The following is a 55,113-nucleotide window of genomic DNA, read 5'->3' on the forward strand; positions in this document are numbered from 1 at the left end:
TGAGAAAGCCTCTAGCACTCATTTTCGAGGACGAGCCGATGATCGTCGTTGACATCGAGGCGTCACTTAAACAGGCTACCGTCCGGACCTGCCGATAGTCGCAGGAAATCCTTGGGAGCGCGAGCCCAGAACAGCCGGTGAACGAGTTGCTACGCTTTTTGCAACGCAACGCTACGGTACCGGACAGGACGACGCGGCACGAACGGCGCTGCTGGGTCTTTAAATGCTTGATAGACAAGGCTTTGCGGGTACGCGGCGGGATGGGCAGGGATGGGTGGTAGCGAATTTCAAGACCGGTGCCTTAAACCGCTCGGCCATCCCTCCATCGTGATTTTTCAACCACCTGGATGCTCGTCCTGATCGCAACGCGTACGCTGTGGGCACGCCTCGGAGATCGTTCGCGCTTCATTGCTCTAGTGCGCCCTATGAAGTCCTGTCAACCGGCTGTTGCCGGTTCCTGCCAGGGGCAGGGCACGGGTGCTTGACGGCGGGGCTTGAGCCGGACGAGCAGCGCTGCGCCGAAGCTCGAAACGCCGTGATTTTTCACTAGCATCGCCGGGGCGGCTTGCGCCACAATCTCGCCCGGTTCCGACCATAATCGGTTAATACGGTGATAAACAATTCCTGTGCACAAGGGATTGCGAATCAAGGTGGCGCTGGAATTGTCGGGTAGGTTCTTGGCCCTGCCGACGTTCAAGTGGCGACGCCTTTGTTGAGAGGGGACAATCGAAAAATGCCAAGCACGACGCGCCCGCGTCTTCGTCGCGCTTCCGCTTTCGCGTTGTGTGCCCTGTCGGCTGCCTTGCTGGCGGCTTGCGCGGCACCGCCACAGCCGAAGGCAATGGTCAACAAGAAGCCTCGCTCCAAGGAATATTTTGCCGAATCCGAATATGGCGTAAAAGCCAGCCCGCGCGTTACCTTCAAGATGTCGGGCCTGCAGCGTGGCGGCGGACGCGATCAGCTCGGCAAGCCCTATCAAGTGCGCGGCAAGTGGTATTATCCGAAGGAAGACAAGCGCTACGCCAAGAAGGGTCTCGCCTCCTGGTATGGCGAAGCCTTCCACGGCAGGCTGACGGCCAACGGCGAAGTCTACGACATGACACATCTGACCGGCGCGCATCCGACAATGCCGCTGCCGAGCTATGCGCGGGTCACCAATCTGAAGACCGGCAGCTCGGTCGTCGTGCGCGTCAACGATCGCGGTCCTTACCATGACGGGCGCATCATCGATGTGTCGAAGCGCGCCGCCGAAATGCTCGACTATGCCAATATCGGCACGGCCAAGGTGAAGGTCGAATATGTCGGACGGGCGCCGCTTCATGGCAATGACGAACACTATCTGATGGCCTCTTACCATCCCGGCAACAGGGCGCCGGATCCGTCGGACGGCCTGCCCACCGGCGTCATGATCGCCATGAATGGACCATCGCCGAGCACGGCGTTGGCCGCAGCCGCTGCCTTTCCCGGTCAGTTGACGAATTCCGCATCGGCACAGCCTGTCGTGGCGGCGCAGACGCCGGCCGCTGGCAGCGTGACGCTGCCCGATTTCGGGCCGATCGTGCCGGAACGGCCGCAGATCAATCTGCCGCCGCAATCGCCGTTCAGGGTAGCGACGCTGTCTTACGCGAGCGAACGCGTGCAGCGCGCCTCCACTGTCTTTGCCGCGCTGGATGGCGCCGGTATGTCGCCTGCCGAAATCCTTCAATCGTGGAAGCGGCAAGTTCCTTCGGCCGCCTTGACCACGGCCTATATCGCGGCGGGCTCGTTCGAGGATGCCGCCGAGGCGCAGCAGGTGGCAACCCAGCTTTCCGGCTTCGGCAAGACCGAAATCCAGCGCTCCGAATTCGAGGGCAAGGACTGGTATTCGGTCAATCTCTATCCGGACGGCCATGGCAGCCTGGACGACATGCTGCAGGCGGCATGGTCGCATGGCGCGCCGGACGCGCTCGTGGTTCGGAATTGACCGGCAAAACCTGAAGTTTTGCCCAGTTGTCCGTTACTTGTCCGTTGCGCCGTTGATCGGCCGGGACAAAGCCTGATAGAGCTTGCGCAGAAATACCGGCTGACAGGTCGAACTTCTCATGAAATTTCGCTTCGCCGCGCCTCTCGCCGGGCTTCTGGGTTTTGGCCTCCTGCTGCTTTCGCTGGCTCCGGCCGCGGCGCAGCTTTTCGAAACCAAGGCCGCGCAGGCCTTCATGATCGATGCTGAAACCGGAACGGTGCTGTTTTCCAAGGATGCCGACAGGCCTATACAGCCGGCCTCGCTGGCCAAGCTGATGACGATGGAGGTGGTTTTCAACGCCATCAAATCGGGGCGCGTGACGCTCGACGATACGTACGTGGTGAGTGAGAACGCATGGCGCACCGGCGGCGCGCCATCCGGAACGTCGACGATGTTTGCCCAACTCAAGTCGACGATCCGGCTTCAAGACCTGATCCAAGGCGTGACGGTCCAGGCAGCCAATGACGGCTGCATCATCATCGCCGAAGGTTTTGCCGGATCGGAGGCGAATTTCGCGACTGGGATGACCGAGCGCGCAAGGCAGATTGGCCTCGAGAAATCGACATTCGTCAATGCAACCGGCCTGCCGGCCGATGGTCAGCAGACGACGGTTCGAGAGCTTGCGCTCCTTGCCCTGCATATCTGGCGCGAGTACCCGGACCTCTATCGCTACTACGGCCAGAAGGATTTCACCTGGAACAAAATCACCCAGAGGAACCGCAACCCGCTGCTGGCGATGGATATCGGCGCCGACGGCCTGGCGATGGGCAGGAGCGAGGCATCCGGCTTCGGCATCGTCGGCTCGGTCAGTCAAGGTGGCAGGCGGGTCATTGCGGCGATGAGCGGCCTGGCAAGCGACCGCGAGCGCGCCGAAGAAGCGCGAAAGCTGCTCGACTGGGGCCTTCGTTCCTTTGAGAAAACCGAGATTTTCGCCAAGGACGAGGTGGTCGGCGAGGCCCAGGTTTTCGGCGGCGCGAAATCCGGCGTGGCGCTGAAGGCAAAAGCGCCCGTGGTCATCTTCCTGCCGATCGCCAACCGCGACAAGCTGACCGCCAGGATCGTCTATGAGGGACCGGTTGCAGCCCCCGTGGAGGAGGGGCAACCGGTGGGTGCGCTGCGGGTCTGGATCGGTGACACGCTGAGCCAGGAGACGCCGCTGTTCGCCGCCGAGCCGGTTGGCGTCGGCTCGCTGCCGCAACGCGCGCTCGATGCCGCCAAGGAACTGGCGGTCGGCTGGCTGCGTTAGCAGCCGCGGCGTGGACCTTTTCTCAAGTCAGGACTATTACGGTCCCGCAGCATGGACAAAGGCTTTGGTGAGCGGATTCTTCATCACCTTCGAAGGCGGAGAAGGGGCAGGCAAGTCGACGCAGATCGAGCGCCTGGCCGGCAAGATGCGCGCCAAGCAATACGATGTCGTTGTCACGCGGGAGCCGGGCGGCTCGCCAGGCGCGGAGGCGGTCCGGCATGTGCTGCTTTCCGGCGCTGCCGAGCCATTCGGCCCCAGGATGGAGGCGCTGCTGTTCGCCGCCGCGCGTTCCGACCATGTCGAGCAGGTCATCCGGCCGGCGGTCGAGCGCGGCTCGATCGTGCTTTGTGATCGCTTCATGGACTCCTCGCGCGTCTACCAGGGCGTCACCGGCGGCCTCGATCCAGCCTTCATGGACGCGCTGGAAAAGGTCGCCATCAACGGCATGGTGCCCGACATGACGCTGATCTTTGATCTCGACCCGGCCGAAGGACTGCGGCGCGCCACGGTACGGCGGGGCACCGATGCCGGCGCCGACCGCTTCGAAAAGGAAACGCTTGATATCCATCAGCGCCGCCGCGAAGCGTTTCTGGCGATCGCCGCGGCAGAACCCGAGCGCTGCATCGTCGTCGACGCGTCCGCCGACCCCGACACGGTGGAGAATGTCGTCGCCGGCGCCGTGTTCGCGGCGCTGGAGACGATGACGCCGAGACACAGGAAGCAGGCGCCGGGATGATTTTCGAACGGATCGCACCAGAACAGCACGACACGCTTGACGGCGTACCGGAGCCATCCGAGACGCCGCGCCTGGTCGGACATGACCAGGCAGCGAACATGCTGGCATCAGCCTATCGCTCCGGGAAGCTGCCGCATGCGCTGATCTTTGTCGGGCCGGTCGGCATCGGCAAGGCGACGCTCGCCTTTCATCTGGCGCACCATCTGTTGAAGCATCCGGCGTTCGAACAGGCGCCGGAGGTCCTTGCCGTTCCCGATCCGGCGTCATCGCTGTTTCGCCAGATCGCCACCGGCGCGCATCCTTCGGTGCTGCATCTGACCCGCCCGCCGAACGACAAGACCAAGAGTTTCAAGACGGTCGTCACCGTCGACGAGATCCGCAAGGTCAGCCGTTTCCTGTCGCTGACCTCGCACGACGGCAGCTACCGGGTGGTGATCGTCGACCCGGCCGACGACATGAATACCAATGCGGCCAACGCCTTGCTGAAGAATCTTGAAGAACCACCTGCACGCACCTTGTTCATCCTCATCGTCCACGCGCCGGGCAGCCTGTTGCCGACGATCCGCTCACGCTGCCAGATGGTGCGGCTCACGCCGCTCGATGCCGAGAGCCTGATGACGGTTCTGGAGAGCGTCGAACCGCCGCCACCGGACGATCCCGCGGCGCGCGCGGCACTAGCCAAGCGGGCAGGGGGCAGCGCGCGCACCGCAATACTGTTGACGCAGTATGGCGGGCTGGAAATCGCCGAGACGCTCGACGCCCTGGCGACAGCGGCAAAGAGCGATGTTGCCGGCGCCTATCGCCTCGCGGAGGCGGTCGCCGGGCGCGACCGGGCGATCCAGTTCGAGATTTTCAATCGCCGGGCGCTCGACCTGCTCTCGACCGGCGCAAGCCAGGCCGCGCTGACGGGCGATCTGGCGCGGGCCAAAACGCTGTCCGATACTTGGCACGAGGCTTTGAACGCTATATCTGAGACCGACACCTACAATCTCGACAAGAAGCAGCATGCCTTGACCATGATCGACCGCCTGAATTCTGCAATGCGAATGTGACGGCCCATCGGGATGGCAATCGCCGTTTCGATGCGATATCCACCGCTACATCTTCATTCAGACATTCATGACGGCTCATCCATGGCACGCGACAAATACTACCTCACAACGCCGATTTTCTATCCGAACGGCAAGCCGCATATCGGTCATGCCTACACTGTCATCGCCAGCGACGCGCTGGCCCGCTTCCAGCGGCTCGACGGCAAGGACGTCTTCTTCGTCTCGGGAACCGACGAGCACGGTTTGAAGATGCAGCAGACGGCGGACGCCGAAGGCCTGACGCCGAAAGCGCTTGCCGATCGCAACTCGGCGATCTTCCGCTCGATGTATGAAGCGATCGGTTGTTCGAACGACGTTTTCATCCGCACCACCGAGGAGCGCCATTACAAGTCCTGCCAGGCGATCTGGACGCGCATGGCGGAGAATGGCGACATCTACCTCGACCGCTATAGCGGCTGGTATTCGGTGCGGCAGGAAGCCTATTTCGACGAGGCCGAAACCAAGGTCGGCGACGACGGCGTGCGCCGCGAGCCGCTCGGCTCGCCGGTCGAGTGGACCGAGGAAGAGAGCTATTTCTTCCGCCTTTCCGCCTATCAGGACAGGTTGCTCGCGCTCTATGAAAGCAACCCCGAATTCGTCGGTCCGGCCGAGCGGCGCAACGAAGTCGTCAGCTTCGTCAAATCCGGACTGAAGGATCTGTCGATCTCGCGCACCACGTTCAATTGGGGCGTGCCGGTGCCGGGCGACGACAAGCATGTGATGTATGTCTGGATCGATGCGCTGACCAACTACATCACCGCTGCCGGCTTCCCCGATGAAGACGCTGACAATTGGCGGTTCTGGCCGGCGGACGTCCACGTCATCGGCAAGGACATCGTCCGCTTCCACGCCGTTTACTGGCCGGCCTTCCTGCTGTCGGCGGGGATCGAGCTGCCGAAGCGCGTGTTCGCGCATGGCTTTCTGTTCAACCGCGGCGAGAAAATGTCGAAGTCGGTCGGCAATGTCGTCGATCCGTTCGCGATGATCGAGCATTACGGTCTCGACCAGGTGCGCTATTTCTTCATGCGCGAAGTGCCGTTCGGCCAGGACGGCAGCTACAGCCACGACGCCATCGTCAACCGCACCAATGCCGACCTCGCCAACGGCCTTGGCAATCTGGCGCAGCGCTCGCTGTCGATGATCGCCAAGAACTGCGGCGGCGTAGTGCCGAAACGCAGCGAGTTGGCGGAGGCCGACAGGGCGATCCTCGACCAGGCGGTGGAGGCGCTTGCTACTGCACGCAAGATGATGGCGGAGCAGGGCATCCATCTAGCGCTGGCGGCGATCTTCGGCGTCGTGGCGGAGGCCGATCGCTACTTCGCCTCGCAGGAACCGTGGGCGCTCAGAAAGACCGATCCGACGCGCATGGAAACGGTGCTGTGGACGACCGCGGAAGTCGTCCGACGCGTGGCGCTGCTGTGCCAACCCTTCATTCCGGGATCGGCCGCCAAGCTGCTCGACCTGCTGGCCGTACCGGCGGACAGCCGCGATTTCGTGCATGTCCACGCGGACCATGCGCTGGTATCGGGGGTTATTCTGCCCGCGCCGGAGGGCGTGTTTCCGCGTTACGTCGAGCAACCGGACGCGAACATCTGATGTTGGTCGACAGTCACTGCCATCTCGACTTTCCGGATTTCGCAGAGGAGCGGGCGGCCATCGTCGCCCGCGCCTTGGCCGCTGGAATCGGTCGCATGGTGACGATCTCGACGCGTATGAAGCGTTTCCAACAAGTGCTTGAGATCGCTGAATCTTTCGACGAAGTCTATTGCTCTGTCGGCACCCATCCTCACAACGCCGCCGAGGAGCTGGACGTGACTGTCGAGGCGCTTGTCCGGCTGTCCGCTCATCGCAAAGTGGTGGCGATCGGCGAGGCCGGGCTCGACTATTTCTACGATCATGCGCCGCGCGATGCGCAGGCGCAGGGCTTTCGCACGCACATCGCCGCAGCACGCGAGACGGGCCTGCCTCTGGTCATCCACGCGCGTGATGCCGACAGCGACATGGCTGATATCCTCAAGGAGGAAACAGGGAAGGGCGCCTTCCCGTTCATCCTGCACTGTTTTTCGTCAGGGCGCAGGCTGGCCGAAATCGGCGTGGCGCTCGGCGGCTATGTTTCCTTTTCCGGCATCGTGACTTTCAAGAATTCAGCCGAGCTGCGCGCCATCGCCGCCGATGTGCCACATGACCGCCTGCTGGTCGAAACCGACGCGCCGTACCTTGCGCCGGTACCGTTTCGCGGCAAGCGCAACGAGCCTGCCTATGTCGCGCATACGGCCAAGGTGCTGGCCGAAACGATCGGCGTCAGCGAGGCTGACATCGCCGCTGTCACCACGGACAATTTCTTCCGGCTGTTCAGCAAGATGCCGCGCCCGACCGCGCTGAGCGTTTGACGCATGAGCGACCGGCTGCGCCTCACCATTCTCGGCTGCGGCTCATCGCCGGGCACGCCGCGCATCACCGGCGACTGGGGCAATTGCGATCCGGCCAATCCGAGGAACCGGCGCATGCGCACCGCAGCGCTCATCGAGCGGATCGCGGCAAACGGCGACAGGACCACAGTCGTCATCGACACCGGGCCGGACTTTCGCGCGCAGATGCTGCTGGCAGCGGTCAAGCGCATCGATGCGGTCGTCTATACGCATCCGCATGCCGACCACATCCACGGCATCGACGATTTGCGCGGCTTCGTGCTCGAGCAGCGTCATCGGATCGATATCCACGCCGACCAGCCGACCATGCTGCGGTTACGGGAAGCATTCGGCTATTGTTTCGAAACACCGTTAGGCAGTACCTATCCGCCCATTGTCGAGCCCCATATCATCGACCATGCCAGGCCGGTGGTGATCGAAGGCGAGGGGGGTGCCCTGACTCTCGAGCCGCTGCCGCAGATCCATGGCGACATCATATCGCTTGGGTTTCGCATCGGCGGCCTCGCCTATTGCCCCGATGTCAGTGATTTCCCCGACGCCACCGCCGAACGGCTGCGCGATCTCGACGTGCTGGTCATCGATGCGCTGCAATACAGGCCGCATCCGAGCCATCTGTCGCTCGGCCAGGCACTCGGCTGGATCGAAAAACTGGCGCCGAAAAAGGCCGTACTGACGCATATGCATGTGCCGCTCGACTACGCTGCGGTGATGGCCGAGACGCCGGCCGACGTCGACCCGGCCTATGACGGCATGACGATCGAAATCCCTTATGAATCTGCATGATAGGTTCGGTTCTTCATGGCTGGAAGCATTGATCGTGTGACCAGGGCAGCGGCCGATGCCGGCCTCGACTTCGAAATCAGGCGCATGGGCGCCTCGACACGCACCGCCGAGGAAGCCGCAGCGCAATGCGGCTGCACAGTCGCTCAGATCGTCAAATCCCTGGTGTTCCAGGGAGAAACCAGCGGAAAGCTGTTTCTCTTCCTGGTTTCCGGCTCCAATCAGCTCGATCTGGCCAGGGCTGCCGCACTGGCCGGCGAGCCGCTGAAGCGCGCCGACCCGCGGCAGATCCGCGACGAGACCGGCTTTGCCATCGGCGGCGTGGCGCCGATCGGCCATCTGATTGCGATCTCGGCGTTCGCCGACGAAACGCTGCTCGGCTTCGATCGCGTTTGGGCTGCGGCCGGCGCCCACGACGCGGTGTTCGCCGCCGAACCACAGGCGATGGTCCAGGCAGCGCAAGCTGTCGTGGCGACACTGGCAGTCTGAATCGAACGCGCCTGATACGCAGTCTCGAGGCTGCAGCGAGCGCCGACTGGCGCACTCTATTCGGCGGCGACTGCGGTGGGCGGCTGCATGATTTCGGGCGCCGCCGGCGCGAACAACATCTTTACGACGTTGCGGAAGGCGAGGATCTGGCGTTCGAGGACACGCGGGTCGCCGAGCCCGCGCGACATGATGATGCCGCCATCGATCACACAGGAGAACATGATGGCGACGTCGTCGAGGTCCATGCCCTTGCGGGCAGGATAAACGGCCGCGATCTCGTTCAGCGCATCGCGAAACCGCCCGTTCCAGGAGCGGACGGCGGCGGCGGCGATGTCGCGAACGGTGCGGTCAAAGAGCCGCTCCTGATAGGTGAACGTCGCGATCAGGCAGCCGGGGTGGCCGTTCGGCAAGTCACCCATCAGCTCGGCAAGCAGCTTGAGTGTGATCAGGAACGACTGCAACGGATCATCGGACAATTGCCTGCCGCGGTGAAACACATCATCGAAGATGCGGTCGTTCTCCTCGACGTAGCGCAACATCAAGGCGCGGGCGAGTTCGTTCTTGTCCTTGAAATGATAGAAGAAGCCGCTCTTGGTGATGCCGGCTTCGGCGATCACCTCCTCGATGGACGTCGCGCCGAAGCCCTTGGCGAGCACCGAGGCCTCGGCGATCTCCAGAATGCGTTCGCGCGTTTCCGCACCTTTGCGCATGGCCGAATGCCCTCAAATCTACTGTACCGGCGGTATGGTTTTCACACCCGCCACCATCGGCACCGATAGCAATATGACCGGCCCAGCGCGGCTATCCGTCTGTAATTGCTGCGGTTTCCGCTTCGGTGGAGTACCGGACCACAAGCCTTCTACCGCACCGGCGGCACGTACTGCTAAAACGTGGCTATTGCGAACCGGCCGCCATCAGGTCGGCACGGTGTCATCTTACCACTGGAGACAAACATGGCCAAGTACCGCCAGAATCTGCCGCAACTTGCCAACAGAACATTCCTGAGCGATGGCGGCATGGAAACGACCCTCATCTTTCACGAAGGCCTCGACCTTCCGCACTTTGCTTCGTTCACGCTGATGGCAACGGCTGAAGGCCGGCAGAAGCTGAGGGAATATTTTGTCCGTTATCTGACCATTGCGCGCAGAAATGGGACCGGCTTCATCCTCGACACGCCGACGTGGCGAGCCAACGCCGATTGGGGAACCTTGCTCGGCTACGGGCCGGAAGCGTTGCGGGCCGTCAACGAGGCCTCGATCGAGCTTCTTCTCGACCTGCGCAATGAGTTCGAGACCGCCGAAACGCCGTGCGTCATCAGCGGTGCGATCGGGCCGCGCGGCGACGGCTACAAAGCCGGCAAGATGGACGCCAGCGAGGCGGAAGCCTATCACGCGGCGCAGATCGAGAGTTTCGCGCGGACCGAGGCCGACATGGTTGCGGCCTATACGCTCACCAATTTCCACGAGGCAATCGGCGTGGCGCGGGCTGCCAAGGCGCATGCCATGCCGTGCATGATCTCGTTCACGGTGGAGACGGACGGCAAGCTGGTGACCGGCACGACGCTCGGCGAGGCGATCGACAGGGTCGATGACGCGACAGACGGTGCGCCGGCCTACTATATGATCAACTGCGCCCATCCGACGCATTTCATGCAGGCGCTGAACAACGGCGAGCGCTGGCTCGATCGCGTCTATGGCGTGAAGGCGAACGCTTCAACCAAAAGCCATGCCGAACTGGACGAATCGGAAACGCTCGACGCGGGCGACCCGGACGATCTCGGGCGGCGCTACAGCAGGCTGACAGCTTCGTTTCCGACGATGCGCATCCTGGGCGGCTGCTGCGGCACCGACCACCGGCACGTCGCGGCGATCTGCGAGGCCTGCGTGCCGCAAGCGGCGTAGGAACCTGTCCCAGGAGACGCAACGCTTACCAACCGCAGTTCCGCTGGTTCCAAGGAAACAAGGAACTGCGGTTGGGCCGAAAAGCAACGCTATCAAAACGCACCTCAGTTCCATAACCTATCTTATGCGACTTTCGGATGGGTGGATCCCGGCATCATGCCGGCGTGGCGCCGGGCGGCCTCACCTTGCGCAGGTGATCGACCTGATCGCAGGCCTCGGCAAACGGTGTCGTGTCTCTAAATCGCTTTGACAACCGGCCAGAGATACGACGTCGTCACAAAGCTGCATTCGGCGCTTCATACAGCTCGACCATGCGCGACAAACGTATCGCCGTTACAATTCAGGGCACGAGAGGTGCCCAGCTTCACGCGGGGCTCGATTGGCAGCCAAGGGATGCGAGGATCATCAAGAAGCGTTACAGCGCGTTCTTCAAGACCGGGCTTGACGAGCTACTGGCGGAAATGGGCATCGATGACTGGTCTTATGCGGCGTGAATACGCACGCCTGCATCCGAATGGCTGCGGTAGACGCCTATCAACGAGATTTCCGGGTGGTCCTGGCCGAGGAATGCGTCGGCTCCTACGACGCAGAGCACGCGCGCGTCTCCCTGGATTACATGAACGGCAAGATAGCCAAAATAGTGACTGTTTCTGAGATCGTTAAAGCTCTCGGCGCAATCTAATGAACATCTGAAAGGCGCCGCAAACCTGCCGTCAGACGGTCGTGCCTCGAGTCACGGGACAGTCGCTTCCATGTTTCGGATGTAACCGAATTCCCCTTTTCGCGAAATTGTCCGGTAGTCCGCTGCTCTGATCATCGTGCTCCCGAAGTCAGGAGGATCGGATGGACAGTTACGACGTCGACAAATGTTTCGCTGCCGAGCGCCACAATCAGATTCGGGATCAGGCACGGGCCTTTGCGGAGGCCGAGATCCGGCCCCGTATATCTGCCATGGAAGCCTCGCGGTCTGTTGACAATGACCTATCTCGGCTGATCGCCCGCCATGGCTGGATCGGCATCACCATCGGCAAAGAATTTGGCGGCCTGGGTCTCGGGCATCTTGCCAAGACCATCGTCATCGAGGAAATCTCGCGCGTCAGCGGCGCCATGGGAGCGATGGTGCAGGCCTCACAGCTAGGCGTCGCGAAAATTCTCCATTTCGGCAACGAAAGCCAAAAGCGGAAATGGCTTCCGGCCATCGCCAAGGGGGAATGTCTGCCGACCATTGCCGTAACCGAACGCCAGTCCGGCAGTCACGTGCTCGGCATGGCGTCCAACGCAGAGCGCGACGGCGACGGCTATATCCTCAACGGCCACAAGACTTATGTCGGCAATAGCCATGTCGGCGATCTGCATGGGGTGATCGTCCGGACCGGAGGCGGCTCGAAGGGTCTGTCCGCGTTCCTCGTAGAGGCGGATCGCCCCGGCCTCTCACGCGCCGCACTGAAGCCGGCGATGGGCTTGCACGGCTTCGGTTTTGGGGAACTTGTCTTCGACAACTGCCGGGTCCCTGCTGAAAACCTGCTCGGCAAGGAGGGCGACGGCTTGGCTGTGGCCTATTCTTCCAGCATCCTCTACGGGAGGCCCAACCTGACCGCCGTCGCGCTCGGAATCCACCATGCGCTTGTCGACGAGACCGTGGCATTTGCCGCGCAGCAGCACCGTTACGGCAGCCCTCTTTGCGAACTTCCGACCATTAAACAGAAACTCGGCCAGATGCAGTCGCGGCTGATGACCGCCCGGCTCGCCGCCTATCACGCAGTGCATATGCTGGACCGCGCCGTGCCGTGTGACCCTGAACTGATAAATGCCAAGCTGATCAACGTCGAGTACGCCTAGGATTCGGCCCGCAATGCCATAGAGGTGCATGCCGCCTGTGGATTGTTCGCCGACCGGCCCATCGAAAGATTGCTGCGGGATGCGCACCATATCTTCGCGCCGGCGGGCACCTCTGACGTGCAGCTCCTCAGGTTGGCAGAGTTCGCCTTGGGCACCTCGAAGACCCAGTGGTCACAGCGGCTTGCTTCGTCGGCTGGATCGCAAGCGTATCGCCACCATGGATGCCCGGTCTCCTACCAGCCAGCTTCGCCCGATGCAGCCACCCAGCGACAGGCCCGTATCAGCCCGACCTTTTCCTCAGTTGCCGCGCCTCCTACCCTCCCCGGCGCCATGTAGTATGGGGCGCCGGGCTGCCGGGCAATCTGATCGGTGATGAAGCGTTCCGCTTCGGCGTCGCGCGGCGGCGCCTGCCGCTCGACATTCGCAAGTTTCTCGAAAAGAGTGCCGATCGCCTGCTGGTCGTTCCTGTCCATGGCAAGCAACTCCGATATCCAGGCGCGCCGCGTTCCGAAAGATTTTCGCGACGCGCTTCAAGTCTCTGTTCATGCATGTCGCTGCTCCAAAATTGCTGCCGCGACATGCATGGATTTGACGCGGCTATTCGCGCTCGCCGGTGAAGTTCAACAGCAGCTGGAAGATGTTGATAAAATTCAGATAGAGCGAGAATGCACCGAAGACGGCGAGCTTCTGCTGCGATTCCGCACCGAAGTTTTCAGCAAATTGCTCCTTGATCGTCTGGGTATCCCAGGCGGTGAGGCCGATGAACACGGCGATGCCGATCACCGAGATGGCGAACTGGAGCGCGGTCGAGCCGAGGAAGATGTTGACGATGCTGGCGATCACCACGCCGATCAGCCCCATGATCAGGAAGGACGAGAACTGGGTCAGGTCGCGTTTGGTCGTGTAGCCGTAAAGGCTGGTCGCGCCGAACATGGTGGCGGCGATGAAGAAGGTGCGCGCGATGCTGGTCCCGGTGAACACCAGGAACACGGATGCCAGCGACAGGCCCATGACCGCACAGAATGCCCAGAACATCGCCTGAGCGCCGGCCGCGGACATCGTCTGCATCCGGAACGAGAACAGCAGCACGAAGGCGAGCGGTGCCAGCATCACCACCCACTTCAACGGAGTGGAAAAGATCGGCACGTAGAGGGCTGGCGTGGAAGCCACGACGAAGGCGATCACGCCGGTAACGACGAGGCCAACGCCCATGTAGTTGTAGACGCGCAGCATGTGCTGGCGCAGGCCTTCGTCATAGACGGCGCCGGTTTGGGCTCCGACGCCGGTGCGGTATCCTAGATTGGGGGTATTCATGCGGGTTCTCCTTTGTGAAGGTCAGTAAAGCGTGTTGGCGAGCGTTTCTGCGGTGCGATCGAGATCGCGGACACCGCTTCGGGCGACGACTGCGTAAGCAACTTCGCCGATCTGGAAATAGGCCGAGGAAATTTCGCCCGACGGGGCGACGGTCGGCTGGACCACGTCGAACGTTCCGGGCCTGATCGCGAACAGCGACACCAGTCCCAGGTCTGTTGTTTCGACAGCCATCTCGACGCTCGGGCCGAACTGCGATGGATAGATCTGGACGTCACGGACTTTCCAGTCCTTCGGCAGCGACGGCATGACGATCGCCGTGGCGGCGCGGATTTCGTCCGCATCGTAATCCGGCGCTTCGGGCTGGGATGACATCGCCTCGCGCAGGATCGTCGTCCTGTGTGCCCGGATCGCCTCCTCCAGATAGACCGGCGGCTGGGTCGAGGCGACGACTTTCGTCACCGAAATCGGTCCGACGATCCCGTTCGCCAACCAGCCCGCAGCCAGCAGGACTGCGACCGCCGCAGCCCGCTGCAACGTGCGCAAGGCGCGCCCTCGAGCCAGTCCCCGTTCCAGCCGCCGTGCCGCATCAGCCGTCGCCGGCCGCGCCATGCCCTTGCATCCGGCAAGCGCCACGCGCAGTTCGTCGCGCGTCCTGAGGTCGGACATGACGCGGGCGGCAGCCTCCGGACGGGCGGAAAGGAACGCCTCGACCTCAATGCGGCGGGCAACGTCCAGCTGGTCGTCGACATAGGCGTCGAGGTCGGCATCCGTCACCGGATCGCGCAGTTCGCTCATCATGGACATCACGGGCCTCCCACGATCTTGAGGTGGCTTTTCGCATGTGCCGGCAATTTGTCCTCCATCTCGCGAAGCGCTGCGCGCGCCCTGCCAATGCGCGACATCAGCGTTCCCAGCGGCACGCCGCTCGCCTCGGCCGCCTGGCTGTAGGTAAGCCCCTCGATGGCGACGAGATGCAGCGCCGAACGCTGCTCATCCGGCAATTTGAAAAAAGCTTCACGTACCTGTGCCAGGCGGACGGAATGCTCCTGGGGTGCCTGCATGCTGGCGTCGGCAAGATATCCGGCCTGCTCGACGCGCACCGCTTCGGATTTGCGGGACCGCAGGCCGTCAATGAAAGCGTTGTGGACGATCGACAGCAGCCATGCGCGCAGGTTTCCGCCGGATCGAAAGGTGCCGCGACGCTCATAGGCACGCACCAGCGCGTCATGCACAAGATCCTCTGCTTCCGCGCTGTCGCGCGTCAGCGAACGCGCGTAGCGGCGCAAAGAACCAAGCTGTCCTACGATATCGAAGCGTGGCATCGACCCTCTCACGTCCTGTTTACGGAGCATGGCAGGCTTTTAATCCCGCTCTTTGAGTTTTTTGCGATCCGGGATGTCAGGCACAGCCGGCACAACGCCACCAGCGCGCGTACGATTCCTTGTCCGGGAACGAGCGGCCCTCCCCGCAGCCGCCTCAATTCGCCGCGCGGTTTAGCGCCGCCGGGGATTTCGATGTTTATCCCTGAATTAATTTGTGACGCGAAAAATCCCGAAAGTGTCATCTTTTTCGGGGCACTTGCGAGTTATAGGCAGGAAACTTCACCGTCGAATCTTCCCTTCGCAGACGGCCCTTTGGGCCCGCTTTTGTTCAACAAATTATCGACCCGACATGACAAGCCCCGACATGACAGGCAATGTGCCAGCCCAGCGGGATACCCGCATCGATGTCTTCCGCGCGCTAGCGCTGCTGACGATCTTCGTCAACCACGTGCCGGGGACGATCTTCGAGTATGTCACGCACAAGAATTTCGGCTTTTCCGATTCGGCCGAAGCATTCGTGCTGATTTCGGGAATTGCCGTTGGGCTCGCCTACGGACTGAAGTTCCAGCCGGGGAATCGGTTGCTCATCACCCTGAAGGCCTGGCGGCGTGCCGGTGTCCTCTATGTCACCCACGTCATGACCACTGTCGCGACGCTGGCGATCTTCTCGGCGGCTGCATTGCATTTCTCGCGGCCCGATCTTTTGAAGCTGATCAACATCCAGATGATCATCGAGGACACGCCGGAAGCGCTGCTCGGCATCGCGGCGCTCGGGCATCAGATCGGCTATAACAACATTCTTTCCATGTATGCCGTCGTACTTCTGATGATGCCGCTTTTCCTGTGGATCGGCACTTTCAGCCTGCGCCTGATGCTTGCTGCGTCCGCTCTCCTCTGGCTCATCGCCGGCATTTTCCAGATCGCGCCTTCGAATTTCCCCGGCGACGGCTTCTGGTTCCTGAACCCGCTCTCCTGGCAGTTTCTTTTCGTCATCGGCATCGCCGGCATGCTGCATATCAAGCGCGGCGGCGAAATCCGCTTCAACTGGATGATGGCGAGCGCGGCCGTCCTGTATCTGGTCGGCGCGCTGATCTGGGTGCGGCTGCCGCTTTGGGGCATCGAGACGGCCTCCGGCCTGCCTACCGTGCTGACTGGCTTCGACAAGACGTTCCTGTCGCTGTCGCGCCTCATGCACATTCTGGCGATCGCCTATCTGATCGTGGCAATCCCGGCGCTTTCCAACCTGGCGAAGACGAGGCCCGGACACCCGCTCGCGGTTCTCGGCAAGCATTCGCTGCCGGTCTTCATCGCCGGAACGATCCTCGCCATGATCGCGCAGGTCATGAAGGTCGTCAGCCCAGGCGGCCTCCTCTACGACGCAATCCTGATCTCGACAGGCATCGCGCTGCAGTTCGGCTTCGCCTACTACCTCGAATGGTTGCCGCGGATCGGTTGGGGCGGCAAGAAGCGGCAATCTGGAGCCGCCTTGCCGTCTGCTGCCCTCAAACCGGCATGATGGAACGGCGCGACGCGCCGTGCGATCAAGGCCTTTCCCCGGTGCGAGCCTCGCCTCCAGGCCACGCTTTGGATTGCTGTGTCCAGTCGCCCGGTTGGCGGTTTTCCGCCTGGCGCAACTGAAAACCGCTGGCGCAGCACAGCCGATTTGCGTATCACTCCGCCGCCAACGGAAACCGCGCCGATGTTCGAAGACCTCCAGCCTGCCCCAGCCGACAAGATCCTCGCCTTGATCGGCCTCTATCGTGCCGATCCCCGCCCCGGCAAGGTCGACCTCGGCGTTGGCGTCTACAAGGATCGCGATGGCAAGACGCCGGTGATGCGCGCATTGCGCGAAGCCGAAAAGCGATTGCTGCAGAGCCAGGACAGCAAGACCTATCTCGGCCTTGCCGGCGATACCGGCTTCAACACGGCGATGGCGAGGCTGGTCTTTGGCCCTGCGGCCGAGCTGACGCGCATCCGTGCGGCGCAGGCGCCCGGCGGCTCGGGCGCGCTGCGGCTGGTGGCCGAGCTGCTCAAGAGGACGCGATCCGACGCGACGATCTGGCTGTCGGACCCGACCTGGCCGAACCACATGCCGGTGATGCGCGCCGCCGGCCTGCAGATACGCGAATATCCCTATTTCGACGCAGCCTCAGGTGCTGTTCGCTTCGCCGACATGATGAGCGCGCTGGCGACCGCCAGGAACGGCGACGTGGTGCTGCTGCATGGTTGCTGCCACAATCCGACAGGCGCCAATCTGGACATCGCGCAGTGGGTTGAAATAGCAGACCTCGTCGTCGAGCGCGGCCTGCTGCCCTTTGTCGACATTGCCTATCAGGGGTTTGGCGAGGGCCTTGACGCTGACGCCGCCGGCTTGCGCCTGCTGGCAGCAAAAGTCCCGGAAATGGTCGTTGCCTCGAGCTGCTCGAAGAACTTTGCCGTGTATCGTGACCGCGTCGGCGCGGCGATGATCCTGGCAAAAGACAGCGCGCAGGCGGATGTCGCAATGAGCCAGATGCTGTCGGCGGCGCGCGCCATGTACTCGATGCCGCCGGACCACGGCGCGGCCGCGGTGCGCATCGTGCTTGAAGACGCCACGCTGCGCGCCGACTGGGAAGCGGAGCTCGAGGAGATGCGCCTGCGCATGCTGCGGCTTCGGGTGCAATTCGCCGAAGCGCTGCGGCGGCAGTCCAATTCCGATCGCTTCGATTTCGTCGCCAGCCATCGCGGCATGTTTTCCCGGCTTGGCCTGTCCGAAGCGCAGGTCGAGCGGCTGCGCGCCGAGCACGGCGTCTATACGGTCGGCGACAGCCGCATCAACGTCGCCGGCCTGCCGGAGGACGGCATGGACGCGCTCGCCAAGGCGATCGTCTCCGTGCTCGACTGAGACTTTGAGCGGCGCTGTGGACAATCGCCCCTCGCTTTGCGACGGCGTTGGCTGCACCGTCGGACGCAGGCTAGCATGCGACCGATGAAACCCTCGAAAGACATTTCCCGGCTGATCGAGATCATGGCGGCGCTGCGGGCGCCGGAAACCGGCTGCCCATGGGACGTCGAGCAGGATTTCTCGAGCATCGCGCCCTACACGATCGAGGAAGCCTACGAGGTGGCGGACGCCATCGCGCGTGGCGACCTGGACGATCTGCGCGACGAGCTCGGCGACCTGCTCCTGCAGGTCGTCTACCATGCGCAGATGGCCGAGGAGGTCGGTGAATTCGCCTTTGGCGACGTGGTCCAGGCCATCACCACAAAAATGATTCGCCGCCATCCGCATGTCTTCGGCGACGATGAGGCGCGCAGCGCCGGCATGGCCAAGGGCATGTGGGAGAAGATCAAGGCCGAGGAAAAAGCCGAAAAGCGAAATGCCCGCCTCGCCCGCGGGCACGATCCGGAGGATCATGGCAAGGGTTTTCTGGACAGCGTACCGGTCGCCCTGCCCGCTTTGACGCGGGCGCTCAAGCTGCAGGAAAAAGCGGCCCGCGTCGGCTTCGACTGGAGCGAGGCCACGCCGATCCTCGACAAGATCGAGGAAGAGATCGGCGAGTTGCGCCAGGCCCTTGCCAAGGGCGATACGGCTTCGATCAAGGACGAGTTCGGCGACATGCTGTTTGCCGTCGTCAATCTCGGGCGTCATCTCAAGGTTGATTCCGAAGCGGCGCTCAGCGGCACCAACGAGAAATTCCGGTCGCGGTTCCACTATGTCGAGCAAGCGCTGGAAAGATTCGGAAACACCCTGGAAAAGGCGACGCTCGACGAGATGGAGGCGCTTTGGCAGCAAGCTAAAAGCGCGAAGTAACAGAAATTACCCGTTGTTTTTACGGTGCAATCTGGCTTCTATCTCTTCGTGTGCGCTTCGCGTCGCTTTGAGCGACACCGTTATACCGCCATCTTCATTGTCGGTGCGCGAGACCACGTCGCCATTGCGGTAGAGCCAGTCGACGAACCCAAGCTGGTCAGGCTTGAGCGTGACGGTCTGCGTTTCCAGTTCGCCTGAAACTCGTGTCTCGATGATCGCCTTCAGCACATCGATGCCCTCGCCGGTGGCGGCCGATATGGCAATCGGCGGTGCCTTGCTGCCGTCGATCCCGTCGGCGAGCAACCGCTCCCGGTTGCCCTCATCGAGCCGGTCGATCTTGTTCCACACTTCGATGACGCGCCTGCCGTCGCCGGCATCGACGCCGAGATCGGCGAGGATGCGCTCGACATCCTCAGCCTGGGCGGCCGTGTCGGGATCCGAAATATCGCGCAAATGGATGACGAGATCGGCCTCGACCACCTCTTCGAGCGTTGCCCGGAAGGCCGCGATCAGATGCGTCGGCAGGTCCGAAATGAAACCGACCGTGTCCGAAAGGATGACCGGCGTGCCGTGCGGCAGCCGCACCCGACGCAGTGTCGGGTCGAGCGTGGCGAACAGCATGTCCTCGGCCAGCACCCCAGCTCCGGTCAGCCTGTTGAACAGCGTCGACTTGCCGGCGTTGGTATAGCCGACAATGGCCACGACCGGGAACGGCACTTTCTTGCGCTTGGCGCGGTGCAGGTCACGGGTGCGTCGCACTGTTTCCAGCTCGTGCTTGAGCTTGTTGATCTTGTCCTGCAGGACACGGCGGTCCGACTCGATCTGCGTTTCGCCAGGGCCACCAAGGAAACCGGCACCGCCGCGCTGGCGCTCGAGGTGAGTCCAGCTTCGCACCAGCCGTCCCTTCTGATAGTTGAGGTGCGCCAGATCGACCTGCAGCGTGCCTTCCTTGGTCCGCGCGCGCTCGCCGAAAATTTCCAGGATCAGGCCGGTGCGATCCAGCACCTTGGCGTTCAATTCCTTCTCCAGGTTGCGCTGCTGCACCGGCGTCAGCGGATGATCGACAATGACCAGTTCGGCACGGCCCTCTTTGACGATCTCGGCGAACTCCGCGACCTTGCCGCTGCCGAGCAGGGTGGCAGGCCGGGGATCGTTGACGGTCACAACCGCGGTATGGATCGGGTCGAGGTTTATGGCTTGGGCAAGACCAACCGCCTCGTCGTGGCGGGCCTCGGCAGAACGCGTCAGACGCGGGCGATTCGTGTCCTCGTCGCCGCGCGGCTGGCGGGTAAGCACCGGCACGATGACCACGGCCCGGGTCGGGCCTTCGGCCTCCGCCCCCGGCTGATATGCTGGTTTTTCGCGAACGCTGCGATCCGCGTCTTTCTTACGTGCCAATCAGGCGCCCTGGCTTTCCTCGCCATCGAACATCTGAACCGGCTGGCTCGGCATGATCGTGGAAATGGCGTGCTTGTAGACGAGCTGGGAGTGGCCGTCTCGACGCAGCAGAACACAGAAATTGTCGAAGGAAGTGACCACACCGGTCAGCTTCACGCCGTTGATGAGGAAGATGGTGAGTGGGTTTTTGCTTTTGCGAACTGAATTCAGGAACAGGTCCTGAAGATTTTGCGATCGTTCCGCCATTGTTCTTGTCTTTCGCCGATCCCCTTCGGTTTGCAGGCCAATGCGCCAAATTAACTGGCACATGTCAAGCGCGCAAACACCGTCTTGCCGTCAATAACGACAAGCAGAACGAGATATATTGATGTTCATTCCACCTGTGCGGTTATCAGGCTGGACTTTTTTCCGCAACGTCAAAAAAGGCGTGCCGCAAGGAAAGTGTTATCGAGCCTGGGTGGCCGTTTGCGACCGGAGCACCGTCGATCGCCACGATCGGCATGGCGATTGTGGTCGCGGAGCTGATGAAAACCTCGCGCGCGGCCTTGGCTTCGGCGACCGAAAAGCCCCGCTCCTCGATCTTCAGGCCGAGCTTGGCGGCCACTTCGAACAGCGTGGTGCGGGTGATGCCGCGCAGGATGCCGTGCTCGGCCGGACGCGTCACCAGCACGCCGTCCCTGGTGATGATCCAGGCGTTCGACGACCCACCTTCCTTGACGGTGCCGTCGGCATCGATGAACCAGGCTTCCTGGGCGCCGGCTTCCTTGGCCTTCTGCTTGGCGAGCACGTTTGGCAGCAGGCCGACCGACTTGATGTCGACCCGGTCCCAACGGTTCTCCGGCACGGTGATGACCTTGATTCCGCTTTCGGCCCTCCTGGTGGCAGCAGCGGGGTCGGCTTTCCTGGCGGTAACCACCAGCGACGGCTTCGTGCCCGCCGGGAAAACAAAATCACGGCTGGCGACGCCGCGCGTCACCTGAAGATAGACCAGGCCATCGGCGACATGGTTGCGGCGGACCACCTCGCGCAGGATAATCGGCAACACGCCCGGCGTGACCGGCCAGTCGATCGACAATTCGGTCAGCGAGCGGTTCAGCCGTCCGAGATGGCGAGGCATATCGACGATGAAGCCGCGCGCCACCTCGCAGACCTCGTAGACACCGTCGGCGAACTGATAGCCACGGTCCTCGATATGCACGAAAGCGTCGGCGTGAGCGACATAGCGCCCGTTCACATAGGCAATGCGCGGCATGGGTCACCCCTGAAGAAGTCAGCGCATAGCCCCCGAAAATCGGAATCCATTTTTCGGGGAAGACCATGCGCAAAAAACAAAATGCTACAGCGTCCGTTGCGCGTCCCGAAAGACGTGCGGCAGCGTTTCTTATGCGATTCCGCCGCCGCCGTAACCGATAATTGCGTAGGCCACGACCGGATTGGCGGTCAGACGCCCAGCGACTTCAGCTTCCGGTGAAGCGCCGAGCGCTCCATGCCGATGAACTCGGCCGTCTTCGAGATGTTGCCGCCAAAACGGTTGATCTGGGCGATCAGATAGTCCTTCTCGAACTGTTCGCGCGCTTCACGCAACGGCAGCGCCATGATGTGCTGATCGGATTGGTTCGGCGTGCGCGGCATGACATCGCCGATCTCGGCAGGCAAGAGATCGGCGGTGATCGGTGCGTCGATATCGTCGCCGCGCGCCAGGATCATCAGCCGCTCGACGTTGTTGCGCAACTGGCGAACGTTGCCTGGCCAGTTGTGCGCCTGCAGCACCGCCAGCGCGTCGTCGCCGATGCGCCGCGGCCGGATGCCGGCCTGGCGGGCGATCTGCTTCATGAAATTGTCGACAAGATAAGGGATGTCCTCACGCCGCTCGGCCAATCCCGGCACCATGACCGGAACCACCGCCAGGCGGTGATAGAGATCCTCGCGGAAACGACCGTCGGCGATCATCGCCTCCAGGTTCTGCGACGTCGACGAAATGATGCGGACATCGACCTTGACCCGTTTGGTGCCCCCTACCCGCTCGAACTGCTGCTCGACCAGCACGCGCAAGATCTTGTTTTGCGTTTCGCGCGGCATGTCGGCCACTTCGTCGATGTAAAGAATGCCGCGATGGGCTTCCTCAAGCGCGCCGACCTTGCGTTCGACACCGTTTGATTCGGTGCCGAACAGCTCGACCTCCATGCGTTCGGGCGTGATGTTGGCGGCGCTCAGCGTGACAAACGGGGCGCCCTTGCGCGCCGACAGCGTGTGGATGGCGCGTGCCGCGAGTTCCTTGCCCGAGCCGGAGGGGCCGATGATCATGACGCGGCTGTTGGTCGGCGCGACGCGCTCGATGGTCTGGCGCAACTGGCTCATCGCCGACGACATGCCGATCAGGTCGAAGGTTTCGCCGCTGCGCAGCTTGAGATCCGAAACCTCGCGTCTCAGCTTCGAGGTTTCGATGGCACGTTCGGCGATGAGGATCAGCCTGTCGGCCTTGAACGGTTTTTCGATGAAGTCATAGGCGCCGCGGCGGATGGCCGAGACCGCCGTCTCGATGTTGCCGTGGCCCGAGATCATCACCACCGGCAGGCTCGGATGCATCGTCTTGATCTCGTCCAGCAGCGCCAGCCCGTCCAGGCGTGAGCCTTGCAGCCAGATGTCGAGGAAAATCAGCCTCGGCGCCCGGTCGGCGATCGCCGCCAGGGCGCTGTCGGCGTCGAATGCCGTGCGGGTTTCGTGACCTTCGTCGCTCAGGATACCGGCGACAAGCTCGCGGATGTCTTCCTCGTCATCGACGATGAGAATGTCAGACGCCATTACCGACCTTTTCAGTTTCTCTTTCGGGTTCTGTCTTGCCTTCGCCGCGCGACGGCACAGTGGCGGCGAGTGGCAGGATGATGCTGATCATTGCGCCTCGCCCGTCGTGGAAATCCGCCGGCGCGTCATGCAATTCGAGCCGGCCGCCATGGTCCTCCACTATCTTCTTGACGATAGCGAGGCCGAGCCCGGTGCCCTTCTCGCGTGTCGTCATGTAAGGCTCGAGCAATCGCTGGCGGTTCTCGCGCGGCAAGCCCTTGCCGTTGTCGATGACATCGATGCGAATCGTACCATCCTGGCGCCCGGCTTGAATCCGGATTATGCCGTGCGAACGGTCCTTTTGATCAAGTCCGTCAATCGCCTCGGCTGCGTTCTTGATGACGTTGCCAAAGGCCTGCGCCATCAGGCGGCTGTCGAACGTGCCTTTGAGCGGTTCGTTGCCGAATACGCGCTCGAAGGTGATATCGGAGCGGCTCACCTCGACGAGGAACGAGGCTTCGCGCAACGATTCGCGCAAATCGAGGGCCTTCATTTCGGGCTTGGGCATGCGTGCGAAAGCGGAGAACTCGTCGACCATGCGGCCGATGTCCTCCACTTGCCTGATGATCGTATCGGTGCACTGATCGAAAACCTCGCGGTCTTCGGTGATGACCTTGCCGTAGCGGCGCTTGATGCGCTCGGCCGAAAGCTGGATCGGCGTCAGCGGGTTCTTGATCTCGTGGGCGATGCGCCGCGCCACATCCGCCCAGGCCGAGGAACGCTGCGCCTGGACCAGATCGGTGATGTCGTCCACCGTCACGACATAGGATTTCTCCTCCGAACCGTCGTCGCCGGCCTCGACCGTGATCTGCACGTTGAAGGTGCGCTCCGCACCGGCGCGATAGAAGGTCACCTGTTCGCGATGGACAGGCTTGCCCGACTTGCGGCCGATCTCGAAGACGCGGCCAACATGCGGCAGCACGGCGGAGAGATTTTGCCCGAGTGCGGCGGTGGCGGATATGGCCAGCATCGTTTCGGCCGACCGGTTGACGATGGTGACGATGCCATAGGGATCGACGCCGATAACGCCGGCGGTGACACCGGCAAGCACGGCTTCCGAAAAACGCCGCCGCTCGTCGATCAAATCCTTGGCGGACAGAATCTCGTTGCGCTGCGATTTCAGCTCCAGCAGCATCTTGTTGAAGGTGTCGCCGAGCGAGGCGACGTCGCCGTCGGAGGGCCGAACCGGCACGGCAACGTCGAGATTGCCGGTCGCGACCTCGTCGGCGGCGCCGATGAGCTGGCGGATCGGCCGCACCAGGCGGTCGGCCACGGCGATGCCCGTCCAGATGGCGGACAGGATGATGATCAGCGTCAGCGACAGATAAGGAAGTGCAAAGGCCACCTGCGAAGTGCGGCGACTGTCTTCGAGGCCGCGATATTCGTCGGTGTTGGACCTGACAATCTGCCGCGCCTTGATCACCTCGGGATCGACGAGCCGGATGGTGTAGAGATAGAGCCCTTCGATCTCGCGCAGTTTGACGATGGCGCCCATGATGTTGCGCGTCTTCGGCTCGATCAGCACCGGCCTGCCGTCAGCGGCACCGCTCATGGCACCTTCCGGCGGCTCCGGCATGGCAAAATCGGCGTCGGTCTTGGCGCTCATGACGAACGAACCGTCGGACCTGATCAGTGCGGCATGGGCCAGCGAGCGTCCAACGGCTTCCTTGTTCATCAGATCGAGGAAGCCGGTTCGATCGAGGCCGTAGAGCGTGCGGGAGGCGTCGAGATCGTAAGCCATCGACAGGGTCGTTCCCTGGAGGTTGCGCGCGTTCTCCTGCACATAGGCATCGGCTATCGACAGCGACGAATTGACGATCGTCTTGGTGCGGATTTCGAACCAGCGATCAAGACCGATATCGAGCGTGATCGAGGCGATGATCGCCACCATGATGGCGGGAATCGCGGCGACCAGCGCGAACATCGCGACGATCCGCACATGCAGCCGCGACGCCGCCTTGCCGCGCCGGCGCGCCATCACGATACGATGTACTTCGCGGCCAACCAGCGCGATCAGGAACAGGATGAACGCCGCATTGACGGCGATTAGCGCCAGGGTTGTGCTCTCGTCCGGCGTGATCGGCGTGGCACCGACGAGGATGGCGAAGGAGATCGCCGCCGTAACCAGCGCACCGGCAATTGCCACCACGCCCGGCAGCGCAAGCAGCCGGCGCCCGTCACTTGTGCGGGGTTCGCTGAAAAGCGTTTCGCTCAGTCTCGATGCCCGTGGAGCCATGTCGCCGTCTAGAACCAGTGATTGCGTCGGATGTATGCAACGCATTGTGGCGATTATGCAACAAGTGTGGCCTGGACGGAACTGTTTCGGCGCTCGATCCCCCGGAAAAGGCTTCGCTCTGTCACACCGGCCCGAAATTCGGGATCGATTTATTGAAAGAAAACGGCGCTCTAAGCTTGCCTGGTCGATTTGTAGACGTTGACGCCGAGTTCGCGAATCTTCTTGCGCAGCGTGTTGCGATTGAGCCCGAGGAGCTCCGCAGCCTTGATCTGGTTGCCGCGGGTTGCCGTCATCGAAGCAAGCACCAGCGGATATTCGACCTCGGAAAGGATACGCTGATAGAGGCCGGCGGGCGGCAAGTCGCCGGCGAACGAAGCAAAATAGCGTTGCAGGAAATGTTCCACCGCCTGGCCGATGGACAGGTCGTCGGGAATGAGGTTGCCGCCGCCGGGAACGACCGGCCTCTCGCCGGTCTTCAGTTCCGCCTCAATGACTTCGGCAGAAATCTCGTCCTGCGAATAGAGCGCGGCAAGTCTGCGGACGAGATTTTCGAGCTCGCGCACGTTGCCCGGCCACGGATAGCGCTTCATCAGCTCGATGCCGCCCGTGGAAATGCGCTTGGTCTGCAGGCCTTCGCTGGCGCCAAGCTTGAAGAAGTGCCGGACGAGATCCGGAACGTCCTCGGACCGCTCGCGCAGCGCCGGCAGCCTTAGCGGCACGACATTCAGGCGATAGAACAGATCCTCGCGGAAAAGCCCTTGATTGATCAGCGTGCGCAGATCCTTGTTGGTGGCGGCGACGATGCGCACGTCGGTCTTGATCGGCGTGCGGCCGCCGACGGTGGTGTATTCGCCCTGCTGCAGGACACGCAGCAGGCGGGTCTGCGCCTCCATCGGCATGTCGCCAATCTCGTCAAGGAAGAGCGTGCCGCCTTCGGCCTGCTCGAAACGGCCGGTGGAGCGGTTCTGCGCGCCGGTGAAGGCGCCCTTCTCGTGCCCGAACAGTTCCGATTCGATCAGGTCGCGCGGGATCGCAGCCATGTTGATCGCGACAAAGGGGCCGCCGCGGCGGCGGCCATACTCGTGCAGCGCGCGCGCGACCAGTTCCTTGCCGGTGCCCGATTCGCCTGAAATCATCACCGTGAGGTCGGTCTGCATCATGCGCGCCAGCATGCGGTAGATATCCTGCATGGCGGCCGAGCGGCCAACCAGCGGCATGGTTTCCGGCGGCTCGTCCGTCCGCGCATCGATCTTCGGCCGTCGGGGCTCGGAAAGCGCCCGGTTGACGATGTTGAGAAGCTCGGTCAGGTCGAACGGTTTCGGCAGATATTCGTATGCGCCGGTTTCGGAGGCGCGAATCGCGGTCATGAACGTGTTCTGGGCGCTCATGACGATGACGGGCAGTTCCGGTCGCGCCTTCTTGATGCGCGGCAGCATGTCGAAGGCGTTTTCGTCGGGCATAACCACGTCGGTGATGACGAGATCGCCCTCGCCCGCCGCCACCCAGCGCCACAGCGTCGAGGCGTTGGACGTCACGCGCACCTCATGGCCGACGCGCGAAAGCGCCTGATTGAGGACGGTGCGGATGGCCGCATCGTCGTCAGCGACGAGAATATTGCCGCGAACCGTCATTTGCGGTCTCCTTCGCCATCGTCGTCAGTGCCGAACGGCGTTTCCTTCCAGGCTGGCATCAGGATGCGGAAGGTGGTTGCGCGCGGCGTCGAATCGCATTCGATGATGCCGCCATGCTCGCCGACGATTTTCGCTACCAGCGCCAGACCAAGCCCCGACCCGTTCGGCTTGGTGGTGATGAAGGGGTCGAACAGGATCGGCAGGATATCTTCGGAGACGCCAGAACCGTTGTCGCGCACGCAAAATTCCAGCGGCAGCGACACGCGGCCCTGCGATCCTGGAACGGAAACACGGATGCCCGGCCGGAACGCGGTCGACAGGGTGATCTCGCCTTGCGGATCGCCGCCAATGGCCTCGGCCGCATTCTTGACCAGGTTGAGGAACACCTGGATGAGCTGGTCGCGGTTGGCGAAAACCGGAGGCAATGATGGATCATAATCCTCCAATATCTTGATCCGCTTGGCAAAACCGTTCTTGGCGATCGCTTTCACATGGTCGAGCACGACATGGATGTTGACCGGATAGCGATCGACGGGCCGCTCGTCGGAAAACACCTCCATGCGATCGACCAGCGAGACGATGCGGTCGGTCTCGTCGGTGATCAGCCGGGTCAGCGCGCGATCCTCGTCGGAAGCCGACAGTTCGAGCAGTTGGGCGGCGCCCCGGATGCCGGATAGCGGGTTCTTGATCTCGTGGGCAAGCATCGCGGCAAGGCCGGTCACCGAGCGTGCGGCACCGCGGTGCGTCATCTGCCGGTCGATCTTGTCGGCCATCGACCGTTCCTGGAACATCACCACGACGGAGCCCGGGAATTCCGACACCGGCGCGACATAGAGATCGACGACCTTCTCGATGCCGAGGCGCGGCGACGACACGTCGACCCGGTATTCGTTGACGGGTGCCCGGCGCTCGCGCACCTGGTCGACAAGCGTCAGCAACGGGCTGCCGAAGGGAATGAGCTTGGATAATGTGTTGCGGGCGAGCATGGTCGCGCTCGAGCGGAAGAAATCCTCGGCATCGGCGTTGGCGAAGGTGATGAACCCTTCCGCATCGAGCATGATCACCGGGCGGCGGATGGTGTTGAGCACGATGTGTGCGGCGTCCGCGATGTCCATGTTCTGTGCAACGGTGGCATTCATGCTGCGCTCCGCAGGTTCATCGCCTCGGCAGCGCTTGAAAACACCTCGCGCAACGCGGCAATGACGCGGACGGGCTCGAAGCAGGTAAGGATGGCCTTTCGCTGCTCATCAACGACGCCAGCGGCGTGGCGGTCGAGATACCAGCCAAGATGCTTGCGCGCCTGGCGCACGCCGCTTTCGATGCCGTAGAGCGACAGCATGTCCTGATAGTGGGCAACGACGTAGTCGGCCAGCGCTTGCGGGCTTTCCGGCACACCCGGCGTCGCCTCTTTTGCCGCGGCTGCCGCGATGCCGCCTGCCGTCCATGGCACGCCGTAGTGTGCGCGGCCGATCATCACCGCGTCGGCGCCCGACTGGTCGAGGATCATTGCTGCCTCCGCCGGCGAGCCGACATCGCCATTGGCAACGACCGGGATCGAAACAGCCTGCTTTATGCGTGCGATGGCGCGCCAGTCGGCCTTGCCCTGGTAGAACTGGCAGCGCGTGCGGCCATGCACCGTCACCATCTGAACCCCCGCCTGCTCGGCGCGGCGCGCCAGAACAGGCGCATTGAGCGCGCTTTCGTCCCAGCCGAGCCGCATCTTGACCGTGACCGGCACCTCGACGGCGCCGACCACCGCCTCGATCAGCGACAAAGCGTGATCGAGATCGCGCATCAGCGCCGAACCGGCATAGCCGCCCGTCACCTTCTTGGCCGGGCAGCCCATGTTGATGTCGATGATGTCGGCGCCCTCGCCCGCGGCTATACGGGCGCCCTCTGCCATATGCACCGCCTCACGGCCGGCAAGCTGGACCATGTGCACCGGCAGCCCGGAATGGCGGATGCGCAGGCCGCAACCGGCTCTGCCCCTGGCAAGTTCGCCGCTCGCCACCATCTCCGACACCACCAACCCGGCGCCATGCGCATAGGCACGCTGCCGGAACGGCTCATCTGTTATGCCCGACATGGGCGCGAGAAAAGCGCGATTGCGGATTCTCACACGACCCACATCCAGCGGAGATGCCAATTTTGTCAGGTCAAGCATGCACAAAAACCAAGCATTTTTAATAGCTGCACATTCACTAGCCAGAATGGCGGCAATGTGCAACGCGCAATGACGTCGCATTAAGGCGCATTTGGGAAAATGCTGGCACTAGCCAAAGTGCGGTGCGAGTAGGGGACGCTATTGGCACTTTGCATCTGCGCATGATCTCTTCCGAAAAGCGATTCCACTTTTTGGGATGATGCGCTAAGCGTCTCGGCATGACAGACGCAAGCGAAAAGCAGGCTTTGGCTGCGGACGACAAGATTGCCGTCGTTATCGTCGCCGCCGGCCGCGGCGCGCGCGCCGGTCAGGCCGACGGGCCGAAACAATACCAAAGGATCGGCGGCCGTGCCGTCATCGCGCGCACATTGGACGTGTTTTTGGCGCATATGAAAATCGGTCCTGTCGTCGTCGCCATTCATGCCGACGACAGCGGGCTTTTTCGCAGCGCCGCTGGCGCCAACGCCGGTCGGGTGGTCACGGTGACCGGTGGCGCGTCCAGGCAGGACTCCGTCCGGCTCGGATTGCTTGCGCTGAGAGGCCATGCGCCGCGCCGGGTTCTGGTCCATGACGCCGTCCGCCCGTTCGTCGACGCGGAATTGATAGACCGCACGATCGCCGCCATCGGCGAGCGCCAGGCAGCGCTGCCTGCCCTGCCCGTCGCCGATACGCTGAAACGCGAGTCGGCCGCGGGCATGATCGGCGAGACGGTTTCCAGGAACGGGCTTCATGCCGCGCAGACGCCGCAGGGCTTCCCGTTCTGGCCGATCCTGGCCGCCCATGAAAAGGCCCATCATCTGGGCAAGGCGGACTTCACCGACGATGCCGCGATTGCCGAATGGGCGAACATTCCGGTGAAAATCGTCCCGGGCTCGCCGGACAATGTCAAACTCACCTGGGCAAGGGATATCTCCATGGCGGATCAGCGGCTTTCCGGCGAACGGCCGCGTTTTCCGGACATCCGCACCGGCAATGGCTACGACGTCCATGCCTTCGAGCACGGCGACCATGTCGTCCTGTGCGGCGTCTCGATCCCGCACGACAAGAAACTGTCCGGCCATTCGGACGCCGATGTCGGCCTGCACGCCTTGACCGACGCGCTGCTCGCCACTTGCGGCGCTGGCGACATCGGCACGCATTTCCCGCCATCGGACCCGCAGTGGAAAGGCGTGGCCTCGCGGATCTTCGTCGAGCATGCGGCAAGATTGGTGCGCGCGCGCGGCGGGCGTATCGCCAACGCCGACATCACGCTGATCTGCGAGGCGCCGCGCGTCGGCCCGCATCGCGAAGCAATGACCGAAATCCTTTCGGCAATGCTGGCGATTTCCCGGGACCGCATCTCGATCAAGGCGACGACCAACGAAAAGCTCGGCTTTGTCGGACGCGAGGAAGGCATAGCCGCCATCGCCACCGCCAGCGTCGTGTTTCCAGGTGATGTCCCCGAATGAGCAACAGCGATCTCGCAGATGCCCTGCTTCAAGCCTGCCAACAGCGCGGCATCATGCTGGCGACGGCCGAGAGCTGCACCGGCGGCATGATCATCGCCGCCTTGACCGACATCGCCGGCTCGTCGACGGTGGTCGACCGGGGTTTCATCACCTATTCCAACGAGGCCAAGACTGAGATGCTCGGCGTTTCCGCCGCCACGCTCAAGGTGCACGGCGCGGTCTCACGGGAAACGGCGGTCGAGATGGCAGCCGGCGCCTTGGCCCATTCGCGCGCCGGGCTGACCCTTGCCGTCACCGGCATTGCCGGTCCGGGCGGCGGCTCGACGGAAAAGCCCGTCGGCCTGGTCTGGTTCGGTATCGCCTTGACCGGCCGGCCGGTCGTCAGCGAATTGCAGTTGTTTGCCGACAAGGGCCGCAATTTCATCCGCCGTGAGACGGTCAGGCATGCGCTTAAACTGGGCTTGCGCGCGCTCGCCGCCGATCAGGCTGCCGGCGCTGCGCCATAGATGACGTCGGCGCGCTTCTCGAACGCCTCGGAGAACATGCGGAAGGCGCGATCGAACATCGCTCCCATCACCGCACCCAGAATACGACTCTTGAATTCGTAGTCGATGAAGAAGCAGACATTGCAGCCGCCGTCGGCCGGCTCGAAACGCCAGGCATTGCTCAGATATTTGAACGGACCGTCGATGTATTTGACGTCGATGGCCTTCTCGTCGGGCTTTAGCAGCACCTGCGTGGTGAAAGTCTCGCGGATCGCCTTGTAGCCAATGCTCATGTCGGCGACGAGGAGGGTACGTCCGTCGCGTTCCTTGCGCGAGCGAACCGTCAGCGCCTCGCAAAGCGGCAGGAATTGCGGATAGGATTCGACATCGGCGACCAGAGCGAACATCTGTTCCGGCGTATGCGCAACGCGGCGATGGGCTTCGAATTGTGGCATGAAACCAGTGTGTTAGGCGCACTTCTTGAGAAACGCTTCCCGTGCCGCGCGCAGCTTGGCGAAATCGTCGCCGGCGTGATGCGACGAACGCGTCAACGGGCTCGATGCCACCAGCAGGAAGCCCTTGGTCTTGCCGATCGTCTCAAAAGACTTGAATTCCTCCGGCGTGACGAAACGGATCACCGGATGGTGCTTTTTCGATGGCTGCAGATACTGACCGATGGTCATGAAGTCGACATTGGCCGAACGCAGATCATCCATCAATTGCAGGATCTCGTTCCGCTCCTCGCCAAGGCCAACCATGATGCCGGATTTGGTGAAGATCGAGGGATCGAGTTCCTTGACCCGCTGCAGCAGCCTGATCGAATGGAAATAGCGGGCGCCCGGGCGGACTGTCAGATAGTTCGATGGAACGGTCTCCAGATTGTGGTTGAACACATCAGGCTTGGCCGCCACTACGATCTCCAGCGCGCCTTCCTTGCGCAGGAAGTCGGGCGTCAGGATTTCGATCGTCGTCGAAGGCGTTGCCGCCCTGATGGCGCCGATGACCTCGGCAAAGTGCTGAGCGCCGCCATCGGCGAGATCGTCGCGGTCGACTGAGGTGATGACGACATGGGTTAGACCCATTTGCTTGACGGCGTCGGCGATGCGCGCCGGTTCATCGGGATCGAGCGCGGTCGGAATGCCGGTGGCGACGTTGCAGAAGGCGCAGGCGCGCGTGCAGATCTCGCCCATGATCATGAAGGTGGCGTGCTTCTTCTCCCAGCACTCACCGATATTGGGGCACCCGGCCTCTTCGCACACCGTCACCAGTCTGTGCGACTTCACGATGTCGCGCGTCTCGGCATAGCCTTTCGACATCGGCGCCTTGACGCGGATCCAGTCGGGCTTGCGCAGCACATCCTGGTCAGGCTTGTGCGCCTTTTCAGGATGCCGCAGGCGCGGCGCATTGGCGATCGTGTCGAGGACGGTGACCATCAGAAATCCAGTTCATTCGCGATCGCTTCCGGCGTTCGCTTTCCATCTAGGACTTTTCGCTGCAAAGAAAAAGGCCGCGGCGACGCATGCCGCCACAGCCGTTTTCGCATGGCAAGAGTTCAGCAACTAACGGCGCACCATGCGCCCTGCCAAGATCAGCAGGCAGGCGCCAACGAAACCGGTGATCAGATAGGCGATCCAGCCGGTGCCGAAGGCGCCGATGTTGAGCGCCTGCAGGATGGCATTCAGCACGATCGCGCCGACGATGCCCAGAACGATGTTCATCAAGATGCCCATGTTGCTTTTCATGAACATCTCGGCAAGCCAGCCCGCCAGCCCGCCGATGATGATGGCTGCGATCCAGCCCACGCCATTCACGTCCATATGCCCTCTCCTCTGGTGATAAATGCATCCGGAAACGAATTACCTTACGGTTGAGTTCCTTGGCTCTCACCTTTTGAGTCTCACGCGGTCAATTTATCACGCGTTGAGCGCGCGGCCATAGGCGTCGAGCACGCTTTCCTTCATCATCTCCGACAGCGTCGGGTGCGGGAAGATCGTGTGCATCAGCTCTTCCTCGGTGGTCTCCAGGTTCATCGCCACGACAAAGCCCTGGATCAGCTCGGTCACTTCGGCACCGACCATATGCGCGCCGAGCAACTGCCCGGTCTTCCTGTCGAAGATGGTTTTTACGAAACCCTGGTCCTCGCCGAGCGCGATGGCCTTGCCGTTGGCGGCGAACTGGAAGCGGCCGACGCGGATGTCCTTGCCTTCGGCCTTGGCTTTCGCTTCGGTCAACCCGACGGAGGCAACCTGCGGGTTGCAATAGGTGCAGCCCGGAATTTTCAATTTGTCAGTGGCGTGCACGCCGGGGACGTTGGCGATCTTTTCCACGCAGACCACGCCTTCATGCTCGGCCTTGTGGGCGAGCATAGGCGGGCCGGCAACGTCGCCGATGGCATAGATGCCGGGCACATTGGTGCTGCCGTAGCCGTCGACGACGACGCAGCCGCGATCGGTCTTCACGCCGAGCGCCTCGAGGCCGAGATTCTCGATATTGCCCTGCACGCCGACGGCCGAGATCATCCGGTCGGCGGTGATCTTCTCGACCTTGCCGTCCTTCATCTCGACATGCGCGGTTACCGAGTTCGCAGCTTTTTCGACCTTGGTGACCTTGGCATCGAGGATGATCTTCATGCCTTGCTTCTCGAACTGCTTTTGCGCGAATTTCGAGACCTCTGCGTCCTCGACCGGCATCACCGCCGGCAATAGCTCGACCACCGTCACCTCCGCGCCCATGGTGCGGTAGAATGAGGCGAATTCGATGCCGATTGCGCCCGAACCCATCACCAGCAGCGATTTCGGCATCTCCTTCGGCACCATCGCTTCGAAATAGGTCCAGATCAGCTTGCCGTCGGGCTCGATGCCGGGCAACGCCCGCGGCCTGGCCCCGGTCGCCAGGATGATGTGCTTGGCAGTGTATGTGCCCTCCCCCTTGACGCCCTTGGGCGCCGGCGGCTGTGGCTCCATCGGCTTCTTCGACGATTTCGACACGACGATCTCGCCCGCCCTGTCGCCGGAAGCCGTTTTGGACAGCTTGGCTTCGCCCCAGATGACATCGACCTTGTTCTTCTTCATCAGGAAGGCCACGCCGCCGTTCAGCCGCAGCGAGACCTTTCGCGAGCGGTCGACCACGGCAGCGGTATCGACGCTGACCTTGCCGTCGATCTTCAAGCCGTAGTCCTTCAAATGATCCGAATAGTGCATGATCTCGGCCGAACGCAGCAGCGCCTTGGTCGGGATGCAACCCCAGTTGAGGCAGATGCCGCCGAGATGCTCGCGCTCGACGATCGCTGTCTTGAACCCGAGTTGGGCGGAACGCACCGCCGTGACATAGCCGCCGGGGCCGGAGCCGATGATGATGACGTCGTAGTTCTCAGCCACGGATTTCTCCCATGATTCTCTAGAGTTCCAGCATCACGCGCACGATTGGCGCCAATGCCTGCCCGATTTTGCGCGTGTTCTCTGCGTCGAGATGGACGCCGTCGAGTGGCGTGGTCTCGGCCACCGAGCCGGCATCGAAGAAGCCGCAGCCGACCTCGTCGGCAAGGACGGAATATTGTGGCGCCAGCCGCTTCGACGCTTCATCGCCGCCGGCGAACATTTCTTTGAATTCGGCGTTTTCCGTGCGGCTGACGGCGGGCGGCGCGACGATCAGGATTTGCGGCGACGGCCAATCGAACGGGTAGTCGTGACCGCGCACGATGTCGATCAGGCGCTGCATGCCTTGCTTGGCGGCGACCGGATTGCCGTGAATCCACGGCTTCATGTCGTTGGCGCCGAGCATGATAATGACCAGGTCGATCGGCGCATGCGTCATCAGGATCGTCGGCAGCACTCTTGCGCCGTTACGGTCGGCGCCGGCCAAATGGTCGTCGAAAGCCGTTGTGCGGCCGTTCAAGCCTTCGGCGATGACCTCGATACCGCCTCCCAACGTCGCCTGCAGCACACTCGGCCAGCGGTCCTTGAGCGGGTGGCGATCCAGACTTGCCGCATCATAGCCCCAGGTCAGCGAATCGCCGTAGCAAAGGACTGTTTTCATGCGTTTGCCCCACTCCGGTCGAAATCTGCCTGCGCGCGCCTCACCCGCCCGCCCACGAACAGCCAATGCACGACGATCGTTGCAACGCTGGAAGGGCTGAAGGCAAAAAGGCTGGTGAAGAGTTCCCGCACCGCCTTCTTTCCCCTCTAGACCAGCATGCCCATCGGGTTTTCGATCATGCGCTTGAAGGCGACGAGCAGTTCGGCGCCGAGCGCGCCGTCGACAGCGCGGTGATCGGTCGACAATGTCACCGACATGATGGTGGCGATCTTGATCTCACCGTTCTTGACCACCGCGCGCTCCTCGCCGGCGCCGACCGCCAGGATCGTCGCATGCGGCGGGTTGATGACGGCGGCAAAGTCCTTGATGCCGAACATGCCGAGATTGGACACCGCCGTGGTGCCACCCTGGTATTCTTCCGGCTTCAGCTTGCGGCTGCGCGCGCGGCTGGCAAGATCCTTCATCTCGTTGGAGATGACCGACAGCGTCTTTTCGTCGGCACGCCGGATGATCGGGGTGATCAGCCCGCCGGGGATCGACACGGCGACACCGACGTCGGCATGCTTGTGCTTGACCATGGCGCTCTCGGTCCATGACGCATTGGCATCCGGCACCGCCATCAGCGCCATTGCCATCGCTTTGATGACCATGTCGTTGACCGACAGCTTGTAGGCCGGCGCCTCACCCTTGTCGGTCTTCTTCACCGGGGCGGCCGCATTGACCTGTGTGCGCAGGGCCAGGAGCGCATCAAGCTCGCAGTCGAGCGTCAGGTAGAAATGCGGGATGGTGGTCGTGGCCTCGACCAGCCGGCGCGCAATGGTCTTGCGCATGTTGTCATGCGGGACAAGCTCGTAAGAGCCGTCGGCAAACAGTTTCAGCACCTGGTCGTCCGACATTGGCTTGGCTGCGGCCGCCGGAGCCGGAGCGCCGGCAGGTGCCGCTTTCGCGGCGGGTGCTGCCTTGGCGCCGCCGCTGGAAATCGCTGCATCGACATCGGCCTTGACCACGCGGCCATGCGGGCCGGAGCCTGTCACCGCGGAGACATCGACACCGGCTTCCCGGGCGATGCGACGGGCCAGCGGCGAGGCGAAGGTGCGACCGTCCGACTGGCTGATCTCCCCCCTTGTGGGGGAGATGGCCGGCAGGCCAGAGGGGGGCGCCTCGTTCCTTGCCGCTCGCGGGACAGCGCCCCCCTCTGTCGACTTCGTCGACATCTCCCCCACGGGTGGGGAGATTGGCGCCTTATCCTGTTTTGCCTCGGCTTTTGCCGGAGCGGCAGCGCCGTCACCGCTCTTGGCGGCAGCCGCCGCATCTTCACCTTCGGCGGCGAGCACGGCGATCAGCGCGTTGACCTTGACGCCTTCGGTGCCGGCTGGAACCACCAGCTTGGCCACAGTGCCCTCATCGACGGCTTCGACTTCCATCGTCGCCTTGTCGGTCTCGATCTCGGCGATCACATCGCCCGGCGAAACCTTGTCGCCCTCCTTGACCAGCCACTTGGCAAGATTGCCCTCTTCCATCGTGGGCGACAGGGCCGGCATGGTGATGTTGATCGGCATTTTTCCTCCTCAGTTCCGCCCGGTTAGCGAACGGTGCTGGATATTGAACTGCTCCGACATTCTGCCTCGATAGCCTTCTTCCAATGCCTGAAGCGTCTCGTTTTCAGCGATGCCATCTTGTTCCAGTCTCATCCTGGCTATGTGCATGCCGACATCAGCGAGCACCATGCCCCAGTTGTGAGCGTTTGGTCCAAAGAGGTCTTGCATCGTGACGACCGCGTCCGAACCAATCCAGACGCGGAGTATTTCATCGAATTCGCTGTTCTCGACGACCACCGCGGGAACTTCTAGTTCGCGCGACATCTCGTTAACCCCGGTACGTCACGGCTTTCACCGCCTCGATGACTTCCGCGACATTGGGCAATGCCAGCTTTTCGAGGTTTGCCGCGTAGGGCATCGGCACGTCCTTGCCGGCAATGGTGATGACCGGCGCGTCGAGGAAATCGAAGGCGCGCTGCGACACCTGGTTGGCGATATGGTCGCCGACCGAGCTCTGCGGAAATCCTTCCTCCACCACCACCAGACGATTGGTCTTCTTGACCGAGGCGATGATGGTGTCGAAATCGAGAGGGCGGATGGTCCTGAGGTCGATGATCTCGGCATCAATGCCCATGCCGCGCAATTCGGCCTCGGCCTTCACCGTGTAGCTCATGCCGATGCCGAAGGAGACGATGGTGACATCCGTGCCCGACTTGTGGATGCGCGCCTTGCCAATCGGCAGCACGAAATCGTCGATCTTCGGCACATCGAAGGACTGGCCGTAGAGGATTTCGTTCTCGAGGAAGATGACCGGGTTCGGGTCGCGGATCGCGGCCTTCAGCAATCCCTTGGCGTCGGCGGCGGTGTAGGGCATCACCACTTTGAGGCCGGGAATGTGGCTGTACCAGGCGGCATAGCACTGTGAGTGCTGGGCGGCGACGCGGGCGGCCGCGCCGTTTGGCCCGCGAAAGACGATGGGCGCGCCCATCTGGCCGCCGGACATGTAGAGCGTCTTGGCGGCGGAGTTGATGATATGATCGATCGCCTGCATGGCGAAGTTGAAGGTCATGAACTCGACGATCGGCCTCAGGCCGGCCATCGCCGCGCCAACACCGACGCCGGCAAAACCGTGCTCGGTGATCGGCGTGTCGACGACGCGACGCGCCCCGAATTCCTGCAGCAGCCCTTGCGTGATCTTGTAAGCGCCCTGGTACTCGGCGACCTCCTCGCCCATCACGAAGACGTCTGCGTCACGGCGCATTTCCTCGGCCATCGCGTCACGCAGCGCTTCGCGCACCGTGGTCGAGACCATCTCCGTGCCGGCCGGGATGTCGGGATCGGCGGCGATTTCGGTTCTCGGCGCCGCGGCGACAGGTGCTGCGCCCTCGCTTTTGGCCGCAGCAGGCGCTGGCGCTGCAGTTTCCGGCTTGGCAGGTTCCTCGCCGATGCCTTCGCCTGCCTTGTCGACGTCTTCACCATCAACGGCGAGCACGGCGATCAGCGTGTTGACCTTGACACCTTCGGTGCCGGCAGGAACCACGATTTTGGCTAGCGTGCCTTCGTCGACGGCCTCGACTTCCATCGTCGCCTTGTCGGTTTCGATCTCGGCGATGACATCACCAGCGACAACCCTATCGCCCTCTTTCTTCAACCATTTGGAAACATTGCCCTCTTCCATAGTCGGCGAGAGAGCGGGCATGAGAATTTCGATCGGCATGGCCTTGCCCTCTCGTTACAGTACGATATCGGTCCAGAGCTCGGACGGATCCGGCTCTGCGTCGTTCTGGGCAAATTCGGCGGCGTCGGCGACAATGTCGCGGACCTCCTTGTCGACGGCTTTGAGCTCGTCCTCATCAGCCCACTTCTTGTCGAGCAGGCGCGCCTTGACCTGCTCGATCGGGTCGCGCTCGGAGCGCATCTTCTGCACTTCTTCCTTGGAACGGTATTTTGCCGGATCGGACATCGAGTGGCCGCGGTAGCGGTAGGTCTGCATTTCGAGAATCAGCGGCCCCTTGCCGTCACGGCACCATTCGGTGGCGAGATCGCCGGCTGCCTTGACTGCACGGACGTCCATGCCATCGACCTGGATGCCGGGAATCTTGAAGGAGGCGCCGCGGTGCGAAAAATCCGTCTCGGCCGACGAACGCGTTACCGAGGTGCCCATGGCATAGCGGTTGTTCTCGATGATGAAGATCACCGGCAGCTTCCACAGCGAGGCCATGTTGAAGCTCTCATAGACCTGGCCCTGATTGGCGGCGCCGTCGCCGAAATAGGTCAGTGTCACATTATTGTTGCCGCGATAGCGATTGGCGAAGGCGAGGCCGGTGCCGAGCGAGACCTGCGCGCCGACAATGCCGTGGCCGCCGTAAAAATGCTTCTCCTTGGAGAACATGTGCATGGAGCCGCCCTTGCCCCTGGACAGGCCGCCGCGGCGCCCGGTCAATTCGGCCATGACGCCGCGCGGCGACAGTTCCATCGCCAGCATGTGACCATGGTCGCGGTAGGCGGTGATCATCTGGTCGCCGTCGATCAGCGCCATCTTCATGCCGGTGACAACTGCTTCCTGGCCGATATAGAGGTGGCAGAAGCCACCGATGAAGCCCATGCCGTAGAGCTGGCCGGCCTTTTCCTCGAAGCGGCGAATGAGCAGCATGCGCCGGTAGGCGTCAAGCTCCTCATCCTTGGTGAAGTCGAGAGGTTTGGGGGCTGAAAGCCCTGCCGATTTGCCGTCGGATTTGGGTTTGGTTTTGGCAGGCGCTTTTCTGGCGGCGGTGGCCATGCATCACTCCCTGTTGGCGTCTCTTGCGGACACTGAGGGAGATCAGTTCTCCCCACCGATTTGGCAAAGGCTAACACGCGAGAAAGCGTTTCGCCATGCCGAAAAATGCATGGCTGACATGCGTCTAAGCGATTAAAATCGTTGAAAATATCGGCGATTAACTTGAATTTGGTTATCTTGCCGTGGCCGGTAGCATGATGGTGATTTCGTCGGCGTGGGACACATTGAGCGCCTTGCGCGCCTGCTCGTCGAGCATGTCCTTCTCCAGCGTGCCCTGATGCATGAGCTGAACACGCCGCTGCAGATCGAGCCGGCGCGCCTTGACGGCATCGAGCTTAACTTGCAGGTCGACGGCTTCGGCTTGCAACCGGTATTTGGAATAGATGCCGAATTCGCCGTGGTAGGCATGAAAGCCGAAATAGGCGAGGAACGCCACGCAGAGCGAGGGGATGATCAGCCGACCGGTATTTCTCTGCTTGTGCTGACGTGTCCACATGACCCAAATCCCTTAGAGCGCCGCGCGCGCCTGGACGCGCAAAGGGCGCTCTAACCACTCTGCGACCTAGCCCTTTCTCGCCCGATTGTGCTTAATGGACGGTTACGGACGACCGGATCTGGCGGTGTTGAAACAAAAAAGGCGAGAATGCCCCGCCCTTTCGTTTTCGGATTTTCTGGGTTTTAGGATTTTCTGCGGCTCAGCCCTTCACGATCGACTTGCCGGCGTAGAGCGCCTGTTTGCCGAGCTCTTCCTCGATGCGGATGAGCTGATTGTACTTGGCCATGCGATCCGACCGCGACAGCGAACCCGTCTTGATCTGCCCGCAATTGGTGGCGACGGCGAGATCGGCGATGGTCGAATCTTCGGTTTCGCCCGAGCGGTGCGACATGACCGCGGTGTAGCCGGCCTTGTGCGCGGTCTCGACGGCATCGAGCGTTTCGGTCAGTGAGCCGATCTGGTTGACCTTGACCAGGATAGAATTTGCGACGCCCATGCGGATGCCGTCGCGCAGCCGGGCCGTATTGGTGACGAACAGATCATCGCCGACCAGCTGGGTCTTGTTGCCGATGAGGTCGGTCAGCGTTTTCCAGCCGTCCCAGTCGTCCTCGGCCAACCCATCCTCGATGGTGATGATCGGATAGTCCGCGGCGAGCTTGGCCAGATACTTGGCCTGGGTCTTCGGATCGCGGGTCTTTTTCTCGCCTTCATAGACGTAGTTGCCGTCCTTGAAGAATTCGGTCGCGGCGCAGTCGAGGCCGAGCGCAACCTCTTCGCCCGGCTTGAAGCCGGCCTTCTCGATCGATTCCATGATGAAATCGAGCGCTGCGGGCGCGCTTTTCAAGTTAGGAGCGAAGCCACCCTCGTCGCCGACATTGGTGTTGTGGCCGGCGTCCTTCAGCCGCTTCCTCAGCGTATGGAAGATCTCCGAACCCCAGCGCACGCCATCACGCAGTGTCGGCGCACCGATCGGCAGGATCATGAATTCCTGGAAATCGATCGGGTTGTCGGCATGGGCGCCACCGTTGATGATGTTCATCATCGGCACCGGGAGCACATGCGCCTTGGTGCCACCGACATAGCGGTAGAGCGGCAGGCCAGCCGCTTCCGCCGCAGCCTTGGCCACCGCCAGCGACACGCCAAGGATCGCATTGGCGCCGAGGCGGCTCTTGTTGGGTGTGCCGTCGATCTCGATCATGGTCTGGTCGATGTGGATCTGGTTCTCGGCTTCCATCCCGCCGATAGCCTCGAACAGCTCGCCATTGACGGCCTCTACCGCCCGCAGGACGCCCTTGCCGAGGTAGCGGGCGCCGCCGTCGCGCAGCTCGACCGCCTCATGCGCGCCGGTCGAGGCGCCGGAAGGCACCGCAGCGCGGCCCATCGAGCCGTCTTCGAGCACGACGTCGACCTCGACGGTCGGGTTTCCGCGGCTGTCCAGGATTTCGCGCCCGACAATGTCGATGATGGCAGTCATTGCGATGTCCCCGATTGATCTGACGAAGCGTCGCGCACGTCTTAGCCAAAGTGCCGCAAAACGCAATCGGGGCGTCCGCAAATAGTGCCGCCACTTCCGCCACATCGAATCACGAAGCACAAATTGCTGTCATCATAAGTCATGTCAGTCATAGGCCGTGGCGGCATGCGGCTTTCTGGTTTATGCTCACAGCTGCGCGGGGCGAAACAGGAGGAGTTTCGCCATGTCTCAGTTGAGCGGTATTGTGAGTTTGTTCCTGATCGCGGCGGCGTTTTTGACGTCGTGTGACACTCAGCAGCCTCAACAGGGCGCGGTAGAGTTGTCGACCCTTGCAGCGGAGTAGATATCCTGCAAAAAAGGCCCCCGGTTCAACCGGGGGCCTTTTGATTCCGGCAGAGCAAGATCAATGCCAATAAGGCTCGACCCTGTAGTAACTGTATGAAGCATCACGCGCGGCCTCGCCGTCGGCGCCCGTCAATTCGTTGATCGAATAGGCGGGAGCTGCCTTCAGTTGCTCCTTGGTGAACGGCACGACATAGCCGCCCTTGTTCTCGTCATAGTCGAGGCTCGCCCACGGAATGGCGTGGTATTTCTCGCCGATGCCGAGAAATCCGCCAAAGCCGATCACGGCAAACATGATTCCATTCGACAATTTGTCGAGCATGACATCCTCGATGTCGCCGATGTGCGTGCCTTCCGTGTTGTAGACGGAAGTGCCGATCACCCGCGAGGCAGCGATGGCTTCAGTGTGTCCTGTCTGGGTTGTCATGATGTGCTCCTCTTGTCGTTCACTTCAGCTTCGACAATGAGGAGAGGGCTGCGAAGGTTCCAGATTTTTATGGACGCGGTCATACGTGCAGGGCTGATCACTCAGCGAGGATGAAGGTGACCTTCATGTTGACGCGGTAGGCGGAGATCGTGCCGTTCTCGACGACGACCTTCTGGTCCTGGATCCAGGCGCCTTCGACGTTCTTCAATGTCTTTGCGGCGCGGGCAATCCCCTGTTCGATGGCGTCCTGAAAGCTCTTATTCGACGATGATGTGATTTCGGTGACGCGGGCGACGGACATGGCTTCCTCCTCCAAGGCACTCGGTTGCCTGGGCAGCGTACAACCGGCGCCTGTTGATCACAAGTTTCGGGTCGGACTTAGGGCTGGGCCGCTGAACTTGCTCAGCCCTTGGCGACGCGATCGAATGCCATCAGCCTCTCAAGCAGCGCCCGAAGGTCCTTCAGCGGCACCATGTTGGGACCGTCGGAGGGGGCGTTGTCGGGATCCTGATGCGTCTCGATGAAGACGCCGGCGACACCGACCGCAACCGCGGCGCGCGCCAGCGTCTCGACGAAGCGCCGATCGCCGCCTGACGAGCCGCCCTGCCCGCCCGGCTGCTGCACCGAATGCGTGGCGTCGAAAATCACCGGCGCGCCGATCTCGGCCATGATCGGCAGGGCGCGCATATCGGACACCAGCGTGTTGTAGCCGAAGCACGCGCCGCGCTCGGTGACCAGCACATTGGCGTTGCCGGAACCGGTGACCTTGGCGACGACGTTCTTCATGTCCCACGGCGCGAGGAACTGGCCCTTCTTCACATTGACGACCTTGCCAGTTCTTGCCGCCGCGACCAGCAGATCGGTCTGGCGGCTGAGGAAAGCCGGAATCTGCAGGATATCGACATGCGGCGCGACGAGCGCGCACTGTTCCTCGGTGTGGATATCGGTCAGGATCGGCAGCGAAAACGCCTTGCGCAAATCGTCGAAGACGGGCAGCGCCGCATCGAGCCCGGCGCCGCGCGTGCCGCCAAGCGAGGTGCGGTTGGCCTTGTCGTAACTGGTCTTGTAGACGAGGCCCAGCCCGAGCTTCTCGGTCAGTTCCTTCAGCGCGCCAGCCATGTCGAAGGCGTGCTGGCGCGATTCAAGCTGGCACGGGCCGGCAATCAGCGACAGCGGCGCGGTGTTGCCGAAGACGACATTGCCGACGGTTACGGACGAATTGGGCTTGCTCATGCTTTCTCCTGGAAAACGAAGACCGCACCCTGCCCGGATGCCGGCCGCACGACAATATCATCGCCGCGTATGTCATGTTCTACGGAACTTGCGGCAAGCAGCTTGGCGACCGTGTCGGCGGAACCAACTGAAAAGACGATCGCCGCGAAGCGGAGTTCCGATGGCGCGCCGGCAGGTATGCCGAAGCGCGATTCGAAAGCGACGGGGTCAAGCAGGGTCAAGGTCGCGTTCGGCAGCTCAAACGCAGTGCTGCTCCCCGGCACGGTTGCCGGACTGTGCGTCGCGATCGAAATCAAACGGCGCTGTTCGGATGGCTCATTGCTGACCGCCACGACCTCGACAATGCCGTTTGCGCCATTGGCGTGGACCTGCAACGCGCTGCGGTCCACTTTCGGCGCATTGATCCGCTCGCAAGCAAACAGGAATGCGTCCGTCGCCCCGGTGCCGGAGGCGAAGGCCAGTTTGAACGATGCCGTGTCGCTGTTTCCCGCCGCGTCGGTGAAGGCGCGCGAAAAGCTCAGCATGTCTCCAGCCGACAGGCCGGCTTCGACATAGCGTGCGTGGTCGGCATCCGCACTTTGGGTGCCCAGGACAAGGGCGGAAAATCCCTCATTGCCGCAGCTGTCGCGATAGGCGCGATCGCGCGCGACGAAGACGTTGTCGTCAGCGACCGCTTTCGCCGCCGCTCGCGCATTGCCCACTGCCAGCAGCTCGAGATAGGTGCCGTCCTCAAGGAAGACGCAGCAGTTTTCCGTGCCGAAAGGATGGATGCCGGTCGGCGCCACGACAAAGCCAAGCGAAGCCAGCCGCGCCCGTGCCACGTCGAGGCTCGCGGTCGGCAGCACAAGATGGTCAAGCGGACAGGGGCCGGGCGGATAAGCGCCGGGCGAATGAGGGCGTGCTGGCATCGTCTCGATCATGCCGGCGCGGTGTGCATCATTCCGGAAGTTGGTTCAAGAGCCCTCGCCTGACGCGCACGGATTTCATATAGCGGCAGCGGTCGTCGCGATGGCTGTTCTTGGCCACGCTGCCTTGGCGACGCGCGAAAGCGACAGGGCGCTGATCCGACCGAACCAACGGCCGCAGATGGGTGCGCTCCTGCTTCGGTCAGTTTCCCTTCAAGTCGCAGCCACAATGTCCGCCGAATAGCGCAATTCACGCAGCGGTTTGACCTGACTGGTCGTCTCGGCATAGAGCGGATGCGCCTTGTACGCGGCCAGAGCGGCGTCATCCTCGAACTCGGCATAAACGACCAAGTCGATCTCGTCCGAAAGCGGGTCGACCTTGCTGTTGAGCGTCACCTCGAACAGACGGGAATGGGGGATGTTGCCCAGCGCCAGCAAGCCCGTGCGTACGGCCTCGACGTCCTCTTTGTGCCGTGCGCTGAAGAAAACGATATGCCGGATCAACCCCAGCCTCCTCGATCGATGTGCAGCCATGTTTTGTGTGGGCAACACGATTGCGTCAACCGGCAACGATGTCGCGGCAACAACGCGTTGGGGCGACGGCGAGGAAACCTACATCATGCTGGTAATGTAGCGCGCGATGCGGTTAATCTCCCTGACCGTGGTGTCGAGATAGCTGCCCTGATTGTAGAGCCCGTCCCAGATCAGGAAGAACGTGACGGCGCAGATGACGATGACATAACGCATGGCTAAAACTACTGCATCCGGGTGGCTGCAACCATAGTGATTCCGGCGTTGATCAGCGCCCTCCCCCAAAATCTTTCCATGATCCGTGCTCGCTTGCCTTGGCTCTTGAAGTTCCCCTTGATGACGTGAAAGATTGCTGCGGGGATTCATCGGGAAGCGGCGTTCGCGCCCTGCCGATGAACTGCGAGAGAGTTGGAAACCGGCGATTTTGCGCCGGCGCCGCAGAAGTCCCGGGGGCGTGACATGGCTCACAAGGAAGACACCAGCGTTGCGTCGGGCGACGCGGTCAAATTGGACGAATTCAATTTCGCCGAGACCGTCAAAGGCCTGCCGGCCAAGGCGCGCATGGTGCTGTCGGCGGCGATGAACCTGCCGCGTGGCTCGCTCAAGGTGAGGATGCCGGACGGCCGCGCCGTCCTCGTCGGCGGCAAGGGCCCGGGTCCGGACGCCGAACTGGTGCTCAAGAACTGGCGCCTGCCCGGCCGCGCCTTCACCGGCGGCACCATCGGCATCGCCGAATCCTACATCGACGGCGATTGGGACAGTCCCGATGTGACCAGTTTCCTGGAACTGTTCGTCGTCAATTCAGAAATCGGAGAGCGCATCGCCGGCGGCGCCAGCTGGTTGATCAACGCCGTCCAGCGTGTCCGCCACTGGTTCAACCAAAACACCCGCACCGGCTCGAAGCGCAACATTTCGGCGCATTACGATCTCGGCAACGCCTTTTACAAGGAATGGCTGGATCCGAGCATGACCTATTCGTCGGCGCTCTATGCGGCTGGTGCCAACGATCTGGAAAGCGCGCAAGCCGCCAAATATCGCGCGCTGGCCAAGGACACGGGCATCGGCGCGAACGACCACGTGCTTGAAATCGGTTGCGGCTGGGGCGGCTTTGCCGAATTCGCGGCGCGCGAGATCGGCTGCCGCGTCACCGGGCTGACGATCAGCCGCGAACAGCATGATTTCGCCAGAGCACGCGTCCAGAAGGCTGGATTTGCCGACAAGATCGACATCAAGCTGCAGGACTACCGCGACGAAACCGGTTCCTACGACCGCATCGCCTCGATCGAGATGTTCGAGGCGGTCGGCGAAAAGTACTGGCCCGTGTTTTTCGGCAAGATGAAGGATTGCCTGCGGCCTGGCGGCACCGCCGGCCTGCAGATCATCACCATCAACGAGAAAGCCTACGATACCTATCGCGCCCGGCCGGATTTCATCCAGCGTTACGTCTTCCCGGGCGGCATGCTGCCGACGCCGTCGATCCTGAAAACGCTCGGCAAAGACCATGGCCTTGCTCATCTGCGCGAGCGCATTTTCCCGGACGACTATGCCCGCACGCTCGCCGAATGGCGCCACCGTTTTTGTGGGTCATGGGAAAAGATCGTCCCGCTCGGTTTCGACGATCGCTTCAAGAAGCTCTGGGAGTTTTACCTGCATTATTGCGAAGCCGGCTTCCGCGCCAGCTACATCGATGTCCGCCAGGTGGTTTACAGGGCTTAGGGTGGCGACGACTAATTTCCGCATGGGATCAATTGGTTCTCCGTCGAACATCAAGTCGAGGATGCGGTTCGAGCCGGCTGCTGTTCAACGGCGTGCCAGCCTTCAATAGCGTGCCAAGTCCTGACCGAAGCAGAGCTTCGCGCCTGAATCCGGTCGAGTCCATAAGGGAACAGATGACGTGCGGATGCATGTGCGCGGGCGGAGACGTCAGCGCCTGTCGTCGTCGCCTTGGGTGATCAGCCGCGCGCTGCGCTGCCCTGTCAGGTAGATCCATAGCCAGCTCAGCGAAACCGCAAGCCGGTTACGGAAGCCGATCAGAAAATAGATGTGCGCCAGGCCCCATAGCCACCAGGCCAGCCGGCCGGTGAGCTTGATCCAGCCGATGTCGATCGCGGCGGCGCGCTTGCCGATCGTCGCCAGATCGCCGTCATGCCTGTAGCGGAAAGGCCGCGGGTTCATGTCGCCGGCAAGCCGGGCCTTGATCGTCGCGGCGACATGCCGGCCCTGCTGCTTGGCGGCGGGTGCTACGCCGGGCACCATGCGGCCATCCGGCCGCAGGACGTGCGCAGCGTCACCGACGACGAAAATCTCCGGACTGCCCGGCACGTTCAGATCGGGGTCGACCAGCACCCTGCCCGCGCGGTCCGCTGCCGCCCCCAGCCATTCGGCAGCCGGCGAAGCGGCGACGCCTGCTGCCCACAGGATAGTCCTGGCCGGCAGATGCGTTTCACCGAAGACGACACCCTCCGCGTCGCAACGTGTCACGGGCCGACCGAGTTCGACCGTCACGCCAAGCCGCTCGAGCGCCTTGCTGGCATAGTCGGAGAGTTCCGGCGCGAAATTGGAAAGGATACGGTCACCGGCCTCGATCAGCACCACGCGCGTCTGCCGCGTATCGATGTTGCGGAACTCGCCGCGCAGCATCTCGTGCGCCAGTTCGACAATGGTGCCGGCCAGTTCCACGCCTGTTGGTCCGCCACCGACGATCGCCAGTGTCAGCAGCGCCTGGCGCCTGGCGGGATCACTTTCCCGCTCGGCTTGCTCGAAGGCGAGCAGAATGCGCCGTCGAATGGTGGTGGCGTCCTCCAGCGTCTTCAGCCCCGGTGCGAAATTCTCCCATTCGTCATGGCCGAAATAGGCGTGGCGGGCGCCGGTGGCCAGCAGCAGCGTGTCGTATCCAACCGCGCCGCCATCATCGAGCAGCACATTTCTGCCGGCGCGGTCGACGCCGCTGACGGTGGCCAGCAGTGTCGTCACATCCTTGCGCTTGCGCAGGAGATGGCGGATCGGCCAGGCGACTTCCGAGGTCGCCAGCGCCGTAGTCGCCACCTGATAGAGCAGCGGCTGGAAAAGATGATGGTTGCGCTTGTCGATCATGGTGATGCGCACCGGCGCGCCGTCAAGCGCGCGGGTGAGTTCGAGACCCCCGAAGCCCGCCCCGACGACGACGACATGATGGCTGGTTTCGTTCATCTCATTCACTCCGGGAGCAGGTTGGGCCAGGAGAGCAGGTGGGGCGGGAGCGCAGACTGGACAGCAATTTCGCCAAGGCTGATGTAGCGACTTTTGTGCACCGCAACAACATCCGACTTTGCCGACTGCACGCCGGAAGATGTCGCTGTTGTACATGCCCCCATCCTGCCGCCGAGTATAATTTCATCGAAGCAGACGAAAGGAGAGGAACTTGCATAGCGATCATGACGACGGTCCGGGGCAATATTCCTCGCCGCCTTGCTTCATGCACGAGTTCGACCCGGAATTCCGGCCGCCCCTATCCGACTGGAACGACGTGAAACGATGGCGCAAGGCCGAGCGCGAGCGGCTGATTGCGGCGCGCCTCGCTGTCCCGGCTGAGGTGCGGACGGCAATGTCGCAGCGCATCGGCGAAAACCTCGACGCGGTGATCGGCGACATTGCCGGCCGCATGGTCAGCCTCTACTGGCCGTTCCGCGGCGAGCCGGATTTGCGGGCCTGGATAGCTTCCGTCAATGAGCGCGGCGGCCGTACCGCACTGCCCGTTGTCGTCGAAAAAGCCCGCCCGCTTATCTTTCGCGCCTATGGACCGGGCGACCGGCTTGAGAAGGGTGTCTGGAACATCCCGATCCCGGCTGGAGGCGATCCGGTGCTGCCCGACATCGTCATCTCGCCTGTCGTCGGCATCGATCCGAGACAGTATCGGCTGGGCTATGGCGGCGGCTTCTTCGACCGCACGCTGGCGGCGATGCCATTCAAGCCGCTGGTCATCGGTGTCGGCTACGAACTGCAGCGCATCGCCACCATCTACCCGCAGCCGCATGACATCCCGATGGACCGGGTGGTAACGGAGGCTTTCAAAGCCTAGGCAAGTTCCGGCTTCATCCCGACCGCCGTCCGGTCGACGATCTCGCGCAAGGCGAACGACGAGTTGATCTTCGTCACATGCGGCATTGCCGACAGCCATTCCTTGTGGATGCGCTCATAGTCGACGAGGTCCTTTGCCGCGATGCGCAGGATATAATCGTATTCACCCGACATCAGGTGGCAGGACAACACGTTCGGGCAGCGCTTTATCGCCGCCTCGAAATCCGACAGTGTCTTTTCGAATTGCCCCGACAGCGATATATGCACAATCGCCGTCATCTGGTGGCCAAGAGCGGCATTGGACAGCCGGGCGTGGTAGCCGCGGATGGTTCCGGATTTCTCCAGATTGTCCAGCCGCCGCGAGCAGGCCGACTGTGACAGGCCGACCTTCTCGGCAAGCGCCGCGTTGGGTATCCGCCCATCCCGTTGCAACGTTTCGAGGATGGCGATATCAATCCTGTCGAGCGGCATTTTTCGGGATTCCTGCGACAATCCAGCTGTTTTACGCAACGATTATCGAACCGCACCGTCTTGCGCAAGCGTATTCGCAAACACCTACGCGACGATTCGTGGTTCACTGTCTCTCAACAGCGAACATGCCCCAAAAGGCTGGATCAGGAGGAGAAGAAGATGCGCGTCGGCTGCCCCCGGGAAATCAAGAACCACGAATACCGCGTCGGCCTGACGCCGGGATCGGTCCGCGAATATGTCGCGCATGGCCACGAAGTGCTGGTCGAGACCGGCGCCGGCGCCGGCATCGGCGCCGACGACAACGCCTATCGCGCCGCCGGCGCCACCATCGCCAAGACGGCCGCCGACGTGTTTGCCAAGTCCGACATGATCGTCAAGGTCAAGGAGCCGCAGCCCAACGAATGGGTCCAGCTCCGTGACGGCCAGATCCTCTACACCTATCTCCATCTCGCTCCGGATCCGGAGCAGACCAAGGGCCTGCTGGCCTCGGGCGTGACGGCCATCGCCTACGAGACGGTCACCGACGACCGCGGCGGCCTGCCGCTGCTGGCGCCGATGTCGGAAGTCGCGGGCCGCCTGTCGATCCAGGCGGGCGCCACCGCGCTGCAGAAGGCCAATGGCGGCCGCGGCGTTCTGCTCGGCGGCGTGCCCGGCGTGCTGCCTGGCAAGGTCACTGTGCTCGGCGGCGGCGTCGTCGGCCTGCATGCCGCACGGATGGCGGCCGGCCTTGGCGCCGACGTCACCATCATCGACCGCTCGATCCCGCGCCTGCGCCAGCTCGATGATATCTTCGGCGGCCGCGTCCACACCCGCTACTCGACGGTCGAGGCGCTGGAAGAGGAATGTTTTTCGGCCGACATCGTCGTCGGCGCCGTGCTGATCCCGGGTGCCGCCGCGCCAAAACTCGTTTCGCGCGAAATGCTGTCGGGAATGAAGAAAGGCTCGGTGTTGGTCGATGTTGCCATCGACCAGGGCGGCTGCTTCGAGACCTCGCACGCCACAACTCATGCCGACCCGACCTATGAGGTCGACGGCGTCGTTCACTATTGCGTCGCCAACATGCCGGGCGCGGTGCCGGTCACCTCGGCCCAGGCGTTGAACAACGCGACGCTGCATTACGGCCTGCAGCTTGCCGACAAAGGCCTGAAGGCGCTGGTCGACGATCATCATTTGCGCAACGGCCTCAATGTCCACAAGGGCAAGATCACCAACCGCGCGGTGGCCGAATCACTCGGCTATGAGTTGGTCGAGCCGAAGGCCGTTCTCGCCGCCTGAACCTGCCGCTGATTCTCTCCCGACAAAGCCGCCGGCGCCCCGGCGGCTTTTTTTTCCACAAGAAAATTTCACGGTTTGCGATCAACTGGCCGGCTTTACCCGCTATGCTTGCAATGTGTCATTACTGTGGCTTTTTTGTTACATCCGCCAGCACGGGCAGGTGCTAGACGGCTGACGGGTTTTTCAAAAGGCAGGGGCAATGATCAACAAACGATTCGCAAAATCTCTTCTTCTTGGCGCAGTTTCCGTTCTGGCGCTTGGTTCGGCTTCTCATGCCGCCGACGCGCTTGTGCCGGTCGTCGAGACGTCGGCCTTCAACTGGAGTGGCATTTATGTTGGCTTCGGCGTCGGCGCCGGCGCCAATGTCCACGAGCTCAGCAGCGATTTCCTTCCCGGCTTCTCGTTGAACGGCATTGGTGGTGAAGGCGTATACGGTGAGCTGACCGTTGGGTACGACTATATGGTGTCGCCGCGCTTCCTGATCGGCGGACTCCTGGACGCCCATATCGGCAACATTGAAACCACGCTCGACGTAGCTGGATTCGAGGCTTCGGTCCGCGAGACTTACGGTTTCGACGCTGGTCTGCGGGCCGGATACCTGTTCACGCCGAACACGCTGGGCTATGTGCTCGGCGGCTATTCCTGGCAGAAATACGAACTCGACACCAACGCTGGTATTGACCTGGATTGGGACCAGAGCGGCTACTTCGTCGGAGCCGGCGTTGAAACGGCCATCAACAGCAACTGGACCATCAAGACAGAATATCGCTATACCCGCTTCGGCACCAATGATGATCTGCTTTCCGAGTTCGGTTTGCCGGATGGCGCCCTCAATATCGACACATCGCGGCATACGTTCCAGGTCGGGGCCAACTATCGCTTCGGCGCCCAGAATGGCGGCGTCGCCTCTTTTGAAGCGCCTGCCTACAACTGGACCGGCTTCTACGTCGGCGGCGCCGCCGGCGCGGGTGCGTCGGTGCATCAGATCGAAGTTCCGCCGCTTGGCGGGCTCGAGTTCAACGGGCTCGGCGGCGAAGGTGTGTTCGGCGAATTGAACGTCGGCTATGACCATGATTTCGGCAGCTGGGTCGCAGGTGTCATGGTGGATGCCCGCTACTCCGGCATGACTTCCGAGTTGGAATTTCCAGGCGGATCGATCAATCTGGATACCGATTACGGCTTCGATGTGCTTGCCCGCGTCGGCATGAAAGTCAACGAATCGACACTCGCCTATGTGCTCGGCGGTTACAGCTGGCAGCATTTCGATCTGAATGCGTCTTCGCCCATAGGCGACATCCTCGATTGGGACTCCAGCGGCTTCTCGGTGGGTGGTGGTCTGGAAACGGCCATGTCCAGCAACGTGACCGTCGGCCTCGAGTACCGCTACTCGCAGTTCTCCGAGGAGGATTTTTCCTCTGAACTTGGGCTGCCGGACGACACTCTCACCTCTACGCCTTCGTTTCACACCGTCCGCATTGGTGCGAAGTACAAGTTCAACTAATTTTCGAGCCGTCCAGACAACAGTCAAAGCCCGTCGGTCATTCCGGCGGGCTTTTTCTTTGGGTAAAGAAATATAATGCAGGCAGCAAAAAAGCGGAGCCAAAGCCCCGCTTCCTCTGATATCGAGATCTCCCGCCGGTTCATCCGCGGTCGGCAAATCGATCGACAATCATTCCATAACGCGACATTGCGACAGGCGTACGACAGCTGCGACCGATCCGGTCACGCGCGCTCGATCCGGCACTGGTAGCAATTGTTTCGTGCCGAGCGGACATGCACATAGGCGATGTCGTCGCGCTCGAACAAACTCTCGGCCCGCGCCGCGATAGCGCCCGTTGGGATGACGCCGCCGCTGCCGTACACGATGCGGTCGTCGCTGCCGTAGCCGCGCACGATGTAGTCGCTGCTTTCGAGAATTTCGGGAAGCGCCTCGGCCTCGGCAGCGCGCTCGCAAGGCTCGGCATGCAGGAAGATCGGACCGGTCTCGGCGTAAGGCTGCAATTGCGGGAATGGCCGATAAGCCAGGACAAGGTAGGCTTCTCCAGCGGCGACGTTCTTCAGGCAGTGGCGGCAAGGCACGCCGTCACCGTCGGATATTTTCCGCTCTGGGATCAGGCCATAGGCGTCCGGCCCGCCGCGCTGCAAAGCTCTGACGCCTTCCGTGGGCAAGGCCTTGAATTGGATGGTCATGGTGAAATCTCCGATGTCGTCGACCGGAAATTACGTCGCTGCGCCAGCGCTTCCCACCCGATTCCTGCCAATCTGGATCAGTCCATCAGCGCGTCGAGACCGCGCACCAGCCCTGTGATCTCCTGTACCCGCCGGATAGCGAGCAGCGTGCCGGCCACATAAGGGGCAGCGGACGAGCCGGCGTCGTGGCGGATGGTCAGCCGCTCGTCGGGCAGGCCGAACAGCGCTTCGCAGGACAGGATGTAGGAAGGCAGGCGAAGCGCATGCACCTGCACCCCCTCACCCGTGCCAACCGCCGCACCGCGCGTTCCCGGCACACCGGAGACCTCCGAGACCGGCCGCGCGGTCGAAGCCTTGCGGACTTCGGCCAGCACTTCGGCAAGCTCGCGCGCCGTGCCGGACGGCGCGTCGGGTTTCCTGGCGCTGGCATAGTCGATGACCTCGACATCCGGCACGTATTTCGCCGCGATCAGGGCAAACCGCTTCATCAGCGTGGCGGTGATCGAAAAATTGCCTGCGGCAATGACGCCGACACGGTTGGCGCGGGCTGCAGCATCGATCTCGCCGAAATCGGTCGCACCCAGCCCCGAGGTGCCGATCACCACGTGCCGTCCGTTTTCGATGGCCAGCAGCGCGTGGTCCTTCACGACATGCGGTTTGGTGTAGTCGACCAGCACGTCCGACGGCACCTCCATTGCCTCGGCCAGCGAGGCGGCAACGATGATGCCGTTTGCCGGCAGGCCGACCAGCAGGCCGGAATCCTGCCCAGCGCCGCTGCGTGACACGGCCGCGGCCAGCGCCATGTCGCCTTGCGCCCCGATCGCCGGAACCAGTGCCTTGCCGACCCAGCCGGTCGCACCGGCCATCACCACCCGAATCATCATTGATCCTCCCATCGCCATTTCGAGCGCCACGCGTTCCCTTGGATGCGTGGCGAACGCTCCAACAGTTTGCCTCCGAGCTGAAGCATCGATGAAATTCAGTCTGCGGAGAAAATCATGGCCGCATGACGCTGGCCGCACGTTCGGCGAAGGTCATTGGATGCACCATCTCCTTCTTTTGCGCGACCGGTTCAAAGCCGAGCTTCTGATAGAGCGGCAATGCCGCTGGATGGTCGAGCGTGCAGGTCTGCACCGTCACCCGCCTTGGTCCGTGCGACCAGGCGGCGTCGATCGCCGCACCCAGGAACCAGCGGCCGATGCCTTGGCCGGTGGCGTGCTCCATCATGCCAAAATAGGCCAGTTCCACTTCTCCCGGCAGATGCGGCTTCAGGTCGAAAAAGCCGGCCGGCGAGCCGTCGAGATACAGCACCCTGATGTCCCGGTCCTCGCGGTGGATCCCGGCAGAAAGCTCCTCGTCGCTCAGCCTCAGCACGTTGACCCAGTGCCATTTGCGGCCCACCCGATCCATCAAATAGCGGTAGAAATGCAGCGGAATGTCCTTGGTTTTCAGCAATGCGATCTGGCGGTTGTACGGCAGCGGCGGCGAATAGGCCGGCGGCGCATGCATTTCGAGAAACGTCACCGTGACCTCGATGTCTTCAAGCGCGCCGTTTTCCATCGCAGTCAGTCCTTGCCCGTCACGACGGGCGTATCGCCAAGCCCACCCCATTCGGTCCATGAACCGTCGTAGAGCCTGTTGTCGGTGTGGCCTAGCGTCTCGAGCGCCAGCGTGATCGCCGCCGCCGTAACGCCTGAGCCGCAAGAGGTGACGACCGGCTTTGACAGGTCGATGCCGGCGTCCTCGATCACCTTGCGCAACCGGTCTTTCGACAGCAACTCGCCATCCTCGGCAAGCGCCGAAAACGGCGCATTGCGCGCGCCGGGCATATGACCCGAGCGGACGCCGGCGCGAGGCTCCGGCTCGGTACCGGCAAACCGGCCAGGCGAACGCGCGTCGGCGATCTGGCTTTCTCCGGTCTCGACGATCCGGCGCATGTCGGCCAGGCTGGCGACGCGAGCGGCATCGAAGTCGGCATGGAACACGCAAGGCGCGATCTTCGTCGGCTCCGCCGTCACCGGCCGTCCAGCCGCTTTCCAGCGATCGAAGCCGCCGTCCAATATGTAGACCTGGAACACCCCCATGACACGGAACATCCACCAGGCGCGCGGCGCCGAGAAGAAGCCCGGGCCGTCATAGACAACGATGGTGTCGTCGGCCGAAATGCCCATGGCGCCGACATATTGGGCGAAATGCTGCGGCGACGGCAGTGTGTG

At 62.4% G+C, this 55,113-nt stretch carries 58 protein-coding genes (1 of these 58 only partly in view); 21 read left to right on the top strand and 37 right to left on the bottom strand.

Translation table 11 applies throughout. The features are described from left to right. Positions 1-436: 436 nt before the first annotated feature. A complete protein-coding gene (locus AC0L3H_RS24535) occupies positions 437-697 on the bottom strand; it encodes a hypothetical protein (protein ID WP_473587166.1) in 261 nt (86 codons plus the stop codon). Between the two features lie 36 nt (positions 698-733). Between AC0L3H_RS24535 and AC0L3H_RS24540 the strand changes: the two genes are divergently transcribed. The 8 genes from AC0L3H_RS24540 to AC0L3H_RS24575 all read left to right on the top strand — a co-directional run bounded on the left by AC0L3H_RS24540 (position 734) and on the right by AC0L3H_RS24575 (position 8,773). Further along, complete coding sequence (locus AC0L3H_RS24540; RefSeq protein ID WP_473587167.1) at positions 734-1,963, top strand: septal ring lytic transglycosylase RlpA family protein; 1,230 nt, start codon at positions 734-736, stop codon at positions 1,961-1,963. Between the two features lie 118 nt (positions 1,964-2,081). Beyond that, positions 2,082-3,248, top strand: coding sequence for a D-alanyl-D-alanine carboxypeptidase family protein (locus AC0L3H_RS24545; RefSeq protein WP_473587168.1), 1,167 nt, complete (start codon positions 2,082-2,084; stop codon positions 3,246-3,248). Positions 3,249-3,312: 64 nt separating this feature from the next. Beyond that, positions 3,313-3,984, top strand: coding sequence for a dTMP kinase (gene tmk, locus AC0L3H_RS24550; protein WP_473515357.1), 672 nt, complete (start codon positions 3,313-3,315; stop codon positions 3,982-3,984). Continuing rightward, the gene (locus tag AC0L3H_RS24555) at positions 3,981-5,036 is read left to right on the top strand and encodes a DNA polymerase III subunit delta' (protein WP_473494171.1); all 1,056 of its coding nucleotides are present in this window, start codon (positions 3,981-3,983) and stop codon (positions 5,034-5,036) included. Before tmk ends, AC0L3H_RS24555 begins: the two co-directional genes overlap by 4 nt. Before the next feature lie 81 nt (positions 5,037-5,117). After that, positions 5,118-6,671, top strand: coding sequence for a methionine--tRNA ligase (gene metG, locus AC0L3H_RS24560; RefSeq protein WP_473587169.1), 1,554 nt, complete (start codon positions 5,118-5,120; stop codon positions 6,669-6,671). After that, positions 6,671-7,465: a TatD family hydrolase gene (locus AC0L3H_RS24565; protein WP_473494173.1), complete on the top strand. Its 795-nt coding sequence runs from the start codon at positions 6,671-6,673 to the stop codon at positions 7,463-7,465. Before metG ends, AC0L3H_RS24565 begins: the two co-directional genes overlap by 1 nt. 3 nt (positions 7,466-7,468) lie before the next feature. Next, on the top strand, positions 7,469-8,287 hold the full coding sequence (locus AC0L3H_RS24570) for an MBL fold metallo-hydrolase (RefSeq protein WP_473587170.1): 819 nt from the start codon (positions 7,469-7,471) through the stop codon (positions 8,285-8,287). A 15-nt stretch (positions 8,288-8,302) separates the two neighbouring features. After that, positions 8,303-8,773 (top strand): YbaK/EbsC family protein, encoded by a 471-nt coding sequence (locus AC0L3H_RS24575; RefSeq protein WP_473587171.1) that lies wholly within the window; start codon positions 8,303-8,305, stop codon positions 8,771-8,773. 56 nt (positions 8,774-8,829) lie between these two features. Here the strand turns inward: AC0L3H_RS24575 and AC0L3H_RS24580 are convergent, their stop codons facing one another. Beyond that, entirely contained in the window at positions 8,830-9,483 is a 654-nt protein-coding gene (locus AC0L3H_RS24580) for a TetR/AcrR family transcriptional regulator (protein ID WP_091591074.1), read from the bottom strand. A 243-nt stretch (positions 9,484-9,726) separates the two neighbouring features. Between AC0L3H_RS24580 and AC0L3H_RS24585 the strand changes: the two genes are divergently transcribed. The 4 genes from AC0L3H_RS24585 (at position 9,727) to AC0L3H_RS24600 (ending at position 12,513) form a co-directional block, all read left to right on the top strand. Then, positions 9,727-10,674 (top strand): homocysteine S-methyltransferase family protein, encoded by a 948-nt coding sequence (locus AC0L3H_RS24585; protein ID WP_473587172.1) that lies wholly within the window; start codon positions 9,727-9,729, stop codon positions 10,672-10,674. A gap of 311 nt (positions 10,675-10,985) precedes the next feature. After that, positions 10,986-11,168: a cysteine hydrolase family protein gene (locus tag AC0L3H_RS24590; RefSeq protein WP_473587173.1), complete on the top strand. Its 183-nt coding sequence runs from the start codon at positions 10,986-10,988 to the stop codon at positions 11,166-11,168. 20 nt (positions 11,169-11,188) lie between these two features. Further along, a complete protein-coding gene (locus AC0L3H_RS24595) occupies positions 11,189-11,356 on the top strand; it encodes an isochorismatase family protein (RefSeq protein ID WP_473587174.1) in 168 nt (55 codons plus the stop codon). Positions 11,357-11,517: 161 nt separating this feature from the next. Beyond that, positions 11,518-12,513, top strand: a complete 996-nt coding sequence (locus AC0L3H_RS24600; RefSeq protein ID WP_473587175.1) for an acyl-CoA dehydrogenase family protein — start codon at positions 11,518-11,520, stop codon at positions 12,511-12,513. A 233-nt stretch (positions 12,514-12,746) separates the two neighbouring features. Here the strand turns inward: AC0L3H_RS24600 and AC0L3H_RS24605 are convergent, their stop codons facing one another. From AC0L3H_RS24605 to AC0L3H_RS24620, 4 genes are all read right to left on the bottom strand, one after another. Next, entirely contained in the window at positions 12,747-12,986 is a 240-nt protein-coding gene (locus AC0L3H_RS24605) for a DUF2076 family protein (protein ID WP_473587176.1), read from the bottom strand. Positions 12,987-13,110: 124 nt separating this feature from the next. Beyond that, positions 13,111-13,827, bottom strand: a complete 717-nt coding sequence (locus tag AC0L3H_RS24610) for a Bax inhibitor-1/YccA family protein (protein WP_091591079.1) — start codon at positions 13,825-13,827, stop codon at positions 13,111-13,113. Positions 13,828-13,848: 21 nt separating this feature from the next. After that, positions 13,849-14,622: an anti-sigma factor family protein gene (locus tag AC0L3H_RS24615; protein WP_473587215.1), complete on the bottom strand. Its 774-nt coding sequence runs from the start codon at positions 14,620-14,622 to the stop codon at positions 13,849-13,851. Between the two features lie 8 nt (positions 14,623-14,630). Further along, the gene (locus tag AC0L3H_RS24620) at positions 14,631-15,149 is read right to left on the bottom strand and encodes a sigma-70 family RNA polymerase sigma factor (protein WP_027153985.1); all 519 of its coding nucleotides are present in this window, start codon (positions 15,147-15,149) and stop codon (positions 14,631-14,633) included. 364 nt (positions 15,150-15,513) lie between these two features. Here AC0L3H_RS24620 and AC0L3H_RS24625 point away from each other — a divergent pair, with 364 nt between their 5' ends. The 3 genes from AC0L3H_RS24625 (at position 15,514) to mazG (ending at position 18,942) form a co-directional block, all read left to right on the top strand. Further along, on the top strand, positions 15,514-16,665 hold the full coding sequence (locus AC0L3H_RS24625; RefSeq protein ID WP_473587177.1) for an OpgC family protein: 1,152 nt from the start codon (positions 15,514-15,516) through the stop codon (positions 16,663-16,665). A 183-nt stretch (positions 16,666-16,848) separates the two neighbouring features. Continuing rightward, complete coding sequence (locus tag AC0L3H_RS24630) at positions 16,849-18,033, top strand: amino acid aminotransferase (protein WP_473587178.1); 1,185 nt, start codon at positions 16,849-16,851, stop codon at positions 18,031-18,033. Positions 18,034-18,117: 84 nt separating this feature from the next. Further along, complete coding sequence (mazG, locus tag AC0L3H_RS24635) at positions 18,118-18,942, top strand: nucleoside triphosphate pyrophosphohydrolase (protein WP_473587179.1); 825 nt, start codon at positions 18,118-18,120, stop codon at positions 18,940-18,942. Positions 18,943-18,948: 6 nt separating this feature from the next. On the opposite strand, the gene hflX is transcribed toward mazG, so the two are convergent. The 8 genes from hflX to dusB form a co-directional block, all read right to left on the bottom strand. Further along, positions 18,949-20,340, bottom strand: coding sequence for a GTPase HflX (hflX, locus tag AC0L3H_RS24640; RefSeq protein ID WP_473587180.1), 1,392 nt, complete (start codon positions 20,338-20,340; stop codon positions 18,949-18,951). Then, complete coding sequence (gene hfq / locus AC0L3H_RS24645; protein ID WP_006202172.1) at positions 20,341-20,586, bottom strand: RNA chaperone Hfq; 246 nt, start codon at positions 20,584-20,586, stop codon at positions 20,341-20,343. It abuts the gene before it with no gap. A 145-nt stretch (positions 20,587-20,731) separates the two neighbouring features. Further along, on the bottom strand, positions 20,732-21,592 hold the full coding sequence (locus AC0L3H_RS24650; protein ID WP_236372980.1) for a D-amino-acid transaminase: 861 nt from the start codon (positions 21,590-21,592) through the stop codon (positions 20,732-20,734). 188 nt (positions 21,593-21,780) lie between these two features. Beyond that, a complete protein-coding gene (gene ntrX, locus AC0L3H_RS24655; RefSeq protein WP_027153990.1) occupies positions 21,781-23,142 on the bottom strand; it encodes a nitrogen assimilation response regulator NtrX in 1,362 nt (453 codons plus the stop codon). Then, positions 23,132-25,462 (bottom strand): sensor histidine kinase NtrY-like, encoded by a 2,331-nt coding sequence (locus tag AC0L3H_RS24660; protein WP_473587181.1) that lies wholly within the window; start codon positions 25,460-25,462, stop codon positions 23,132-23,134. Before AC0L3H_RS24660 ends, ntrX begins: the two co-directional genes overlap by 11 nt. Positions 25,463-25,587: 125 nt before the next feature. Then, positions 25,588-27,048 (bottom strand): nitrogen regulation protein NR(I), encoded by a 1,461-nt coding sequence (ntrC, locus tag AC0L3H_RS24665; protein ID WP_473587182.1) that lies wholly within the window; start codon positions 27,046-27,048, stop codon positions 25,588-25,590. Then, positions 27,045-28,187: a two-component system sensor histidine kinase NtrB gene (locus AC0L3H_RS24670; protein WP_473587183.1), complete on the bottom strand. Its 1,143-nt coding sequence runs from the start codon at positions 28,185-28,187 to the stop codon at positions 27,045-27,047. Before AC0L3H_RS24670 ends, ntrC begins: the two co-directional genes overlap by 4 nt. Next, positions 28,184-29,212: a tRNA dihydrouridine synthase DusB gene (dusB, locus tag AC0L3H_RS24675; RefSeq protein WP_473587184.1), complete on the bottom strand. Its 1,029-nt coding sequence runs from the start codon at positions 29,210-29,212 to the stop codon at positions 28,184-28,186. The genes AC0L3H_RS24670 and dusB overlap by 4 nt, the downstream gene beginning before the upstream one ends. A gap of 218 nt (positions 29,213-29,430) precedes the next feature. On the opposite strand from dusB, the gene AC0L3H_RS24680 reads away from it, so the two are divergent. After that, positions 29,431-30,660 (top strand): bifunctional 2-C-methyl-D-erythritol 4-phosphate cytidylyltransferase/2-C-methyl-D-erythritol 2,4-cyclodiphosphate synthase, encoded by a 1,230-nt coding sequence (locus AC0L3H_RS24680; RefSeq protein WP_473587185.1) that lies wholly within the window; start codon positions 29,431-29,433, stop codon positions 30,658-30,660. Then, entirely contained in the window at positions 30,657-31,166 is a 510-nt protein-coding gene (locus AC0L3H_RS24685) for a CinA family protein (protein WP_473587186.1), read from the top strand. Before AC0L3H_RS24680 ends, AC0L3H_RS24685 begins: the two co-directional genes overlap by 4 nt. Here AC0L3H_RS24685 and AC0L3H_RS24690 read toward each other — a convergent pair. The 17 genes from AC0L3H_RS24690 to AC0L3H_RS24770 form a co-directional block, all read right to left on the bottom strand. Then, entirely contained in the window at positions 31,142-31,600 is a 459-nt protein-coding gene (locus AC0L3H_RS24690) for a type II toxin-antitoxin system RatA family toxin (RefSeq protein WP_023799229.1), read from the bottom strand. The two genes, AC0L3H_RS24685 and AC0L3H_RS24690, sit on opposite strands and share 25 nt — an antisense overlap. A gap of 12 nt (positions 31,601-31,612) precedes the next feature. After that, positions 31,613-32,578, bottom strand: a complete 966-nt coding sequence (lipA, locus tag AC0L3H_RS24695; RefSeq protein ID WP_473587187.1) for a lipoyl synthase — start codon at positions 32,576-32,578, stop codon at positions 31,613-31,615. Positions 32,579-32,704: 126 nt separating this feature from the next. Beyond that, a complete protein-coding gene (locus tag AC0L3H_RS24700; RefSeq protein WP_023799232.1) occupies positions 32,705-32,962 on the bottom strand; it encodes a GlsB/YeaQ/YmgE family stress response membrane protein in 258 nt (85 codons plus the stop codon). 96 nt (positions 32,963-33,058) lie between these two features. Beyond that, entirely contained in the window at positions 33,059-34,522 is a 1,464-nt protein-coding gene (lpdA, locus tag AC0L3H_RS24705; RefSeq protein ID WP_473587189.1) for a dihydrolipoyl dehydrogenase, read from the bottom strand. 19 nt (positions 34,523-34,541) lie between these two features. Continuing rightward, positions 34,542-35,180: an SGNH/GDSL hydrolase family protein gene (locus AC0L3H_RS24710; protein WP_128248138.1), complete on the bottom strand. Its 639-nt coding sequence runs from the start codon at positions 35,178-35,180 to the stop codon at positions 34,542-34,544. Between the two features lie 146 nt (positions 35,181-35,326). Next, positions 35,327-36,739 carry a pyruvate dehydrogenase complex dihydrolipoamide acetyltransferase gene (locus AC0L3H_RS24715; protein WP_473587190.1) on the bottom strand — a complete coding sequence of 471 codons (1,413 nt, stop codon included), beginning with the start codon at positions 36,737-36,739 and terminating at the stop codon, positions 35,327-35,329. A 9-nt stretch (positions 36,740-36,748) separates the two neighbouring features. Next, complete coding sequence (locus AC0L3H_RS24720; RefSeq protein ID WP_473587191.1) at positions 36,749-37,042, bottom strand: DUF5076 domain-containing protein; 294 nt, start codon at positions 37,040-37,042, stop codon at positions 36,749-36,751. 4 nt (positions 37,043-37,046) lie between these two features. Then, positions 37,047-38,435, bottom strand: coding sequence for a pyruvate dehydrogenase complex E1 component subunit beta (locus tag AC0L3H_RS24725; protein ID WP_473587192.1), 1,389 nt, complete (start codon positions 38,433-38,435; stop codon positions 37,047-37,049). A 15-nt stretch (positions 38,436-38,450) separates the two neighbouring features. Then, positions 38,451-39,497, bottom strand: a complete 1,047-nt coding sequence (pdhA, locus tag AC0L3H_RS24730) for a pyruvate dehydrogenase (acetyl-transferring) E1 component subunit alpha (protein WP_027153999.1) — start codon at positions 39,495-39,497, stop codon at positions 38,451-38,453. A gap of 172 nt (positions 39,498-39,669) precedes the next feature. Continuing rightward, positions 39,670-39,993, bottom strand: a complete 324-nt coding sequence (locus tag AC0L3H_RS24735) for an FtsB family cell division protein (RefSeq protein WP_473587193.1) — start codon at positions 39,991-39,993, stop codon at positions 39,670-39,672. Between the two features lie 199 nt (positions 39,994-40,192). Then, positions 40,193-41,467, bottom strand: a complete 1,275-nt coding sequence (gene eno / locus AC0L3H_RS24740) for a phosphopyruvate hydratase (RefSeq protein ID WP_473587194.1) — start codon at positions 41,465-41,467, stop codon at positions 40,193-40,195. A gap of 403 nt (positions 41,468-41,870) precedes the next feature. Then, positions 41,871-42,236 (bottom strand): PRC-barrel domain-containing protein, encoded by a 366-nt coding sequence (locus AC0L3H_RS24745; protein WP_023799241.1) that lies wholly within the window; start codon positions 42,234-42,236, stop codon positions 41,871-41,873. 97 nt (positions 42,237-42,333) lie between these two features. Then, complete coding sequence (locus AC0L3H_RS24750) at positions 42,334-42,537, bottom strand: dodecin family protein (protein WP_023799242.1); 204 nt, start codon at positions 42,535-42,537, stop codon at positions 42,334-42,336. 101 nt (positions 42,538-42,638) lie between these two features. Continuing rightward, positions 42,639-43,469 (bottom strand): 3-deoxy-8-phosphooctulonate synthase, encoded by an 831-nt coding sequence (gene kdsA, locus AC0L3H_RS24755; protein ID WP_473587195.1) that lies wholly within the window; start codon positions 43,467-43,469, stop codon positions 42,639-42,641. Beyond that, on the bottom strand, positions 43,466-44,377 hold the full coding sequence (locus tag AC0L3H_RS24760; RefSeq protein WP_473587196.1) for a VOC family protein: 912 nt from the start codon (positions 44,375-44,377) through the stop codon (positions 43,466-43,468). The genes kdsA and AC0L3H_RS24760 overlap by 4 nt, the downstream gene beginning before the upstream one ends. 210 nt (positions 44,378-44,587) lie before the next feature. After that, complete coding sequence (locus tag AC0L3H_RS24765; RefSeq protein WP_473587197.1) at positions 44,588-44,878, bottom strand: Dabb family protein; 291 nt, start codon at positions 44,876-44,878, stop codon at positions 44,588-44,590. 108 nt (positions 44,879-44,986) lie between these two features. Then, positions 44,987-45,121, bottom strand: coding sequence for a hypothetical protein (locus AC0L3H_RS24770; protein ID WP_473587198.1), 135 nt, complete (start codon positions 45,119-45,121; stop codon positions 44,987-44,989). A gap of 243 nt (positions 45,122-45,364) precedes the next feature. On the opposite strand from AC0L3H_RS24770, the gene AC0L3H_RS24775 reads away from it, so the two are divergent. Continuing rightward, on the top strand, positions 45,365-46,621 hold the full coding sequence (locus tag AC0L3H_RS24775) for a class I SAM-dependent methyltransferase (RefSeq protein WP_473587199.1): 1,257 nt from the start codon (positions 45,365-45,367) through the stop codon (positions 46,619-46,621). Between the two features lie 207 nt (positions 46,622-46,828). Here the strand turns inward: AC0L3H_RS24775 and AC0L3H_RS24780 are convergent, their stop codons facing one another. After that, positions 46,829-48,094, bottom strand: a complete 1,266-nt coding sequence (locus tag AC0L3H_RS24780) for an NAD(P)/FAD-dependent oxidoreductase (protein WP_473587200.1) — start codon at positions 48,092-48,094, stop codon at positions 46,829-46,831. A 265-nt stretch (positions 48,095-48,359) separates the two neighbouring features. Between AC0L3H_RS24780 and AC0L3H_RS24785 the strand changes: the two genes are divergently transcribed. Then, the gene (locus AC0L3H_RS24785; protein ID WP_473587216.1) at positions 48,360-48,962 is read left to right on the top strand and encodes a 5-formyltetrahydrofolate cyclo-ligase; all 603 of its coding nucleotides are present in this window, start codon (positions 48,360-48,362) and stop codon (positions 48,960-48,962) included. Here AC0L3H_RS24785 and AC0L3H_RS24790 read toward each other — a convergent pair. Then, positions 48,959-49,432: an Lrp/AsnC family transcriptional regulator gene (locus tag AC0L3H_RS24790; RefSeq protein WP_023799250.1), complete on the bottom strand. Its 474-nt coding sequence runs from the start codon at positions 49,430-49,432 to the stop codon at positions 48,959-48,961. The genes AC0L3H_RS24785 and AC0L3H_RS24790 overlap by 4 nt on opposite strands. A 159-nt stretch (positions 49,433-49,591) precedes the next feature. Here AC0L3H_RS24790 and ald point away from each other — a divergent pair, with 159 nt between their 5' ends. Then, positions 49,592-50,707, top strand: a complete 1,116-nt coding sequence (gene ald / locus AC0L3H_RS24795; RefSeq protein WP_091591151.1) for an alanine dehydrogenase — start codon at positions 49,592-49,594, stop codon at positions 50,705-50,707. Between the two features lie 199 nt (positions 50,708-50,906). Next, on the top strand, positions 50,907-52,208 hold the full coding sequence (locus tag AC0L3H_RS24800) for an outer membrane protein (RefSeq protein WP_473587201.1): 1,302 nt from the start codon (positions 50,907-50,909) through the stop codon (positions 52,206-52,208). A gap of 221 nt (positions 52,209-52,429) precedes the next feature. On the opposite strand, the gene AC0L3H_RS24805 is transcribed toward AC0L3H_RS24800, so the two are convergent. The 4 genes from AC0L3H_RS24805 to sseA form a co-directional block, all read right to left on the bottom strand. Continuing rightward, positions 52,430-52,897: a DUF1203 domain-containing protein gene (locus tag AC0L3H_RS24805; protein ID WP_473515228.1), complete on the bottom strand. Its 468-nt coding sequence runs from the start codon at positions 52,895-52,897 to the stop codon at positions 52,430-52,432. 77 nt (positions 52,898-52,974) lie between these two features. Further along, positions 52,975-53,781 carry a 4-hydroxy-tetrahydrodipicolinate reductase gene (gene dapB, locus AC0L3H_RS24810; RefSeq protein ID WP_473587202.1) on the bottom strand — a complete coding sequence of 269 codons (807 nt, stop codon included), beginning with the start codon at positions 53,779-53,781 and terminating at the stop codon, positions 52,975-52,977. A gap of 112 nt (positions 53,782-53,893) precedes the next feature. Next, positions 53,894-54,457 (bottom strand): GNAT family N-acetyltransferase, encoded by a 564-nt coding sequence (locus tag AC0L3H_RS24815; protein WP_027154015.1) that lies wholly within the window; start codon positions 54,455-54,457, stop codon positions 53,894-53,896. A gap of 5 nt (positions 54,458-54,462) precedes the next feature. Next, positions 54,463-55,113, bottom strand: the 3' portion of a protein-coding gene (gene sseA / locus AC0L3H_RS24820; RefSeq protein WP_473587203.1) for a 3-mercaptopyruvate sulfurtransferase. It continues 201 nt past the right edge of the window; only the last 651 of its 852 coding nucleotides appear in the window; its start codon lies off the right edge, out of view; it ends in the stop codon at positions 54,463-54,465.

It is taken from the genome of Mesorhizobium sp. WSM4816 (assembly GCF_055811535.1).

What these genes read in the sequence shown, in the direction of transcription:
- AC0L3H_RS24815 (WP_027154015.1), bottom strand. Translation starts at nt 54,457, where the DNA reads ATGGAAAACGGCGCGCTTGAAGACATCGAGGTCACGGTGACGTTTCTC.
- kdsA (WP_473587195.1), bottom strand. Translation starts at nt 43,469, where the DNA reads ATGAGCAAGCCCAATTCGTCCGTAACCGTCGGCAATGTCGTCTTCGGC.
- AC0L3H_RS24800 (WP_473587201.1), top strand. Translation starts at nt 50,907, where the DNA reads ATGATCAACAAACGATTCGCAAAATCTCTTCTTCTTGGCGCAGTTTCC.
- ntrC (WP_473587182.1), bottom strand. Translation starts at nt 27,048, where the DNA reads ATGACGGTTCGCGGCAATATTCTCGTCGCTGACGACGATGCGGCCATC.
- eno (WP_473587194.1), bottom strand. Translation starts at nt 41,467, where the DNA reads ATGACTGCCATCATCGACATTGTCGGGCGCGAAATCCTGGACAGCCGC.
- AC0L3H_RS24600 (WP_473587175.1), top strand. Translation starts at nt 11,518, where the DNA reads ATGGACAGTTACGACGTCGACAAATGTTTCGCTGCCGAGCGCCACAAT.
- AC0L3H_RS24770 (WP_473587198.1), bottom strand. Translation starts at nt 45,121, where the DNA reads ATGCGTTATGTCATCGTCATCTGCGCCGTCACGTTCTTCCTGATCTGG.
- AC0L3H_RS24710 (WP_128248138.1), bottom strand. Translation starts at nt 35,180, where the DNA reads ATGAAAACAGTCCTTTGCTACGGCGATTCGCTGACCTGGGGCTATGAT.
- dusB (WP_473587184.1), bottom strand. Translation starts at nt 29,212, where the DNA reads ATGCTTGACCTGACAAAATTGGCATCTCCGCTGGATGTGGGTCGTGTG.
- AC0L3H_RS24715 (WP_473587190.1), bottom strand. Translation starts at nt 36,739, where the DNA reads ATGCCGATCAACATCACCATGCCGGCCCTGTCGCCCACGATGGAAGAG.
- AC0L3H_RS24720 (WP_473587191.1), bottom strand. Translation starts at nt 37,042, where the DNA reads ATGTCGCGCGAACTAGAAGTTCCCGCGGTGGTCGTCGAGAACAGCGAA.
- metG (WP_473587169.1), top strand. Translation starts at nt 5,118, where the DNA reads ATGGCACGCGACAAATACTACCTCACAACGCCGATTTTCTATCCGAAC.
- AC0L3H_RS24575 (WP_473587171.1), top strand. Translation starts at nt 8,303, where the DNA reads ATGGCTGGAAGCATTGATCGTGTGACCAGGGCAGCGGCCGATGCCGGC.
- hfq (WP_006202172.1), bottom strand. Translation starts at nt 20,586, where the DNA reads ATGGCGGAACGATCGCAAAATCTTCAGGACCTGTTCCTGAATTCAGTT.
- mazG (WP_473587179.1), top strand. Translation starts at nt 18,118, where the DNA reads ATGAAACCCTCGAAAGACATTTCCCGGCTGATCGAGATCATGGCGGCG.
- ntrX (WP_027153990.1), bottom strand. Translation starts at nt 23,142, where the DNA reads ATGGCGTCTGACATTCTCATCGTCGATGACGAGGAAGACATCCGCGAG.
- AC0L3H_RS24670 (WP_473587183.1), bottom strand. Translation starts at nt 28,187, where the DNA reads ATGAATGCCACCGTTGCACAGAACATGGACATCGCGGACGCCGCACAC.
- AC0L3H_RS24700 (WP_023799232.1), bottom strand. Translation starts at nt 32,962, where the DNA reads ATGGACGTGAATGGCGTGGGCTGGATCGCAGCCATCATCATCGGCGGG.
- AC0L3H_RS24545 (WP_473587168.1), top strand. Translation starts at nt 2,082, where the DNA reads ATGAAATTTCGCTTCGCCGCGCCTCTCGCCGGGCTTCTGGGTTTTGGC.
- pdhA (WP_027153999.1), bottom strand. Translation starts at nt 39,497, where the DNA reads ATGGCCACCGCCGCCAGAAAAGCGCCTGCCAAAACCAAACCCAAATCC.
- AC0L3H_RS24775 (WP_473587199.1), top strand. Translation starts at nt 45,365, where the DNA reads ATGGCTCACAAGGAAGACACCAGCGTTGCGTCGGGCGACGCGGTCAAA.
- ald (WP_091591151.1), top strand. Translation starts at nt 49,592, where the DNA reads ATGCGCGTCGGCTGCCCCCGGGAAATCAAGAACCACGAATACCGCGTC.
- AC0L3H_RS24790 (WP_023799250.1), bottom strand. Translation starts at nt 49,432, where the DNA reads ATGCCGCTCGACAGGATTGATATCGCCATCCTCGAAACGTTGCAACGG.
- AC0L3H_RS24570 (WP_473587170.1), top strand. Translation starts at nt 7,469, where the DNA reads ATGAGCGACCGGCTGCGCCTCACCATTCTCGGCTGCGGCTCATCGCCG.
- AC0L3H_RS24680 (WP_473587185.1), top strand. Translation starts at nt 29,431, where the DNA reads ATGACAGACGCAAGCGAAAAGCAGGCTTTGGCTGCGGACGACAAGATT.
- AC0L3H_RS24580 (WP_091591074.1), bottom strand. Translation starts at nt 9,483, where the DNA reads ATGCGCAAAGGTGCGGAAACGCGCGAACGCATTCTGGAGATCGCCGAG.
- AC0L3H_RS24585 (WP_473587172.1), top strand. Translation starts at nt 9,727, where the DNA reads ATGGCCAAGTACCGCCAGAATCTGCCGCAACTTGCCAACAGAACATTC.
- AC0L3H_RS24785 (WP_473587216.1), top strand. Translation starts at nt 48,360, where the DNA reads ATGCACGAGTTCGACCCGGAATTCCGGCCGCCCCTATCCGACTGGAAC.
- AC0L3H_RS24555 (WP_473494171.1), top strand. Translation starts at nt 3,981, where the DNA reads ATGATTTTCGAACGGATCGCACCAGAACAGCACGACACGCTTGACGGC.
- AC0L3H_RS24760 (WP_473587196.1), bottom strand. Translation starts at nt 44,377, where the DNA reads ATGCCAGCACGCCCTCATTCGCCCGGCGCTTATCCGCCCGGCCCCTGT.
- AC0L3H_RS24615 (WP_473587215.1), bottom strand. Translation starts at nt 14,622, where the DNA reads ATGAGCGAACTGCGCGATCCGGTGACGGATGCCGACCTCGACGCCTAT.
- AC0L3H_RS24650 (WP_236372980.1), bottom strand. Translation starts at nt 21,592, where the DNA reads ATGCCGCGCATTGCCTATGTGAACGGGCGCTATGTCGCTCACGCCGAC.
- AC0L3H_RS24780 (WP_473587200.1), bottom strand. Translation starts at nt 48,094, where the DNA reads ATGAACGAAACCAGCCATCATGTCGTCGTCGTCGGGGCGGGCTTCGGG.
- AC0L3H_RS24685 (WP_473587186.1), top strand. Translation starts at nt 30,657, where the DNA reads ATGAGCAACAGCGATCTCGCAGATGCCCTGCTTCAAGCCTGCCAACAG.
- AC0L3H_RS24605 (WP_473587176.1), bottom strand. Translation starts at nt 12,986, where the DNA reads ATGGACAGGAACGACCAGCAGGCGATCGGCACTCTTTTCGAGAAACTT.
- AC0L3H_RS24690 (WP_023799229.1), bottom strand. Translation starts at nt 31,600, where the DNA reads ATGCCACAATTCGAAGCCCATCGCCGCGTTGCGCATACGCCGGAACAG.
- AC0L3H_RS24595 (WP_473587174.1), top strand. Translation starts at nt 11,189, where the DNA reads ATGGCTGCGGTAGACGCCTATCAACGAGATTTCCGGGTGGTCCTGGCC.
- AC0L3H_RS24745 (WP_023799241.1), bottom strand. Translation starts at nt 42,236, where the DNA reads ATGACAACCCAGACAGGACACACTGAAGCCATCGCTGCCTCGCGGGTG.
- AC0L3H_RS24610 (WP_091591079.1), bottom strand. Translation starts at nt 13,827, where the DNA reads ATGAATACCCCCAATCTAGGATACCGCACCGGCGTCGGAGCCCAAACC.
- AC0L3H_RS24660 (WP_473587181.1), bottom strand. Translation starts at nt 25,462, where the DNA reads ATGCGTTGCATACATCCGACGCAATCACTGGTTCTAGACGGCGACATG.
- AC0L3H_RS24805 (WP_473515228.1), bottom strand. Translation starts at nt 52,897, where the DNA reads ATGACCATCCAATTCAAGGCCTTGCCCACGGAAGGCGTCAGAGCTTTG.
- AC0L3H_RS24725 (WP_473587192.1), bottom strand. Translation starts at nt 38,435, where the DNA reads ATGCCGATCGAAATTCTCATGCCCGCTCTCTCGCCGACTATGGAAGAG.
- AC0L3H_RS24630 (WP_473587178.1), top strand. Translation starts at nt 16,849, where the DNA reads ATGTTCGAAGACCTCCAGCCTGCCCCAGCCGACAAGATCCTCGCCTTG.
- AC0L3H_RS24750 (WP_023799242.1), bottom strand. Translation starts at nt 42,537, where the DNA reads ATGTCCGTCGCCCGCGTCACCGAAATCACATCATCGTCGAATAAGAGC.
- AC0L3H_RS24540 (WP_473587167.1), top strand. Translation starts at nt 734, where the DNA reads ATGCCAAGCACGACGCGCCCGCGTCTTCGTCGCGCTTCCGCTTTCGCG.
- AC0L3H_RS24620 (WP_027153985.1), bottom strand. Translation starts at nt 15,149, where the DNA reads ATGCCACGCTTCGATATCGTAGGACAGCTTGGTTCTTTGCGCCGCTAC.
- AC0L3H_RS24735 (WP_473587193.1), bottom strand. Translation starts at nt 39,993, where the DNA reads ATGTGGACACGTCAGCACAAGCAGAGAAATACCGGTCGGCTGATCATC.
- AC0L3H_RS24590 (WP_473587173.1), top strand. Translation starts at nt 10,986, where the DNA reads ATGCGCGACAAACGTATCGCCGTTACAATTCAGGGCACGAGAGGTGCC.
- lipA (WP_473587187.1), bottom strand. Translation starts at nt 32,578, where the DNA reads ATGGTCACCGTCCTCGACACGATCGCCAATGCGCCGCGCCTGCGGCAT.
- AC0L3H_RS24625 (WP_473587177.1), top strand. Translation starts at nt 15,514, where the DNA reads ATGACAGGCAATGTGCCAGCCCAGCGGGATACCCGCATCGATGTCTTC.
- AC0L3H_RS24565 (WP_473494173.1), top strand. Translation starts at nt 6,671, where the DNA reads ATGTTGGTCGACAGTCACTGCCATCTCGACTTTCCGGATTTCGCAGAG.
- dapB (WP_473587202.1), bottom strand. Translation starts at nt 53,781, where the DNA reads ATGATGATTCGGGTGGTGATGGCCGGTGCGACCGGCTGGGTCGGCAAG.